Origin of the sequence: Shouchella shacheensis (assembly GCF_001484965.1) — a bacterium.
In the GTDB taxonomy this organism is placed as follows: Bacteria; Bacillota; Bacilli; order Bacillales; family Bacillaceae_D; genus Shouchella; species Shouchella shacheensis.
This window is the reverse complement of record NZ_LLYY01000030.1, coordinates 1-56,275: the sequence shown is the minus strand read 5'-3', so window position 1 is coordinate 56,275 and position 56,275 is coordinate 1. Positions and strand designations below refer to the sequence as shown.

The window sequence follows — 56,275 nt, the reverse complement described above, 5'->3', positions numbered from 1 at the left end:
TCAACTGGCGGTTACGCTGGTATTCGTAGGAATCCCCCACTTCAAACAGTCCGTAAGGTTGTTAAGTGGTGGGTAGTTCAATGCCTCATTTTTGCTTAAATTCCGTGGCGGAATATATGCGACCCGGCCTTCGTATAAATCATAGTGAAATGTGTTATGGGAAGGGTGGAGCTGGGATGGGAAGGCTGGTGCGAAGCGCGATCTTTTTCGTGAATATACTTGTGATCTTGACTGGTTTGATTTTTCTCGTTGGCGCTTGGGGCAACCTGAGTGGCGGCAACGCCTCGCTGGCATTAGTAGGTATTTTATTCCTTGGAATTTTAAATGCCATTGGATTCGTAGACTCGTTGCGTCCACCCCAAACAGAGCAGAGGAAACACCGTAGGACATATACCTAAGGCAGGCAAAAGCCTTATAAAATGGGTGGTTCAACTAGTACACCTAGGGGACGACTGTCATAGGGTAGTAGTGACTCATAATCCAAAGGAGGAACTACTTTATGTATAAGAAAAACCATTTTCACGGTTCATCGCCTAATATGCCAATGCATCACATGTCGGGTAACATGAAGCCCAACATGCCAATGCATCATATGTCTGATAACATGAAACCAACCATGCCGATGCATCATAAGCCGGAAAACATGAAACCAATGATGCCGATGCATCATAAACCGAACATGAAGCCGACCATGCCAATGCATCACCAGCCGAACAATATGAAGCCAATGAACTGTGAGGGTCACACTCTTCCGAACATGACACTCCCGACACAAACGAAAGAGTGCCCGCCTGTGGTGCATCCAACGAAGCATAACTGTGTGGAAAGCACGCAGGAATATATTGTTCCGCATATCCACCCATCACACACCACTCATGTAAATAACCATGTGTTTAAAAATGTTCATCATTACCCGCATACCGAATCCGTCACGGAAAATGTCATGAATGACGGGGGCTTTGGAGGACCAGGGGGCCCGGTCCAAGGATGGAATAATGGCGGCAATAATGGACCAATGCCAACGGCTCCATCTATGAACAACGCACCAAAAAGCAACACGATGCCTTCGCATTCAAAAAAATAATCGGCTACTTTTTGACCTGAGCGAGCGGACAGCTCGCTCTATTCTTACTTGAGTGAAGGGGGGAAAACGGTGAAGTCACTTGTGGTAACCGGGTATAAAGCACAGGAGCTCGGAATCTTTAACCAGCAGCACCCTGGAATTAACTACATAAAGAAAACCATTCACAAACGGTTGCTTCCATTGATCGATGAAGGACTGGAGTGGATCATCATTAGTGGACAACTTGGGGTTGAACAGTGGGCCGGCGAGGTCGTTCTTTCATTAAAGGAGGAGTATCCACAGCTTAAGCTTGCCATGCTTCTGCCTTTTGAACATCAAGAACAACATTGGCGCGAGGAAGCGAAAGAGTCCTATGAGCGGCTTTTGCATCAAGCCGATTTTTGCGAGCCGATTACGAAACGTCCTTACGAAAACCCTGGACAACTCAAACAGAAAAATGATTTCCTCATTCAGAAGACAGATGGGCTGCTTGTATTGTATGATGAAGAGAAGGAAGGCTCTCCTCTCTACTACTTAAGAGCTGCCAAGGCTTGGGAAAAGCCAGTTCTGCTCATTTCTCCCGATGAGGTAGAAGAGGTCGTAAGAGAGGAACAGGAAGAACGTGATTTGTTCTAGATTAAAATTGACTTCGACAGAGAGTTTTGAAAAACTATAAGAAGCAGTAGTGAACAAGCATATGAGGTGATGGAGATGAGTAAAGGCAATCAAGACATTCGCTTTACAGCAAAAGAAATTTTGGACAAAGACTTTAAAACGAGTATGAGAGGCTACAATCAAGACGAAGTCGACAAGTTTTTGGATGGAGTGATTCAAGACTATGAAACCTATCAGAAACGGCTCGCCCAACTCGAAAGTGAAAACGAACAACTGAAACAAGATCTAAAAAAGCAAGCGGACCGTCCGCAGCGCGCGCAGACAGCCAGTCAGCAACCGAGCGCAGGTAGCACGAATTACGATATCCTTCAGCGCCTCTCCAATTTGGAGAAGAAAGTCTTCGGCAATAAAATGCACGAATAGGAGGGGCCTCTTTGATTCATGTGAATACGGACGGTGCCAGCGCCGGTGACCCAGGACCATCAGGGGTTGGCATCCTCTTTCGCTTTGCAGACGGTCGGACCGAGGAGAAGCGCTTTGCCATCGGCGAGTATTCGAATCATGAGGCTGAATTTGAAGCATTGAATAGGGCACTTTCCATTTGCTTGGAGCGTGGTTATGCTCATGTCTCCTTTCGAACCGATTCCCGCCTAGTGGCAGAGGGCGTGGAGAATCGCTATGTGCGAAACGCCGCCTATGCTCCTTATTTAGAACAGGTGTTGAAGAAGTATGACCAGCTGGAGCTAGCGTTTATCAAATGGATTCCAAGCAAGCAAAATAAGAAGGCGGATGAACTTGCGCGCCTGGCCATCGTTAAGGAAAAGAAGCGCAAACGAAGCTAATCTTGTGCTCTCTAGGCGAGTGTGTTACACTAGGAAAGTCGCTTAGGACAAGTGCATACATTCAGGTAACCGCTACGTACGGTGTACGTAGAGGAAAGTCCATGCTCGCACGGGCTGCGATGCCCGTAATGTTCGTGCCTAGCCAATTCATAAGCTAGGGTAGTCGGAAGACCGGCTAACGGCAAGAGAAGCACCTACGTCTTTCGATACGGTGTGAACTCTTTGAAAGTGCCACAGTGACGGAGTCTGTTTGGAAACAAGCAGAGTGGAACGCGGTAAACCCCTCGAGCGAGAAACCCAAAACATGGTAGGGGCATTTTCTAGTCCGGAAATGAACGGAACTGGATGAACGACGCTAGGTCGTAGATAGATGGTTACCACCGGAGTACGAGGCTCATCACCGTTTGCAGTACAAAGGAACAGAACATGGCTTATCGAATGGTTGTACGATGATTGATGTAAGCGATCCGAACCCTGTGACAAGGGTTTTTTTATTTGCCTATTTTTTAAAAACAAGCGATAATAAGGGATAGCGTACGCGTCAACAATAAGGGGGGATCACAATGGAACAGAAGAAATTTATGTACATTCTTGGCCTCATTCTTCTTGTGCTTAATTTGATTGGCTTTGCCATTCAGGGGAGTTTTCTCGAAGGAGGCCTTTTCATTACCGTAGCGATAGCGATCTATATGGGGCTTGTTTATTTGCATTATCATTCCGCGAAGACCCAAACATTTTCATCACTGTTTGTTCTAGTGATGGGCGTGCTTGTCGTGACAGGGGCTCTATATGCGTTTGCCACAGATGGCTACTTGCTTTAGGCGCATGAATGCGCGCTCCAAGCAGAACCTTAGGATAACAAAGGGGCTTATACATGGAAAAAGTAACACTTATTGCAACGGCGACAATGGGGCTTGAGGCTCTAGTGGCTAGGGAAGTTCGCGACCTTGGCTACGAAGACGTGGAAGTCGAAAACGGCCGCGTCACGTTCACCGCAGACGTCAGTGCGATTGCAAGGGTGAATCTCTGGCTTCGTACGGCTGACCGTATCAAGCTTAAAGTCGGGGAATTCAAGGCGTACTCGTTTGATGAGCTGTTTGAAAAAACGAAGGCATTGCCGTGGGCTGAAATTCTTCCGCCACACGCAGAGTTTCCTGTCATTGGCCGTTCGGTCAAGTCCAAGCTCTTTAGCGTCTCTGATTGTCAGGCGATCGTCAAAAAAGCGGTGGTGGAGTCGATGAAGACCCGCTACAAGCGCGGCTGGTTTGATGAGGACGGGCCCTTTTACCGTATCGAAGTGGCCCTTTTAAAGGATGTGGCGACACTCACCATCGACACAAGTGGGACGGGCCTGCACAAGCGCGGCTATCGCTACTTGCACAACGAAGCACCTCTAAAAGAAACGCTCGCTGCTGCGATGATCAAGCTGACGACGTGGGATGCCGAGCGTCCGTTTGCCGATCCATTCTGCGGTTCAGGCACACTTGCGATCGAAGCAGCGATGATCGGGCAGAACATCGCCCCTGGCTTCAACCGCGATTTCGCTTCCGAAGGCTGGCATGTCGTTGGGGATCAGCGCTGGAGGCAAGCGCGAGAAGAAGTGGAGGATAAAGCCAACTACGCGCAAGCGCTTGACATTACAGGTTCTGACATTGACCACCGCGCCGTCGAGCTCGCGCAAGGAAATGCGATGGAAGCAGGCTTTGGGGATTTGCTGACATTCAAGCAAATGCAGGTGCGCGACTTTAGCCATAAAGGCTCTTACGGCATCGTCATCGGCAACCCGCCTTACGGCGAGCGCCTCGGCGAGCGACCAGAAGTCGAGCAAATGTACAAAGACATGGGCGAAGCACTCCGGCGCCATGAGACGTGGTCGGCATACATACTGACCTCCCACGAAGGTTTTGAGGAGCTCTACGGCAAGAAAGCAAACAAAAAGCGTAAGCTGTATAACGGGAATATTAAGACGGATTATTATCAGTTCTTTGGACCGAGGCCGCCGAGGGATTGATAGAGAAGCAGGAATGCCTAGTAGAAGGCATAAAAAGCGGAAGAGAGGCAGCTAAAAGAAGAAAGAGGCATGTATTCACCAGAGGATGCAGGTGAATTTTTCAAATCGGCATGTGTTTTTTTGAAATCAGCAGGTAACACGTAAAAAGAGTAAGTGAGAGGGACTTTAAGTCCAAATATAGCATCTCCTCCGTCCTTGCCGATAAAAAATCCCTCCTCGCTCAAACGAAACGAGCATGGAGGGATTTTTTATACAGAAAAACGTTTTACGGCAACACATTCCCCGCAGCCGTGTAGAGCTCGTACCACTCTTTTCGAGAAAGCGTAACGTCTGACGCGGCCGCAATGTCTTTCAGTCGAGTGGCATTCATTGTTCCTGCAAGAACTTGCATCTTAGCCGGATGGCGAAGAATCCATGCCGTCGCGATTGCCATGTTTGTGACGCCTTTGGCTTCTGCGAGTTCGTCGATCTTGGCGTTAAGCTCCGGGAATTTGTCGTTATCCAAAAACACGCCTTCAAAGAATCCGTACTGATAAGGGGACCAGGCCTGAATCGTCATGTCGTGTAAACGGGAATAATCGAGAATGCTGCCATCGCGCACTGTGGCCGCGTCGGTCACCATGTTCACATTGATGCCCGCATCAATCATGCCAGAATGCTTCAAGCCAAACTGAAGCTGATTGGCGATCAGGGGCTGGTCGACGTACTTCTTCAACAGTTCAATTTGCATCGGGTTCTGGTTGCTGACACCAAAATGGTTGACTTTTCCACTTTCATGCAAAATACGAAACGCGTCAGCCACCTCTTCCGGTTCTACGAGCGTGTCCGGACGGTGAAGCAGCAAGACGTCAATATAGTCCGTTTGTAGCCGTTTCAGACTCCCGTCCACGGATTCCAAAATATGTTCTTTGGAAAAATCAAAGAAATCCTTGCGAATGCCGCACTTGGTCTGAATCTTCATTTGCTCTCGGACATCCGCGTTCATGCCAATTGCTTTAGCGAAAATTTCTTCGGACTTCCCCTGGCCGTAGATGTCGGCATGATCAAAAAAATCGATGCCACCCTCAAGAGCTGTGTGAATGAGTTCCCGGGCAGAATCAATCGAAAGATCATTCATTCTCATGCAGCCAAGCGAAATTTCTGACGCAAAAAGGTTGCTATTTCCTAGGTTGATCGTTTTCATAACATCACCTCATAGTTGATCCGTTTTTCTAAGTAAACGTTTTCAATATTTAACTTAGCATGAGGGTTTCGTTTTTGTCAACGCAATAGCTTTAATGGGAATACAATTTCAATTACCGTAAGGATTTTTTCCAATAAGGTTTGTCTACCAAAACTGACCAAAAAAACCACCTGAGACCTATGCAGTGGTACAATGGGTGATGTATGCATGTTTATTTATCGATTAAAGGAGTCCTACTGATAATGAAAACCTATTCACTTGGCTTAGATCTTGGCACGACAAGCACGAAAACGGTCTTGTTCGATGAAGGTCTGCAGCAAGTCGCGTCTCATGAAGTTGAATACCCTTTACTGACACCAAAGCCGTCCTGGGCCGAGCAGGATCCTGCTGTCATCTTGGATGCTGTCTATGTGGCGATTCGGGAAGTTGTCGCTCTCGCAAATGTGCTTCCTGAACAAATTACGGAGGCAGGGATCTCTTCAGCGATGCATTCGCTGATGGCTGTCGATCAAGACGGAGAACCTTTAACACGAAGTATCATTTGGGCGGACAATCGTAGCGCAGAGTTAACGGCGCAACTGAAGTCAGAGAATCGCGCGCTGGAATTTTATAAACGCTCAGGGACGCCGATTCATCCGATGTCCTGGCTCCTTAAGCTTCCCTGGTTTCAGCTTCATGAGAAAGAGCTTGTTGAACGGACGAGCAAGTTTATCTCCATCAAAGAATACGTCTGCTGGGACTTATTTGGTGAGTACGTCGTTGACCACTCCATGGCCACAGGAACGGGACTCTTCTCTCTACGCAACATGGACTGGGACGAAGAGGCGCTTTCTTACGCGGGCATTAGCGCTGAAAAACTCTCTAGACCTGTTGCTACCACCTACGAACTGCCAAATATGAGTCAAGAGAAGGCAGAGATGCTCGGGCTCACACAAGAAACGCGTTGGATTATCGGTGCCGGGGATGGCGTCCTTGCAAACGTTGGGGTGGGTGCTCTGAATCCGGGGGAGGTAGCGGTCACCATCGGCACAAGTGGAGCAGTACGAACCGTTGTCGACGAGCCGCTCATTGATGAACAAGGACGGACGTTTTGCTACGCGCTCACCGAGGATCGCTGGGTGATTGGTGGGCCAACGAATAATGGAGGGATGATGCTAAGGTGGGTGCGGGATGAGTTTTCCGGCGTTGACATCCAGGAAGCGGAGCGTCTCGGGGTATCTGGGTATGACCACTTAATGCAAGTGGCGGGAGCTGTCCCTGCGGGAGCGGAAGGCTTGCTTTTTCTGCCCTTCTTAAACGGTGAGCGAGCGCCTCATTGGGATCCGAACGCGCGAGGAGTGTTCTTCGGCATCGGAATGCATCATCAGAGAGCGCATTTTATACGCGCAGTGATGGAGGGCGTCTTGTTCAGCGTGTATTCTGTCGCTCTAGCCCTCCGCGACGTCAGCGGTCAGGTTTCGCATGTTCGTGCTTCGGGTGGTTTTGCCAAGTCCTCTTTTTGGAGACAGATGCTCGCAGACGTGATGGACAAGCCTGTTTCTGTTCCGGAGACGCATAATGCGTCAGCGCTCGGGGCTGTTGTGCTTGCAAGACATGCACTCGGAAAGATGAAGCTTGAGGACGTAAAGGAGAGCATTCCAGTGGTCCAAACGCATGAGCCGAACCGGCACAATCGAGCGATTTATGATGAACTGTTCACCATGTACACAAGGCTTTATGAAAAACTGAAAGAAGAGTTTGACGAGATGACGCGTGTGCAGCAACGCTATAGCTAAATCTTAAGTTAACAATATTAATGTTATGTAAACTTGGAATAAAAAGTACGGTTTCTGCTTACCCTATATGTAGTCAAGCAAAAAAGGGGTAGATCAGATGAACCACTTTCCTAAAGAGGACTACGGATTTAGTGACCTCAAACAGGTCGAATTAGCGATTGAATCAGCTCAGCACATGGTCGGTCAGGCAACGAGAAGCATGGATCAAGAGCAGCTTGAGGCCGCAACGAATGCGCTTCAAGACGCAAAGGAGCAATTCAAGCGAGCCGTTGCTCACCAAAGCAATGTCGATGAGGCCTTTTATGCGCATTCTAGCGCTCTTTTGGAGCAAGCAGCTCACCAGCTTAGCGAGGCAGAAGACATAAATGGATAATCGGAAAAGCGGAGGCGGGTTGCCCAGAAGTGAGGATGTTGGAGACCTGTCAGAAGAAATCCCGACTTTGGATTTCGATGTCAGGGCGAAAAATCCCGAGCATCTACCCGCCGGAGCTAGCAAAAAGGAGTGCTCGTTACGAGCGACTCCTTTTTGCTTCGTTTTCTTGTTTGGCTAAAGGGTGATGCAGATCATCAAAACGAGGCTGGTTAAACACCACCATGTCAAGGTCTTCGTCATAGTCAATCATCATTTCATCCAAATACCAAAAATCATCTTCCGTTACAAAAAAGGTGATGCTCTCTCGCTCTAGAACATACGCTGAGGCCGAGGGGTCATCATCACGCATGATGCCAACAGAAAAGCCTCCAGAGCCGACGCCGCCCACACGGACATAGAGACGCAGCGTATCTCCTTTTTGCAAGTCCATTTCTTGCTTATAAAATGAGGCCGCTTTTGGCGTGATTTCTAGGTTCAATTCTACCACTCCTTACTGGAAAAAGTGTATCATAAGAAGCAGGCCAACGCGCGCAGGAACTCTTCACGCCGTTGCCTGAGGATTACATAGAAAGGATGGGATGGCAATGGCCAATCAAGAAACAGAAACAGCGTTCTATCAATTGCTGCATCAGATGGATCACTACGGGCAGGCGCTCGCACTGCTTGCGTGGGACTCGCGCACCGGTGCTCCGAAAAAAGGCGTCGCTCAGCGGGCGGAAGTCATAGGGACGCTCTCTGAAGAGATTTTTCGCATTTCAACTTCCGAAGAGTTGAAGCGCCTGCTTGATGAGCTAACCGGGGAGGAAGGGCTCTCTGAAATCACAAGAAAATCGGTAGAAGAGTGCTTAAAAACGTACGACAAAAATAAGAAGATCCCTGCAGACGAGTACAAAGCGTATGTCATGCTACAGACAACGTCCGAAGCCATTTGGGAAGAAGCGAAAGAAAAGGGCGATTTCGCGCTATTCCAACCTTATTTGAAGGAGCTTGTTGATTATAACAGACGCTTTATCACCTACCTTGGCTACGAGGAGCACCCGTATAACACACTGCTCGACGACTATGAGCCTGGGGTCTATGTATCCACGCTTGACCGTGTGTTTGCGCAGTTAAAAGAACGGCTGATTCCGCTTGTGCATGCCGTGGATGCGTCCAGTCACCAGCCTTCAATGGAGCCTTTATTTGAGCATTTTCCAAAGGCCAACCAAGAGAAGCTTAGCGTGGGCATCTTAGAGAAAATGGGCTATGATTTTAGCGCCGGCCGCCTTGATGAGACCGTTCATCCTTTTGCGATCGGTATTAACCCAAACGATGTTCGAGTGACAACGAAGTACAATGAGAACGATTTTCGCGTTGCCTTGCTTGGAACGATTCATGAAGGCGGCCACGCGCTCTATGAGCAAAATATTTCTGAAGAGTTGCAGGGCACGCCCCTCTGCTCTGGCACCTCGATGGGAATCCATGAATCGCAATCGCTCTTTTGGGAAAAATTCGTCGGGCAACACGAGCGTTTTTGGCAGAATGCGTATCCGCTACTTAAACAGAATGCCAGTGGCCAATTTGATACGCTTCCGCTTCAAGACTTTTTCTTCGCCTTAAACCAGGCCAAACCTTCACTTATCCGGATTGAGGCCGATGAGCTCACCTACTGCCTGCACATCATTATCCGCTACGAGCTTGAAAAAGGTTTGTTTGAAGGAAGCATTGAAGTGGAGGACTTGCCGAAGCTATGGAACGATAAAATGGAGGAGTATCTAGGGGTTCGCCCGGAGCATGACGGAGAGGGTGTGCTTCAAGACGTGCACTGGTCGTCCGGATCCTTTGGTTATTTTCCTTCGTACGCGCTAGGCTATATTTATGCGGCACAGCTTAAACAAGCGATGCTGAGGGACATTCCTGACTTTGATGACCGACTCGAAACCGAAGAGCTCGATGGCATTCGTGCTTGGCTGACAGAGCATGTGCATCAATACGGCAAACGCAAAAAACCTGCAGAAATTATCGCGGATGTGACCGGAGGCGGGATTGACGCTGGGCCATTGCTCGATTATTTGGAAGCGAAATACAAAGAGCTATACCAGCTTAATTAAATGAACGCAGGTCTTCCTTCAGTCGGGGGAGACCTGCGTTTTTATCCCTGGAAGACTAGAAGGCGGCGAGAGGCGTTTCCTGTTTAGTATACTGGCTTGCGTTCCAAGGTAGGATCATCTCGGCAAGCCCCGTAACCACCAGTTCAAGTGCAATTACGGTGAGAACCAGCCCCATGAGACGAGCAATGAGGGCAAGTCCGGTGGAGCCAAGTTTGCCCTGTACCCAAGAAGCGACGAACGACACGACGAACGTAACCGCAAGCACCGACGCAAAGGCAATAAATGTGACTCCAACATGCATCCAGCGATGATTTCTACTCGCCGTTAAGCTTGTAACAGCCGCAATCGTTTCAGACCTTGAAATGAGCGAGGGAAAGGAGGCAGCATCGTTCTTTCGCTCCTCCTTTTGCTGTAATGCATACGAAGGCAGGGACTTTACCCGAGCCAGCTGATGACCAATGGCAAACGTGATGACACCACCGACCATTTGCATGGCGTCGAACCATTTCAAAAGGTGCAGGCGAAGCAAGACGAAGACACTCATCACCCCAAGAACGACGAGTACAACTTTTGCTGCCTTCTTTCGATATTCACGTCCCTTGTGACTGTTTGCTATGAGAAAAACAGGAAGGTTGCCAAGTGGATTCATAATCGCCAAGATCGAAACAATGGCCTGTACAAAAAATGAAACCATGAAAAACGCTCCTTTTCTCCTTTTCGAGAGGTAGTGGCCTTAGTTTGAGCAAAAAGGAGAAAACTATGCAGGAAAAAGGAAAATAAATCATTTAATATTGTAAGCGTTTTCCTAGTTGGGTATACTTATGATGTAAGTATTGATCGGAGGAGGGGTGAAATGAGCATGGTGAACCAACTTTCAGAGGTAGAGGAGGGAACTCGGCAGCATCCTTCTTACCGAGAAGATACGCGTGTACTCTCTGAAAAAGAGTACAACAAATTCGTTACCCTCAATACGGTGAACGATTGGTCCCAGCTAAGTTGGAAAGATGTCGGCCGGCCGTATGAAGTCACGTCCTTTGCCAAAGAAAAGAAAGAATGGGAGCAGGCACACAGTCAGCCCCTTCCCGCTCACACGTCTTGGACGATGTTCAATCGCTCGTTCCATTCCTGGTTTGTTAAGGATGTTCCAGCTGAGATGAGCGCTTCGAAAAAAGCATTGCTTAAAAGCTTCAGCTCTTTTAAACTTAGCGAGGTAAAAGCAGCCATCGGCGAAGTCACCCGTATTCATCTATGGAACTACGTCCACCGCATTCAGGATGGCATTTGGGATCCCCGTGGAAAACGAGCGTTATTCGAAGGACTCAATGTTACAAAGCCGCGGATTCTCTATCTCGGCGCAGCAGAGGGGTACGAAGCGATGCAGCTTTCGGCCATGTACCCGGGAGGAGAAATTGTCCATGTCGACTATGACCCTTTCTGCAAAGAAACGCGGTTCGCAGAGTTTCCAGAGTCCTATCCTTTCCTAGGGGAAAACGAACAGACCAGTGGTAAGAAAATTTACTATAAAGACGATTTTTCTAGTGAGTACCTCGTTGAAGACATCCGTACCCTAACATTCGGGCGCGAGTTTGATATTGTCATCAGTGTAGGCATGCTCGAGCATTTTCCCGATGAACTAAAGCCAGAAGTGGTAGAGTGGCACAGGAAATTTCTGAAGCCAAACGGCTATATTGTCATGACAACCCCAAGAGCCCAGCTACGCTCTAAGCTGTATTACGAACTAATGGCGGACGTGATGAATCACACGTATCGTGAACTGATGACGGTTGAGCAAATGGGGTTATACCTGCATGAAAACGGACTAGATATCAAGCGGCATGGGTATATTAAAGTGCACAATGGGGTGGTGGCGCAAGTTCGGTGAGAGGGAGGGGAGGTCGGGTGGATATTGCATCTTGTAGAAATGCCTAAGCCGAAGTGATGCCTCCCATGTTCACATTGCAAAGGAATCGAACTTCCACTTTGCTTAGGGTTGATATTTCATCCAATAAAAGAGGAACTTCCTACTCTACTTTCAAAAATCTCTACAGGTAACCCTATAGAGATTTTTTTCTGTTTATCGAATGTTTTTAGGGCTGCCTATAAGAGATAAAGGTTTACAAGACTAGCAGAAGAGGGCGCGCTACCCTCCCCCTAGTATTTCGCCAAGGAGCCGCTTCGGCTATAAACCATGTTCCCATTGATCATTGTCCACACCACCTCAAAACGATCGTTCATAAGGACTAGGTCTGCGTCCGCCCCGGGGGCGATCCGCCCTTTGTTTTCCAGTCCCAATATATTGGCCGGCGTCTCTGTCGCCATCCTCACCGCATCCCTTAAAGGAATTCCAGATTTTACGGTTTTTGCCAACGCTTCATTCATTGTAACCGTACTAGATGCGAGCGTACCGTCCGTTAACTTAGCAACCCCCTGTGATACATGGACCTGATGTCCTCCAAATGAGTAAGTTCCATCTCCCATTCCCATAGCCTGAAGAGCATCTGTAATCAGGACCATTTTCTCAGATCCCTTCTCCCGGTATAACAACCGCACTATCGCTGGGTGAAGATGGACATCATCTACGATCGCTTGAACGCTAACGCTGGCCTCTTCAAACGCTGCTAAAATCAAGCCAGGGTCACGGTGGTGAATGGGCCGCATGCCATTAAAACAATGGGTGACATGACTCGCACCGACCCCAAACGCTTGTTTAGCTTCCTCATAAGTGGCGTCCGAATGGGCAATGGCTGCAATGATCCCGCATTCCTTTAGGAAGCTTATCATTTCTAGGCCGCCCGTCAGCTCAGGTGCCAATGTCACCATTTTTATTAGCGAACCAGCTTTGTTTATGATAAATTCCATTTCCTCCAAATGGGGATGCCGCAAATATTGTTCGTTTTGCATGCCCTTGCGTTTGACATTTAAGTACGGCCCTTCTATGTGCATCCCTGCAATTCGAGCCCCCGGTTCTCTGCCCACGGTCTCCGAGACATTGGAGATTATTTTAAGAAGGTCCTCTAACGATGATGATACCGAGGTTGCCACAAAGGAGGTGCACCCCGTACGAGCGCAAGCGTTCGACACAGCCTCCACACTTTGGATCGTCCCATCCATCATGTCAAACCCTTCCGCCCCGTGAATATGTACATCGATCATTCCAGGGATGAGGAGATGGCCCTGTCCATCAATTTCAGAATCAGCTGTAGGTAGAGGAGACTCTTCATTGAGACCCACTGATTCAATGTGACCATCTTGAATCAACACCCATCCAAGTTTCGGTTCCTCATCGTATAGCAAACGAACCTTACGAATTAAAAGAGTGCTCATACCATTCATCCTCCTAAGTTCGGTTGTACGACCAGTATAATGGATTAACAAACAATTGCCATTAAAAATATTTAAAAACTTGACTCTTGCAAAAAAATTGTCGTGAAGAACACCGTCGAAAATGCTCCAAATTTCGTATAAGATCAGAGCGTTTGTCGAAGGTGCAAAATAAAAAAGGACATTCCACCCTTTTTGGTGAAATTTTTGGTTAGCGCACCCAAATAGCCAAAAAGGAGAATGTCCACTATCATGGTACCCTTCAATGCATCCATCGTCAACTTTGTTTTTTCCTTGGGATTAACGTTTTCCAAACCTCAAATGAATCACCTGTTGAACTTTATGCAAGGACTGATCTTGACGGATGGACGGATGACGGTTTCGCAAATCCGTCGGTCGACCCACGAGGCCCGTGATTTGAGTTGTATGACACGGTTTTTGAATGAATCGCCATGGTGCCCCAATCGTCGTCGGCGCCTCGAGTTGATGAGGAGCAAGATCAAACGGGCGCGCGCCAAACAAGGAGATACACGACCGATCGCCTTCCTCATCGTGGACGACTCCCAATGCAAAAAAGATCGTTCGACGTCACGGATGGAAGGACTAGACCACCATTTCTCCCATTCGGATAGAAACGGTTTGGTCCCATTGTGTCGTTACAGTCCATTTGGTCAGCGAAGAGCACTCTTTTGCCTGGGATTTCCGCTCCTACTTTCGTCAACCTTACTGTGAGCGAAACGGTCTTCCCTTCAAAAGCAAGGTGTATCTGGCTATCGACTTAATTCAGGATTATGAACCAGCGACAGAGGATGAACAAGTGTACGTCCTCATGGATAGCTGGTATACGAATAAAAAAGTCATCGATGCGTGTAAGTGGGGGTGAAGGGGTAGGGAGAGTAAAACCTGGGCATCTGTATACTCCGCTGTGCTACTCTAATACCAATCACGCCTGTAGGAATGTAAAAAAGCCGATCGTTTAACAAGACTTGATGAGCGCCGGTTTTTCCCTCGTCAATTAATTTTTACGATCTTCGAACTAAAAAGGACTTGAACCTTTGCGGGAAATGATGTACGATAATCATTACCTAAACTAGGAAGGAGGTATCTATCTGAAAGCGCTCACTAATGTCACGGCAAAAACCATTGCTGAACACTTGGGGTTATCGATTGCTACAGTAGATCGAGTCCTGAATAATCGAGGCAATGTGAAGAGAGAAACATATGAAAAAGTCATAGAAACAGCGGAAGAGCTTGGGTATAAACCGAATAAACTCGCCCGTTTTTTATCGAGGAAGACGGAATACCGGGTGGCACTTGTGTATCCCAAGTACGTAAAGTTCTTCTGGGAGCAAGTAGAGGTTGGTATTAAATCGGCGTTGGATGAGCTCTCTGATTATGGGTTACGTGTCGATACGTTTCGTACCTCGAGTCCGAGAATACCAGCTAGGGATGTAATCAGAAAACTTATTGATTCAGACAACTATCAAGGAATTGCTATAGCTCCTGGAGAAGAAGACTTGTCGGATCTGATTAATGACGGTGTGGCTAGGGGGATAAAGATTTGTACCTTTAATCAGGATGCCAAAAAAAGCGATCGCCTGTTTTATGTTGGGGCAAATTATCGCGAGGCGGGTCGGCTAGCAGGCGAGTTGACGTGCAAGTTCTGTGGTAGGTCTGGAAAAGTCGCGATTTTTGGGGCAAATGATGACTTCCAGACGACTGAAAAAAATAAGGGCTTCTTCGAGGTTGCTGAGTTTTATCCAGAACTTGAAGTGCTGGGTCCTTATTCTCTTGCTGGACCGAGTTATTCCGAGGAACAGTTGAAATATGTACTCCAGGGAGTCTCGGGTGTCTATGTATCTACTGCTGAACTTGGAGATGTGGCAGAGCTTGTGTCAACCCAATCATTGCGAGACTTGGTTATGGTCGGTCATGACATGAATCAACAGATGCTTGAATACCTTGAGGAGGGGATTGTTACGGCAACGATTAATCAAGACCCTGCCGGGCAGGGATACTTTGCGTTAACCAATCTTTTTCAGCAACTAGCCTATGAGGGTATCGATGGTTCTGTTGAAGGTGTAGATGTTAGGCTTGAAGTGATTATGAAAGAAAATGCTAAGTTCTATATTTGATCTTAGCAATTACTGGCGAAAAAATGATGTACGTATGTCAAAAAATGATGTACGATCATCATTTTTAAAGATTTGATTAGTTGAGGTGAATAGAATGAAGTTTAGTAATGGCTGCTGGCTGAACAAAGAGGGGTATCACCTCTCCTTTCCACAAGAGGTGTACGACCTACAGAGAACCAAGGATGAGGCAACGCTGTTCGCCCCGTTTCAGAAAATTGTTCATCCAGGGATGACATTGGATGGGGGAATGTTAACGGTAAAGCTTTCGTCGCCAATGAGAGACGTGATTCGTGTCAAAAGTGTACATCATGCCGGTGGGGTAGAAGTAGGGCCGCGCTTTGCTCTTAACGAGCTTAGACCTGATATCACTATGGAGGAAACGGAGCACGTATTCAAATTTCAAAGCGGTGATTTAACGGCTATTGTAACCAAAGAAGACTATAGTATTGCTTTTATTAGAAAAGGAGAGGAATTAACGAAAAGTGAAAAAAACGGGCTTAGCTACATTCGTGACGATCAGAATGTCCCTTTCATCCGTGAGCAACTCTCGATCGATGTTGGCGAATGGATTTACGGTCTGGGAGAACGATTTACTTCGTTTGTGAAAAATGGTCAGTCCGTCGAGGTATGGAACGAAGACGGAGGCACGGGGAGCGAACAGGCGTACAAAAATATACCGTTTTACGTGAGCAATAAAGTCTATGGGGTGTTTGTTAATCACCCTGAGCGTGTCTCATTTGAAATTGGTTCTGAAAAAGTCTCAAAAGCTCAGTTTAGCGTGTCAGGAGAAGAGCTTGATTATTATATCGTCGCTGGAGATACATTGAAAGATGTACTTGCAAACTATACTGCGCTTACTGGGAAACCGCCCCTCCTGCCAAAATGGTCCTTTGGTTTATGGCTGAGTACTTCCTTTTTAACGAGCTATGATGAAGAGACGGTCAATCGTTTTATCGATGGAATGGTTGAACGTGACCTCCCTATGGACGTGTTTCATTTCGATTGCCTTTGGATGAAGGAGTTTGAGTGGTGCAACTTTGAATGGGATGAGCGAATGTTCCCAGATCCAAAGGGGATGCTCGCACGATTAAAGGAAAAAGGGCTCAAAATTTGCGTTTGGATTAACCCATACATTGGTCAAAAATCGACCTTATTCGCCGAAGCAAAGGAAAAAGGTTTTCTAATCAAACGAGCGGATGGAAGCGTCTGGCAATGGGACAAATGGCAGCCAGGCCTTGGGGTTGTTGATTTTACAAACGAAACAGCACGGCAGTGGTATACGGAAAAATTGGAAACTCTAATTGATATGGGCGTGGATAGTTTCAAAACGGACTTCGGGGAGCGAATTCCAACCGATGTCGTTTATGAAGATGGATCAAATCCGTTGAAGATGCACAACTATTACACACATCTGTATAATGAAACCGTTTACGATTTGTTGGAAAAACGACTTGGCAAAAATGAAGCAGTCTTGTTTGCCCGTTCGGCAACTGTGGGGGGACAGCAATTCCCAGTGCACTGGGGAGGGGATAGTTTTTCTAATTATACGTCAATGGCGGAGACCTTGCGTGGGGGGCTATCCCTAGGTCTCGCAGGCTTCGGTTACTGGAGTCACGATATTGGAGGCTTTGAAACTGGATCGTCACCTGATCTATATAAGCGGTGGACGCAGTTTGGGCTTCTTTCCTCTCATAGCCGCTATCACGGCAGTGGGGATTATAAAGTGCCATGGCTTTATGATGAAGAAGCTGTGAAGATTACGCGCCAGTTTACCAAGCTGAAAATTAAATTGATGCCATATCTCTATAGCAGTTCTGTTGAAACTACTGATAAAGGTCTTCCGATGATGCGACCCATGATGCTTGAGTTCCCAGAAGACGAGACGTGTCACGTGCTAGATCGGCAATACATGCTTGGAGAGAAGCTGCTTGTTGCTCCGGTTTTTAATAAAGAAGGGACTGTTCGGTATTATGTACCAAAAGGAACGTGGACCAACATGCTGACAAATGAAAAGGTGGAAGGGGAGAAGTGGCATACGGAAACGCATGACTACACAACGCTGCCATTGCTTGTTAAAGAAAATACTGTACTCGCAGTTGGAGGGACTGATAGTACCTCGGATTATGAGTACACAGAGAATGTAACGTTTCATCTGTTTGAGATTCCAGACGGGCAGAAGCAGGAGTGCTTGATTCATGATCAGACAGGGGGAGTGGTAGCTCGTGGGCAGGTTGCAAGGGACGGGCGCCGATTGACGTTTCAAACAACCGGTCTAAAAAATCCTTATCAGCTTGTGCTTCGAAATCTATTTACCGTGAAGTCAGTATCCGGCGGAGAAAGCGAGCAGTCTCCGGAAGGAGCGCTTATTCAAGTAAGGACTCCAGAGGAAGTTGTGACGATTGATTTGTAACAGGAGAGGAGCAGTACATTGTGCATACAAAGAGTAGAAAGAGATGGGCGTATTTTTTTATAGGTCCTCAGCTCATCGGGCTACTAGCGTTTTCTGCGATCCCTTTGATTTCAGCCTTTGTTCTTAGCTTTATGGAATGGGATGGTTTTGGCCAGCGAGAGTTTGTTGGGCTTTCCAATTACATTGAACAGTTTAACAATGAGAGCTTTCGAATTGCCTTAATCAACACTGCCTATTACACCGTGATGGTGGTGCCTGGAACCATTCTATTTGCCTTGCTTGTTGCACTCGCTCTAAACAAGGTTAGAGGAAAAGAGATCTATCGAGTCTTCTTCTTCATGCCTGTTGTTACAAGTGCAGTCTCCATTGGAGTGATTTGGATGTGGCTTTTGAATGGAGACTTTGGGTTGATTAATCAATTACTTGCTTATTTGGACATCAGCGGACCGCAGTGGCTGGTAAATAGCAACCTGGTTCTTCCGTCCATTGCAGCGCTCAGTATTTGGTGGGGGCTTGGCACCAACATGGTCATCTTTTTAGCGGGGCTGCAAGGAATATCTAAAAGCTATTATGAGGCAGCGGAAATGGACGGGGCCAACAGCTTTCAGAAATTCTGGCACATAACGCGACCGATGCTCTCACCTACGACCTTTTTTATTATGATCATGGCGATTATCTCCTCGTTTCAGGTGTTTGATCAAGCGTATGTAATGACTTCTGGGGGACCTGGGAAGGCAAGCTACACGCTTGTTTACCACGTTTATGACCTTGCTTTTGATCGCTTTACCTTCGGGGCGAGCTCAGCTGCGGCGATGATTTTATTTGTAATCATCCTAATCTTCACGTTAGTCCAATTCATTTTCTCAAGAAAGTGGGTGCATTATGAAGACGGAGGTAAATAGCCGTTCGCTTACTCCTGGGAAGGAACCTAAGCTTAAACAACGGAAGAGAAATCCGACGCCGACCATTTTGTTGCACACATGCCTAGTCATCGGCGCACTCGTCATGACATTTCCATTTATCTGGATGTTTTTAAGTGCTGTAAAGCCGATGGATCAAATTTTTGCTGTCCCACCCGTATGGATTCCCGACCCATTTGTCTGGAGCAACTTTCTCGATTCTTTGCAAGCAATGCCATTTGGTAGAGCTTACTTTAATAGCTTCTATATCTCTATGATTGTTGTCGCAAGCCAGATCGTGACATGTTCAATGGCTGCCTATGCCTTTGCCAAGATTAAGTTTCGTGGATCAGGCATGTTGTTTATCCTTTTTCTTGCGACGATGATGGTACCGATGCAGGTCACCCTGATTCCTCTCTATTTAATCATGGATACAATTGGATGGCTGGATACTCATCTTTCAATTATCGTTCCTAGCGCACTGTTCAATGCGTTCGGTGTCTTCTTGCTTAGACAGTTCATTATGGGGATCCCAAAGGAGATGGAAGAGGCAGCAGTCATTGATGGAGCGAACCCTCTGCAAATTTATGCAAGAATTATTTTACCGCTCATTAAGCCAGCACTAGCCGCATTTGGGATTTTCTCGTTCATCGGTGTATGGAATAACTTTATTCAACCGCTTGTTTTTTTAAGTTCCACGGAGCTGTTTACTGTTCCTCTTCTACTAAACTATTTTAAAGGGTTATATGTGACAGACTGGGCGCTAATGATGGCGGGTGCCACAATCTCAGTTCTTCCCGTACTCATTGTCTATGTCATTGCACAGAGACAGATTATTGAAGGCATTGCGTTAACAGGTGTGAAAGGCTAATTCAACAGTCATATCTATAAGGGAGGAGAAACAATGAAGAAGTGGGTTGGAAAGCTTGGGGTTGTAGGGTGTGCGGTAATCATTACAGGGTGTAGTGGAAGTGGAGAGGGAACAAGTGCTGAAGGAGAGGAGGTTAATTTAAGCTTTGTCTCATGGGGAGATCCAGAGGAACTAAAAGTGTATCAACGTGCGGTCGACTCGTTTAACGAAGAACATGAAGGAGAGATTCACGTAGAGTTATCTGGACTACCCACAGATAATTACACGCAGATCTTAACTACACGTCTTCAAGGCGGGCAAGCACCCGATGTTTTTTATGTGCAGGATTTCGCGATGTCGACTTTTATTGATACAAATTCGGTTTTGGAACTCAACGAGTTTTTAGAAAGTGATGAGTCGTATGTAAGTATTGAAGATTTCCCAGAAGACATATGGGGACCGACCGACGTAGATGGCACAAAATACGGTTTAGTTCCTGACGCGAATCCGTTTGTGATGTACTATAACAATTCGGTTTTTGAGGAAGTCGGTGTAAAGTCTCCACAAGAGTACTTTGATGAAGGGGAATGGACATGGGAGACACTTGAAGAAATTACGGACCAGTTTAAAGAAGCGGGCAAACACGGGTATGTCCAAGATGGGGGACCATTCGGGGTCAATACTTGGATTTACAACAACGGAGGAGATTTTGAAAAAGATGGGAAAGTCGTCGTTGATACAGATGAGAAGACGATAGAAGCCATTGAATTTGTCAGCCGCATGGTTCAGGAAGGGAACTTTGTTTTTTCCGGAACGCTTCCACAAGGGCAAGGGAGAGATGCGATGTTCATGTCAAATCAAGTAGCTCTTGTTGGTGCGGGGCGCTGGCTCACACCGATGTTCTCAGAGGCGGGACTCGATTTTGATTATATTCCATGGCCAACCAATACAGAAAATCAGATGGAGCCAACGCTTGTAACGTCTGGTTACATTGCAGCCAACGCTAATACGGAGCACCAAGAAGAAGCGATGAAGTTCATCTCTTACTATACGTCCGAAACAGGCCAAGACATTAGGCTTTCTGATAACGGAAACTCCATTCCGTCCATTGATGGCCTAGATCATGTAGTCACTGATGATCCAGAACCGGAACACGCGTCTTATCTTCTTGATGCGCTTGAAATTGGTCGACCGATTGTCTACGAATTTGCGATACCGGGTCTTTCGACGGATCTTGAAGACATTTATGAGCTTATGTTCATTGGAGACATTACGACGGATGAGGCGATCAAGCGTCTTGCTGAAACGGCGAGAGAGAGTGAGGAAGCTCAGGAGTAAGGCTTCATTTGTTGATACGATCGGCAGTCTTGAGAGACTGCTGATCGTTTCTGGGTGAGTCCGGCATGTGCACAGACTCTAGGGTTGACCAAACGGTGAAAGTCGCTGTAGACTGTTGGCTGAAGGCAAAGGTGTCTGAAACAGAAAGGAACAACAAATAATGTAAACGCTTTAACTATGCTGTTCTTTTTTGTTTGTTTCGACAATATGGTCAAAAAATAAGGGGGTATTTATGGAAAATCCATTGAAAGTAATACAAGTAGGTGTGGGAGGGTTTGGTCTTTCGTGGTTTGAATTGATTCAGACATATGAGGGTGTTGAGGTTGTCGCGGTAGTGGATCAGCTAGACGGCAGTCTAGAAGCAGCGAAACATCGAGCAACAAACCAAGTACAAACGTTTAAAGGATTGGAAGAGGCTCTAGAGGTTGTTGAAGCAGACTTTATTCTAATTGTGACACCTCCTTCGACCCATGCATCTTTGGCAAAACTTGCGATTAAACATGGGCTCCATGTAATGATGGAAAAGCCGCTCACGAACACACTAGAAGAGGGGAGGCGCTTGTTGGCATTTACGAAAAAACATCCGAAAAAAGTTATGATCAGCCAAAACTACCGTTGGAACTCGCAAATTCAAACGGTTAAAGAGTTGTTGATACAAGGAGCCATCGGTGAGGTTGAATATGGCGATTACTACTTTAATAAAGCGACCCGATTTGGCGGGTGGAGGGATGAGTACGAGAACATTTTATTACAAGACATGTCAATCCACCATTTTGATATCCTCCGCTATTTACTAGAAAAGGAAGTCACAGAAATAACAGCGACGAGCTTTCGCCCTTCGTGGAGCTGGTTTAAAGGAATGCCGCACGCCAATGTGAATCTTATGTTTGAACAAGAGATACGAGTAAGCTATACGGGAAGATGGGCCGGAAAAGGAAGAAAAACGCCTTGGAATGGCGAACTGCGTCTTGTTGGAAAAAAAGGAGCAATTGAGTTGGTTGATGACCGCGTCTTTCTCTATGATGACGAAGATGATAAACCGAAGGAGGTGCCTATAAAAACAAGAGAATTAACGGATCGGCTAGTCTCTTTGGAATTATTCATACATTCCATTCTCAAAGACACTATCCCGCCAACATCAATCGAAGATAATATAAAAAGCATTGAGTTAACAGCTGCGGCGATCGCTGCAGCAAAAACGGGCGAAAAAGTCGTGCTGAGCCATCATTTACAATAGACGTCTATTTAGGTACACAAGGGAGCGAAATATGAAGAAAAAAGGGGTGTCACGTGCTTAATCCCGCTGTTTACAGCGGGATTAAGCACGAGTCAGCTTCTAAGGAACAGACGACATTAACAGGGTGGGACAGACGGGACAGAGTTTTTAGTTATTAAGCCAATACAAAGTATGTGGAAGAACTTCCTTCATTCCCCCAATCTTTTCATTGACGCCCTTCCTAAAAATAAGCTAATCTTAGTTTAGATAATAAACAAACCAATCAAAGAGAGAGGCTGAGACCAATGAGTTATTTTCCAACTGTGAACCAAATTGCTTATGAAGGACCAAAGTCAGCGAACCCTTTTGCCTTTAAATTTTACAATCCTGAAGAAACGATTCACGGAAAAACATTGGAAGAAACCCTTCGTTTCAGCATTGCCTATTGGCACACGTTTACAGAAGACTTATCTGACCCATTTGGCGTTGGTACAGCTCTTCGTCCGTGGGGGCACTACAAAGGGATGGACCTTGCAAAAGCGCGTGTGGAAGCGGCTTTTGAATTTTTTGAGAAGCTGAACGTTCCTTACTTTTGCTTTCACGATGTTGATATTGCTCCAGAAGGAAAAAACCTTAACGAAACATACGATAACCTAGACGTTATTGTGGCCATGATGAAAGACTATATGAAAGATAGCAAAACAAAGCTGCTTTGGAATACAGCCAATAATTTTACAAATCCGCGTTTTGTAAGCGGTGCCGCATCTTCAAATAATGCCGATGTCTTTGCGTATTCAGCAGCAAAAGTGAAAAAAGGGTTGGAAATCGGCAAAGAATTAGGCGGTGAGAACTATGTGTTCTGGGGCGGACGCGAAGGGTATGAATCGCTTTTGAATACAGATTTAAAACTGGAAATGGATAATCTCGGCAGGTTCTTCCGTATGGCTGTTGATTATGCAAAGGAAATTGGATTTGATGCGCAGTTCCTAATCGAGCCTAAACCGAAAGAGCCGACCACACATCAATATGACTTCGATGTTGCCACGGGTTATGCGTTCTTGCAGAACTATGGATTGCAAGATCAATTTAAATTCAACATTGAAGCCAACCACGCAACGCTTGCCGGCCATACATTTGAACATGAGCTCCGTTATGCACGAATTCACAATATGCTTGGTTCCGTTGATGCCAACCAAGGAGATCCGCTTCTTGGCTGGGATACGGATGAATTTCCGACTGATTTGTACTCAACAACACTTGCGATGTATGAAATCCTGAAAAATGGCGGGCTTGGTCGTGGTGGATTGAACTTTGATGCGAAAGTGCGCAGAGGCTCCTTTGAGTCAGATGATTTATTCCTTGCTCATATTGCGGGAATGGACAGCTTTGCCATTGGCTTAAGAGTCGCACAAAACATGATTAATGATGGTGTGCTTGATGAAGTTGTTAAGGAGCGTTACCAAAGCTACAGTGCAGGCATCGGTCTTGAGATTGTGGAAGGAAAGACAGACTTCCGCAAGCTGGAAGAGCATGCATTAAGCCTTGGTGAGATTAAAAACCGTTCTGGACGGGTAGAGCGCATTAAGGCAACGATTAATCAATATCTATTGAACGCCTATGCGGGAAACTAGGGGGCGAGGGCACGATGAAATACGTCATAGGAATTGATCTGGGCACAAGCGCCGTAAAGCTACTTTTGGTCAGCCAAACAGGGGAAGTCGTTCAAGAAACGGCGAAGGACTTGCCGTTGATGCAAGTGAAGTCAGGCTACAGCGAACAAGATCCCAATGATTGGATGGAACAGACGGTTGCTGGGCTTACTGAGCTGATCGAGGCATTTGAAGGCGACCCTGCTGAAATTGAAGGCATGAGTTTTTCTGGACAGATGCACGGGCTGGTGCTGCTTGATGAACAGGAGGAAGTCCTGCGGCCAGCGATTCTTTGGAACGACACGCGTACGACCGAACAATGCAAACAGATTTATGAAGAGATGGGCGCTAAACGCCTTCACCAACTGGCAAAAAACCCTGCACTTGAAGGGTTCACGCTGCCGAAGTTGCTCTGGGTCAAGGAGCATGAACCGGAAATCTATGAAAAAGCAGCGACGTTTGTACTGCCGAAAGATTATCTTCGTTTAAAGCTGGCTGGCACGCTTCACATGGATTTATCCGATGCTGCAGGCACGCTTTTGCTTGATATTACCAGGCAAGAGTGGAGCAAGGAACTATGCCGTATGTTTGAAATTGATGAATCTCTCTGCCCTCCACTCGTAGAATCACATGCAGACATCGGTCTTGTGAAGGAAGAGATTGCTCTGGCAACAGGGCTCTCTCCCTCTACTCGACTTTTTGCGGGAGGGGCGGATAACGCATGCGGAGCAATCGGAGCCGGCATTTTAGAAGAAGGCAAAACCCTTTGCAGCATTGGCACATCTGGGGTTGTTCTCTCTTATGAAACAAATGGAGACAAAGATTACCAAGGCAAGGTGCATTATTTTAACCACGGGGCACCAGATGCTTATTATACAATGGGGGTGACACTGGCCGCTGGATATAGTCTTAGCTGGTTTAAAAACGTATTTGCCAAAAAGGAAGAGTTCAGTACGCTTCTTGCCGATGTGGATTCTGTTCCCCCCGGCTCTGGCGGACTGTTGTTTACGCCTTACCTTGCTGGAGAGCGGACGCCTCATGCTGATGCGGCCATCCGTGCAAGTTTTATTGGCGCTGACGGCAGTCATGAACGAAGGCATTTTGTCCGTGCGGTGCTCGAAGGCATTACTTTTTCCTTAAAGGAATCGCTGGAACTATTCCGTAGCCAAGGCAAAGACATCACTGAAATTGTTTCCATTGGCGGCGGTGTTAAAAACAAAGCGTGGCTGCAGATGCAAGCGGATATTTTTAACGCAAAAATGATTAAGCTTGCCAGTGAGCAAGGGCCCGGAATGGGGGCAGCGATGCTTGCTGCTTATGGTTGTGGCTGGTTTGAATCACTGAAAGCCTGTGCGGATGCCTTTTTGCAAGAAGAGGCGCTCTATCATCCTGATCCAGAACGAGTAGCTGTCTATGAAACATTATTTGAGCTCTATCGCCAAGTGTATCCAGCTACTGCTGAATTGAACAAACAGCTTGCGGCTTTCCGGTTGTGAACGGAAGGCGGTAAAGATCTCCGTAATTAAAAAAGCGATCTGCTTGGGCAGTTCGCTTTTCTAGCTTATCGAAAAATTAATGCGGTGGCTGTTTAAAAATTGTTCAATAACAAATGACGCCCCGCCGAGAACGCTGGATGTTTGCCCAAGTTCAGAAAATAAAATGGAAGTAGCATTCTGCTGATAGGAAGGGAGCTGTTTTGTAAGGACATCAAGAATTGGGTTAAGTAAAAAGTCTTTTAACAATGAAAAGCGATTTCCAATAATAATGGCTTCGGGGTTCATCGTATGCATAATCGATATAAGGCCGACTCCGAGCGAATGGCCAACTGACGCTAAAACATTCAGCACTTGCGGATTTTGAGCATTGGCTTTAGCGAGTATTTCTTCAAAACGAATGGCTTTCATCCCTAGTTTAGAAGCAGCTGTTTCCAAAAGAATGTTCTCAGAACAATAAAGCTCCCAACATCCTTTGTTGCCACACCTACAGCGCTTGCCATTAAGGTCGATAGACATATGGCCAAATTCACCGGCATACCCCTTCCCGCCTTTGAAAATCTGTTCGTTAATAATTTGCCCTGTTCCAATACCTACACTTATGCTCACATAAGCGAGATTGGAGAAGGCCTTTCCGGCCCCATACAATTTTTCTCCATAGGCCCCTGCATTCGCTTCATTTTCAACGACAACAGGAATTTGAAACGTTTGCTCGAGAGGTGTTTTTAAATCGACATCTTCCCAGCCTAGATTTGGTGCAAGCAGAATTTTCCCATCTGATTCAATAATGCCAGGGACCCCAATGGCGATGCCGCAAATGCCATAAGGACTTGCAGGCGCCTTTTTAATAAGGGTGTGTATGAGAGATTCTGTCTCTGTCAGAACGTTTTTAAAAGCTCGGCTGGTCAATTGAGTCGATTCTTGAAAAAGAATTTTCCCAGATAAATCAGTAAGAACGCCAATAAGACTGTTTACCCCGATGTCAATGCTGACGGCATAGCTCGCTGCTTGATTATAATAGAGAAGCACTGGTTTTCTTCCTCCGCTTGAATGACCGGTGCCAATTTCATAGACAAATTGGGCATCAATGAGTTGCGAAACCAGCGTAGAGACCGTAGCTTTATTAAGTCCGCTTTTTTTGGCAATTTCCGCTCTGGAAATCGGATGGTGCGTCTTTATAAGGCGAAAAACGGTGGATTTATTAAAGTCTTTCATTAGTTCGTGGTCAACAATGGGCACAAGTTACACCTTCTATCTTTGTTTAATACTTAAACAGTATAACCGATAAAAAGCGTTGACAACAACTTCTGAGGGAAGTAAAATTGGGTTAACTTAGTTTGTATTTAAAACAAAGTAGACGGTTGAACTCAAAAGGCAATTTTGTCAAATTAACTTATGAATAACATCAGCTCGGGTGTAAAAAGATGCGTTGGACATTTGAATCAGTAAAAATTTTAAAATCGGAGTTCTCCCAATGATGCGAAAATGTCTGGTTAATGAAATGTTGAAACTAAACATGGTTGTTAACGCCATCGTGTATTCATTCCGAAAAATGAATGCGCTATCATTAATGGAATGATTCATACAAAATCTTATTTACCGGTTACGTCTATGTTTCTTGCTAGCCGCCAAACCATAACGCCGGATGGGCAGGATCAGTGAAAGGTTAGTAGAAGAACGATGATAGAAGGAGTGGATTCTTGTGAAGAAAGCATTGCTATTTCAAGGTGGCTGGGAAGGCCATGAGCCAGAAGAGGTGGCCCAATTATTAGAACAAATGTTGCTGCGTGAAGGCTTTGAAGTGAAAGTAACGGACCATTTGGGCGTTCTAACTGAGGATGAGCTTGGCGAATACGATTTGATTGTGCCGAATTGGACACAGGGGACGGTTGAAGAAGAGCAATTAAAGGCGCTAATGACGGCAGTGGAGAACGGCACCGGACTTGCTGGTTTGCATGGAGGCATGGGGGATTCCTTTCGCATGGCGACGGACTATCAATTCATGGTTGGAGGGCAGTGGGTAGCTCATCCAGGCAACGATGGCGTGCGCCATACGGTGGAAATTAAAGATTCAAACCACCCTCTTACAGAAGGGATGGGAAATTTTGAGGTAGCATCAGAACAGTATTATATGCATGTGGATCCAGCAGTGACCGTGCATGCAACGACAAGGTTTCCTGTAGCCGAAGGCCCACATACGAGCAATGGCTCGGTTGATATGCCGGTGGTATGGACAAAAAAGTGGGGAAAAGGGAACGTCTACTATTGTTCACTGGGCCATGTTGCAGAAATTGTGCGTATGCCAGAGGTGACGAAGCTCATGCAAAAAGGCATGGTTTGGGCTGCAAGATAAAGTAAATTTCTATCCAAGGAGACAAACACTTATGGAACCAATTAAAGTAGGAATCATCGGTTGTGGCAATATCAGTTCGATTTATTTAGAGAATGCGAGCCGCTTCTCTTCATTTTCAATTGAAGCTGTCGCTGACATTAATAGAGGCCGGGCAGAACAGCAGGCCGAGAAGTATGGCATTGACCGTGTACTCTCGGTAGAAGAGTTGATTAGGGACGAGGAGATCGAGCTTGTATTGAACTTGACGATTCCGGCTGTCCATGCGGAAATTGCGCTAGCGGCTCTCTCGGCAGGCAAACACGTCTACGGCGAAAAGCCGCTTGCGATTACATTGGATGAGGGAAAGCAAATTCTAGAACTCGCAAAAGCAAAAGGGCTGCTTGTAGGAAATGCCCCAGATACCTTTTTAGGCGGTGCTCATCAAACGGCCCGAAGCATCATTGAAGCAGGAAGAATCGGCACCCCCATATCTGCTACCGCCTTTATGATGAATCATGGACATGAGCATTGGCATCCTGACCCGCATTTTTATTATCAAGAGGGAGCCGGTCCTATGTTTGATATGGGGCCTTACTACTTAACAGCACTTGTGAACATGATGGGTCCAGCAAAGAGAGTGACCGGTTCCACTGGTATGGCCTATCAGGAGCGACGTATTTCCAGTCAGCCGCTTGCGGGTGAAAGCATTATTGTGAAAACACCTACCCAAATCAATGGCATCATCGATTTTACTAGCGGAGCCGTTGCTTCCATTATTACTAGTTTTGACACATGGCATCATCGGTTGCCTCATATTGAAATATACGGAACAGAGGGGAGTCTGTCTGTACCCGATCCGAACCAATTTGGAGGAGACGTGTTCGTCCGTGGCGAAAAAGACGAGGAATGGAATTTTGTTCCTTCTCAGTATGGGCACACAGACAACAGCCGGGGGGTGGGACTAGCGGACATGGCAGCAGCGATTTTGGAAGGGCGCACGCCGAGAGCAAGCGGAGACCTCTCCTACCATGTACTAGAGATGATGCACGGCTTTCACTATGCTTCTGAGAGAGGCGAACATTACAAAATGACGAGCTCATGCACAAAACCGCAGATTTCTTTAAGAGAGGAAACGAGCAGTACCGGCCTGGAGGGAGACAAATGAAAACGGAGATACGTATCGGTTTAATTGGGTACCAATTTATGGGCAAGGCACATAGTCATGCCTATCGTGACATTCCGTTCTTTTTTGATACGGATGTGAAGCCGGTTTTGAAAGCGATTTGCGGGCGGAATGAAGAAGCCGTCCAACAGGCAGCGGAGCAAATGGGCTGGGAATCATACGAAACCGATTGGCGAGCGCTCATCGCCCGTGATGATATTGACGTCATTGACATTGTTACGCCAAACAACACCCATGCGGAGATGGCGATAGCCGCAGCAAAGGCGGGAAAGCATGTCATTACAGAAAAACCGCTTGCGATGAATGTAGAAGAAGCAATACGCATGCACGAAGCAGTCACGGAAAACAATGTCATTCATATGGTCTGTCACAACTACCGCTATGTACCGGCCATTCAGTATGCCAAACGATTAATTGCAGAGGGACGGATCGGGAAAATCTATCATTTTCGCGCCAACTATTTGCAAGATTTTATTATGAGTCCCGACTTTCCGCTTATTTGGAGACTGAATAAAGAGGTGTCCGGCTCTGGAGCTCTTGGCGACCTTGGCGCGCATAGCTTAGACTTAGCCCGCTTTCTAGTCGGGGAAATTTCTGAAGTCGTCGCAACAACAGAAACCTTTATTAAAGAGCGCCCAGTTGGCGCAATGACGGGCGGGTTAAGCGCAAAAGTTAAAGGAGAGGAAAAGGGAAGCGTCACTGTTGATGATGCGGTCGCGATTATCGCAAAGTTTGAAAATGGCGCATTGGGTACTTTGGAAGCAACCCGCTTTGCCGGGGGCAACCGTAACAGAAACCAGTTTGAGATTAACGGTGAAAGAGGCTCTGTACGCTGGAATATAGAGGATATGAATAAGCTGGAGCTGTACCTTGCTGACGATGAGGAAGGAATGCAAGGATTCAGGACCATTGATGTTACGGAGGAGTCCCATCCATATGTTGGTTCTTACTGGGCGGCTGGTCATATGATCGGATACGAACATACCTTTATCCATTTGCTCTATGAATTCTTGCAAGGCATAGCGAAGAACAGGCAGCCTGTACCTAATTTCGAGGATGGTGTTCAAAACCAAGCGGTACTGGCAGCAGTAGAGGCGTCAGCAAATGATGGCACTTGGAAGAGGGTCGCTGATTTGAAGTATAGCTAATAGGAAGAACGCTGAATAAAAAAAGAGCGGTTTTAGCTGGGAACCTCCCACCCCTCGACCGCTCTTCGCTTCGCCTTCTCTTGCACATGGGCATAGACCTGGGTCGTCGCAACGGACTCATGGCCAAGCAACTGCTGAATGGTGAGCACGTCGACGCCGTTTTTCACAAGCGCGGTCGCAAAGCTATGGCGTAACTTATGGGCAGTAATATTCTTTTCCGCAAGCGTAGGGCTCAGCTCCTGCGCTCTTTTAAGCTGGCGTTGAATCATTTTTTGCAGCGCGCTTACGGTAACAGAGGGGGTGTAGGTCTGGACTTTAAAATCAAAGCCGACAAACAAAGGGTCGTTCTTTTTTTGTGGTCGATGTTTTACAGGAATATTGTTTACATAATGTTTTATTACGTTAACTAGATCTTCTGGAAGGGGCAGGGTGCGTTCCTTATTTCCTTTTCCTGTAACACGCAGCTGCCGTGTTTCCATATCAAGCTGTTTGAGCGTGATCGACGCAAGCTCTGAAATGCGCAGACCTGTACGTGCGAGTGTAAACAGAACACAGTGATCGCGCCAGCCAAGGCGCTGATGGTAGCGCCGTTGTCGAGGGGAGAGTCCCTCCGCACTTTTCACAGCCTCCAGCAGTATCTTTAGTTCCGACGTACTTAAATAGACAGGATCCCGTTTGCCAAGCTTTGGTCGCCTCACACCGAGAACAGGGTTGGTGGGCGTGTCCCCGCGTTTGACGAGGAAAGCAAATAGTGACTGGAGCGCCGATAGTTTGCGGGCAATCGTACGAGGCTCGTTTTCAGCTTCAAGCGCCAGGTAGGTAACATAATGCTCAATCCCTTGTTGATTCAGCTCGGTGAAATCCGTCAGCTGGATTTCAGGAGTGGCGAATTCCTCGTCCGACAGCCGCTGCACATAGGTAAAGAAATCATGGTAGTCGTACAAATAACGCTGGATCGTTGCCACCGAGTAGCCAAGCGCAAGCAGGTTCTCTACAAAGTCTTGAATAAAGCGCGGCATCTCCTCAAATTTTCGAAGCGGCTTGGTTTTCTCGCTCTTCGACTCGCTAGAAGTTTGTATAGGGTTGGCCTCGTTTAATTTTGAAAATAAGGACACACTGTTCACCTCTCGTTTAGTTTAACGCAAAATCTACGTTCTGTGAAATGTTTATTTCATGGAACGTAGATTTTGCAGTGAAATGGCCTGTCCTCTACTTTGGGGTAAAGAAGAGCGGGGTTCCTTGATGACGCTAGGCGGAAGAAACGGGTCACGTCTCACTCCGAGCTTGAATAAATAGCTCTACACTGTTCCTAGGCCGGTGCGTTTCGCAGCACTTAGAAAATCCCCTTTGAGAACCCTTCCAAACTAGAGCTTTCTTCGGCATAATAGAGAAGAGGAGAACACTTGCGAGTAGAGTCAACATTCTGGTGAACGGGGGAATTTTGGTCATGACGAAACAAGTGATGATTGTGACAGGTGGCAGCAATGGAATGGGCAAGGCAATGGCACAGACGTTTGCGAAGGACGGGGCTTATGTAACGATTAGCGGGCGGGACGAAGAGCGTCTAAGGCAGGCTAAGCAGGAAATCGAGCAGTTTGAGGGACAAGTGCTCACGGTTCCAATGGATGTACGGGACCCAGAATTGGTGCAACGCATGGTCGATGAAACCATTGCTCAATTTGGAACGATCACCGGCCTTGTGAATAACGCTGCGGGAAACTTTTTAGTTCCGGCGGAAAAGCTGTCACAAAACGGTTGGAATTCGGTTATTGACATTGTCCTAAACGGTACCTGGCATGTGACACAGGCTGTAGGCAAGCACTGGATTGAGACGGAAACTAAAGGCTCTGTTGTCAACATCATTGCCACGTACGCCTGGACAGGCGGGCCTGGAGTGGTTCATTCCGCCAGCGCCAAGGCAGGGGTTCTGGCAATGACAAAGACGCTTGCGGTGGAGTGGGGGGCGAAGTATGGCATTCGTTTTAACGCCATTGCTCCTGGGCCGGTGGAAGGAACCGGTGGTGTCGATAAGTTGATTCAAAGTGAGCAGGCGCACAAGATGGCTCTTAAGAGTGTTCCTGTTGGACGCTTCGGACAGGTGGAGGAAATTGCGAGGCTTGCCTCGTACTTGCTGTCTGAGGAAGGGGCTTATATCAATGGATCGTGTGTCACCATTGATGGCGGTCAGTCGATTAGTCAGTCAGGCTTTCAAACAGGGGCGGCAGCCTTCTTATAAGGGGAAACTATTGGAGAACAGGCGAGCAAAGTCTGTTCTTTTTTGCCATTTTGCTCATGGCAAGGTTTCTTTTGTCATCCTTGGAAGCAAGCGGTGTACAAGCTCTCTAGAAGAGACGTTTTGAACGGTCAAGTTTTTGTCGAAAAGAGGCAGGTTATGCAATGAGAAAAGCGGGTACATACTATTATTGGTTGAATCTCATTGGCAATGAGAAGAAAGAGAATGAAAGGTGGGGGAGAGATGATTGTCTTTGACGGGGTCGCAAAAGAATTTGCGGACGGAACGCGCGCTGCCCATGACTTGCAATTTTCGATTGAGAAAGGCGAGTTTTTTGTCCTTATTGGGCCGAGCGGCTGTGGGAAGACAACGACGCTGAAAATGATCAATCGTCTGATTGAGCCAACAAGCGGGACGATCTCTATCAACGGCACAAATGCGGCCGAGCAGAACATCCACGCGCTGCGCTGGAATATCGGCTATGTGCTGCAACAAATCGCGCTGTTTCCGAACATGACGGTCGCGGAGAATATTGCCGTCGTGCCAGAGATGAAGAAATGGAATCAGAACCAGATTAAGGCGCGTGTGGACGAGCTATTAACACTCGTCGGAATGGCACCTGACAGCTTTCGAGACCGTATGCCAAACGATCTATCAGGAGGACAGCAGCAGCGCATCGGTGTTGCGCGTGCGCTTGCGGCAGATCCAGGTATTCTGCTGATGGACGAACCATTTAGTGCTCTCGATCCAATCACCCGAGAACAGCTGCAAAATGATATTAAAGACTTGCAGGAAACGATTCAAAAGACGATTGTCTTTGTGACCCACGATATCGACGAGGCCGCAAAGCTTGGGGATCGGCTCTGTTTAATGAAGGAAGGAAGCGTAGTTCAGATCGGCTCGGCAAGCGAGCTCCGCGATTCGCCAGCGTCTGACTTTGTAAGAGATTTTATCGGTTCCAGCGATAAGAGCATGGTTGCGTTAAAAGAAGTGATGGCCCCGAGCGAAGAAAGCAAATACGTGAAAAACGAGTGGGAGAGCGAGGAGCAGATGCTGCAATACGTAACCAACCATCAAAACGAACTGGTTCAAGCCATTTACAACGGTGTGATTCTCGATGACCCGTTGACATTGCCGCACTCCAGTTCGATCAAAGAGGCGTTCGCTGCATTGCAGTCCCAAGGGGTCCCAGCGATCCCTGTTCATGAACAAAACAAAATCATTGGCACGGTTTCCTATGAAGAGCTTGCGCGGTTGGCGGTCGATGCCTAGTTATGAATGTTCGCACGATCCTAGTGCATAGTAAGGGGGAGACCCTTTTTGCTAACATAGGATACCAAAATCAGTTTGGTGTAGCATAAAGGATGTATGAAATGAATGAATTTTGGGGCGCGTATATTGATTTGTTTCAAAATCGCTCGGATCTTCTGTTCGAATCACTTTGGCAACACTTGCAGCTATCTTTGATTTCGCTACTGATGGCCGTATTCATTGCGGTTCCCTTGGGAATCTTGCTGACACGCAAACAAAAAGCTGCAGAGTGGGTGATTGGTGTGGCTGCGGTTTTGCAGACGATTCCAAGCCTTGCACTCTTAGGGTTTTTGATTTTATTTGTAGGCATTGGCACAACACCAGCGATCATTGCTTTAACGGCGTATGCTCTTCTTCCAATACTCCGAAATACCTACACAGGCATAAAGGGTGTCGACGCCCACATTGTTGAAGCAGCAGATGGAATGGGGATGAACACTTACCGGCGGCTAATCAAAGTAGAGCTTCCTTTAGCGATGCCGACGATGATGGCTGGGGTTCGCACGTCAATGGTCCTGATTGTAGGCACTGCTACGCTTGCGGCTCTTGTTGGAGGAGGAGGTCTTGGCGATTTAATCATGACAGGCATTCAGCGTTCAAGCAATGAATACATTGTCTTTGGAGCGCTGCCGGCGGCGCTGCTTGCGCTTCTGTTTGATTTCGTCCTGCGCTTCACAGAGAAAAAGACCAATGGCACATCGTTTAAACCCATTTTATCGGTCATTCTGTTGGCGCTACTTGTAGTCGTTACACCAGCACTCATTCCGCAAGCGAGTGAGTCTGATCTATCGATTGGTGGAAAAAGAGAAGCCGAAGCAAGCATTGTCGCCAATATGTATAAGCTGCTTATCGAACAAGATACCGATCTTGAGGTGGAAGTGCTTGCACCACTCGGGGAAACAGATGTTAATTTCAATGCCTTGCAAGTTGGCGACATTGACATGTATCCTGAATTTAGCGGAACGATTCTTGCTGACCTCCTTTCCATCGACGAGTTTAGCTATGAGGAGCGAGAGTCCTACGAACAAGCGCGCGATTTGATTGAAGACGAGCATGGCTTTATCTATCTGGAGCCGATGGCTTATCAGAACACGAATGCGATCGCCGTACCGAGGGAGTTGGCTGAAGAGAACGACATCCAGACGATTTCTGATTTGCGGCAGGTGGCGGATGAATGGCGAGCGGGTTTCACGTTTGAATTCATGGACCGTGAAGATGGCTATGCTGGGTTTGAAGGCGCTTATGGATTTGAGCTGGAGAATGTTGAGTCTATGGATCTTTCGGCCGGTTACCGGGCGATTGAAAGCGGGGACTTGGAACTGGTGGACGTTTTTTCTACGGACCCCCAGCTTGTGGAAAATGATATGATCGTCCTTGAAGACGATGAAACGCTATTTCCACCCTACCAGGGGGCTCCGCTTGTTCGAGACGCTACATTAAGTCAACATCCGGAATTGGAGGAGATTTTGAACCAACTTGGTGGACGTGTAACGGAAGAAGAGATTACGGAGCTGAACTACCGGGTGGATATTGAGGATGAAAATCCGTATGATGTTGCCGAAGAATTTCTTCTTGAGCAAGGATTGCTCAATGACTAAACAAGGAGGAATTAGTGATGCAAAACCCAACAGACACAGAAATTAAAGACATTTTGCTAAACAGTAAGCGTATTGCCGTGGTCGGTCTATCTAATAATCCAAACCGCACCTCTTACACCGTTTCGGAAGCCATGCAAAATGCCGGCTACACCATCATTCCCGTCAATCCAAACGCGGATAAAGTGCTCGGGGAAAAGGCGGTGGCTCGTCTGCAGGACATTGAAGGCCACGTGGACATTGTGAATGTCTTTCGTCGCAGTGAGTTCTTGCCAGAGGTTGCCAAAGATGCGGTTGAGATTGGCACCGATGTGTTCTGGGCGCAGCTCGGAGTGGCAAACGCTGAAGCCTATGACTACTTGCAAGAGCAGCAGGTAACAACGGTGATGGATCGCTGTATTAAAGTGGAGCATACGAAAGTGACGTAAGCGAGAGGACCTGTCTAGCACAGGTCTTTTCTTATTACGGAATGTCCCCCACTCTCCGTCTGTAAGGAAATTTGCAACTTCAATTCCGCTCATGATAAGGTCTATTTAGAAAAAACAGTTGCATCAAGGAAATCCTTGGTTACAATAGAGAAGACTGCAAAAGCCATGATTATAGAACGAATGTTCGTTATTGTGATACACTATGGAGGAGTTATAGGGAAGGGGTACGGCATGAGTAAACAGTCTTTTGATTATAATGATGATGCGATTCAGGTACTGGAGGGCCTGGAAGCGGTTCGAAAACGGCCGGGCATGTACATCGGTTCCACAGACGTGCGCGGGCTGCATCATCTTGTCTATGAAATTGTCGATAACGCCGTGGATGAAGCGCTTGGTGGCCACGGCGCGCATATCAAAGTGATGCTTCATTCGGACCAGAGCGTCTCCGTTCACGATGAGGGACGGGGGATGCCTGTGGGGATGCATCGTTCCGGAAAGCCAACCCCGGAGGTGATCTTTACCGTGCTTCACGCTGGCGGGAAATTTGGCCAGGGGGGATACGCGACAAGCGGTGGTTTGCACGGCGTAGGCGCCTCCGTGGTGAATGCGCTCTCCGAATGGCTGGTAGTAGACATTAAGCGTGATGGGAACCGGTATACACAGCGTTTTGAAAATGGTGGGGTGCCAACGACAACGCTTGAGAAAAACGGGAAGGCGCGGCAGTCCGGAACAACCGTGCGTTTTAAACCCGACCCCACGATTTTTGGTCAGGCTTCCTTTAACAACGAGATTCTCGCGGAACGTTTAAGAGAAGCAGCCTTTCTTTTGAAGGGTGTGACGATTGAACTTAAAGATGAACGCAAAGGCAAAGAGATGCAGGAGGTCTATAAATTTGATACCGGTCTTGAGGCATTTGTCGATTATTTGAATGAAGAGAAGGAGACGCTCCATCCAGTCATTTCGTTTAATGGAAATGCCTACGATATCGAAATGGATATGGCGTTTCAGTTCCACGACGCCTATACGGAAAACATTCTCTCGTTTGTGAACAATGTCCGTACCCGAGATGGAGGAACACACGAACTGGGCGCAAAGGCAGCGATGACTCGTCTGGTCAATGAGCATGCTAGGAAGCTCGGAATGCTAAAGGAAAAAGACAAAAACCTGGACGGTTCTGACATCCGCGAAGGGTTCACAGCCGTTGTTTCCGTACGCGTGCCCGAAGCAAAGCTACAGTTTGAAGGCCAGACCAAAAGCAAGCTAGGCACACCAGAGGCACGCTCCGCGGTCGATTCGATTGTCTCCGAAAAACTCTCGTACTTTCTTGAAGAAAACCCCGACATTGCAACGAAACTCCTCAAAAAAGCGATCAAAGCGCAACAAGCCCGCGAAGCCGCGCGCAAAGCCCGTGAGGACGCCCGCAATGGCAAGAAGAACAAGCGAAGAGACGTGCTCCTTAGCGGCAAACTTACCCCTGCCCAGTCACGCAATCCTGAGCGCAATGAATTGTACTTAGTTGAGGGAGATTCGGCCGGAGGGTCGGCGAAGCAAGGGCGCGACCGAAAGTTTCAGGCCGTTCTTCCTTTGCGAGGAAAGGTGATCAATACGGAGAAAGCGAAGCTGGATGACATCATGAAGAACGAGGAGATCCGTACGATCATCCATACGATTGGCGCAGGTGTTGGTCCCGACTTTGAGATTGAGGACTGCAACTACGATAAGATCGTCATCATGACGGATGCGGATACGGACGGGGCTCACATCCAGGTGCTGCTGCTGACGTTTTTTTACCGGTACATGCGAAGCCTGTTTGATGAAGGGAAGATTTTCATTGCGTTGCCGCCGCTTTACAAGGTAAGTAAAGGAAGCGGGAAGAAGGAAGTCGCCCGCTATGCTTGGGATGAGGGTGAGCTGCAAACGGCGCTGAAGAATGTCGGACGCGCTTCCGCCGTTCAGCGTTACAAAGGCCTTGGTGAAATGAACGCCACGCAGCTCTGGGAAACGACCATGGACCCGGAAACACGTACATTGGTCCGCGTACGCCTGGAGGATGCAGCGAGAGCGGAAAAGCATGTCACAACGCTGATGGGCGATAAAGTAGAGCCGCGCCGCAAATGGATTGAGTCCCATGTCGCCTTCGGACTTGAGGAAGAAACGAACATTTTAGAAAACGAAAACCTGCACGTTGGGGAGGGGAAATAGAGCATGGGAAAGTCAGAGCGCTATCTCGATCTTCCTTTAGAGGATGTGATTGGGGACCGGTTTGGTCGCTACAGCAAATACATTATTCAAGAACGGGCGTTGCCGGATGCGAGAGACGGGCTGAAACCTGTGCAACGCCGAATCCTGTACGCGATGTACAAGGAAGGCAATACATCCGACAAACCGTACCGTAAAGCCGCCAAAACCGTCGGGAACGTCATCGGGAACTATCACCCCCACGGCGATTCCTCCGTCTATGAAGCGATGGTTCGTATGAGCCAGGACTGGAAGGTGCGTCAACTGCTCATCGACATGCACGGAAATAACGGTTCCATTGACGCGGACCCGCCAGCGGCGATGCGTTACACGGAGTCGCGTCTCTCCGCGATTAGCCAAGAGCTCTTGCGTGATATTAACAAAGGCACCGTTGATTTTATTCCAAACTTTGATGATTCCGATGAAGAACCGGTGGTTTTACCAGCAATGTTTCCGAACCTGCTGGTCAATGGTTCCACAGGCATTTCGTCCGGGTACGCCACCGATATCCCGCCGCATCATTTAAGCGAAATCATTGATGGTGTCATTATGCTGATGGAAAAGCCGAAGACCACGCTTGATGAACTGCTTCAAGTCGTCACGGGTCCAGATTTTCCAACCGGCGGCATTGTGCAAGGACTGGAAGGCATTCGCCAGGCGTACAAAACCGGAAAAGGGAAAGTCGTCGTGCGCTCGAAAACGGTGGTGGAAGACGTTCGCGGCGGTCGCCAGCAAATCATTATTACAGAAATTCCCTATGAAGTCGTGAAGGCAAATCTCGTCAAAAAAATGGATGAGATTCGCTTCGATAAGAAAGTCGATGGGATTGCCGAAGTCCGGGATGACACCGATCGTACAGGACTTCGGATTGTCGTTGAATTAAAAAAAGAAGCGGATGCTGGTGCGATTCTTCATTATTTGTTTAAAAACACCGATCTTCAAGTGACCTATCATTTCAATATGGTCGCCATCCATAATAAAACGCCAACACAGATGGGGCTGCACCCATTGATGAAGGCATACATTGATCATCAGAAAGAAGTCTTCACACGTCGCTCTCGGTTTGAGCTAACGAAAGCCCTTGACCGCCAGCATATCGTGGAAGGGCTGATTAAGGCGGTCTCCATTCTGGATGATGTGATTCGCGTCATTCGCGCCTCCAAAGACAAAAAGGATGCGAAGGACAATATACAATCTGAATTTGCCTTCACAGAGCCTCAAGCGGAAGCGATTGTCAACTTGCAGCTATACCGGTTAACAAACACGGACATCACGACTCTGCAAAAAGAAGCGGAGGAGCTGGCGAAGCGGATTGCCGAGCTGGAAGAAATCCTTGCAAGCGAGAAAAAGCTCATTCGCGTTATAAAAAAAGAGCTGCTTCACATCAAGAAGACGTTTGCTAGCCCGCGTCGCACAGAAATTAAAGCAGAAATCGAAGAACTCAAAATCAACATGGAGGTCCTCGTCGCTGCAGAAGACGTCCGGATCAGCGTCACAAAAGCCGGTTATGTGAAGCGGACGAGCCTCCGTTCTTACACGGCTTCCAGCAAAGACCCGACAGGCATGAAGGAAGGCGACCACCTTCTCCTCAGCGAGGAACACAACACGACAGACACCCTCCTTTTGTTCACGAAGCGAGGCAGCTTTCTGTATGTGCCTGTTCATCAATTGCCGGATATTCGTTGGAAGGACGACGGTCAGCACATTGCCAACTTGGTGCCGCTAGACCGGGAGGATGAAATCATTCATGCGATGGTCGTACGGACGTTCAACGAGGAAGAGTCGTTCCTTTTTATTACAAAGAACGGGATGGCCAAGCGCTCTTCCTTGTCGCTCTATCAGGCTCAGCGTCACTCCAAGCCACTGATGGCGCTTAAGCTTAAAGGAGATGATGAAGTCGTAGCGGTGCTTCAAACAAACGGCCACCGAGAGCTGTTTGTGGCAACTGCTTATGGCCATGGCCTCTGGTTTTCGGAAGAGGATGTTTCGCTTGTCGGTCAGCGGGCGGCTGGTGTGAAAGGAATTAATTTAAAGGACGGCGATTCCGTGATTGATGCCGAGGCATTCGGCATCGACGATAATGTCGAGTTTGTGATTGTGACCCATCGTGGGGCGGTGAAACGGATGACGATCACTGAGTTTGAGAAATCGACACGAGCCAAACGCGGCCTTGTGATGCTAAGGGAGCTGAAAAGCAATCCGCATTGCCTTGTCGCCTGTAAACGAATCGTAGATGCTGACGAGCGAATCGCACTGGAGACGGCAAATGGCGGGATTGTGGAAGTGAAGCCAAAAGACTATCGTCGTTCGGATCGCTATTCCAATGGCTCTTATGCCGTCGATACACAGACCACTGGAGAAGTGCAGGATGTCTGGCGGATGATATCGACAGCGCCTGAAGCTTGAGTTACGAACTAAATGAAGTAAAAGCTTCTTGACTTAGAACGAGTGTTTGGTATAATGGTAAAAACAACAAAGCGTAGATCAACTTGGAGTACTGCGTTCACGTATAGTGGAACGAAAAGGGGCGAACGGTATGAGTGTAACCAAAGAGGAACTTGTTCAGGCTCTGGCGGAATTTCAAGAAGCGATCAGTAAAGAGTTACGCGAAGAGATGTCAGGAATGAAGGTGGAACTTCGAGAAGAGATGTCTGAAATGAAGACAGAACTCCAAGAAGAGATGACCGGAATGAAAGTAGAACTTCGCGAAGAGATGTTTGAAATGAAGACAGATCTTCAAGGAGAGATGCAGTCGTTTCGAACGGAAGTGACTGATCGGTTTGACAAAATGGAGAGGAAACAGGATGGTGTGAGGGAGTTTGTTGTACAAATGGCCGAGGATCTATCGACGATTAAGGGAAGCATCGACCAACACGAAAGTGACATCGTTGCTCTCTATAAGCGATCCTTTGCACTGAAAGAAAAAATAGGAACTAGCCTAGAACCCTAAGATTCGCACCTGTCTTTTAAAGACAGGTGTTTCGTTTGTCTAGCTCCGGCGGGTAGAAGCTCGGGATTTTTCGCCCTGGCAAGCGTTAGCCAAGGCCGGGATTTCTTATGTCAGGTCTCCAAAATCCGCGATTCTGGGCAACCCGCCTCCGCTTTTCGGATTGCATGCAGGATGATGTGGTTGAAGCGAGGGGGAGCGCTCATGACCATTCAAACATCGTACATAAAAGGCGTCTGTGTCTACTCTCTTTCTCAGGCTTCATTATAATGAGTACCTCTCTTTTATAATCATTTACAATTGAGGGATGGATTTCGCAGGTTGGTCGCATTTCGCAGCCAAATCAAGTATCATAGAAGAGAGATAGAAGAGTTGGAGGCTAGAGCTATGAGTCAAGAACCGGAAATCATGACCGTTTCCCAAGTAGCGGAATATTTGCAGCTAAGTGAAATGACGACCTATAAGCTTGTGCAGGATGGCAAAATCCCAGCCTTCAAGATTGGACGCCACTGGAGAGTGAAGCGGGAGGATCTTGGGGAATTCATTGAGCGCCTGAAAAACGGGGAGCGGTTATAAGCACATACCTCTGTGAGACAGAGGTTTTTTGGGTGGTTTTCACACATTTAAATGTCTATGGGAATTACGGCGGCCAGGTTTTTGGTGAGCCACCAATGGAAAATATGTGGTTATCCATTGCCTTCGTTGCTGCACATGTGGTCACTTTTCTTGTAATTGCCCATCTGGTTTTCAAAAAAAGAGATGTTTTTTAATTAGGAAAGAACCCTCTGCGAGAGGGTTCTTTTTAGTTTATGAGCGGGGTTTTTGGGCTTTACAACCTTCAGGGATCGTTACTTTCGTCAGAACTTCTCCTTCCTCTAGTCTTTCCATTGTATACGAAGATAGCTTGAGCAGAGATGCGTCCACATACGCCGGATGGCACATCACTTCAATGGAGTCACTACCTATGTGCGTTTGCAAGACTCTTTCCACAATGTCTGTATTTACGCCTGTTTGATAAAAGGAATCATCAAACGATTCTGTTATAAATGAGACCCCAGTCGGTGGTTGTTCAAAATAATTGCGCCAAGGAAGCTGGTAATTATTCGAAAGCTCCTCTACAACCGGAAGCAAATGGCTCCAGCTGTGAATGTGGTGATGGCTATCTAGATGTGTAGGTTGCAGCCCATAGTCCAGAAACGTCTCAATCTGTGCGGTCCATTCTTTCGCTACTTCTTCCACATTCACTCGCTCTTCGTCTCGTTGCTCCGCTATTTTGTAAAAGTATCCGTTATCATCGATAAGGGAAGGGACATCCTTTAGAATCGGTTTTCCGACCGTAAGTGCCAGGTGTACGCCCACACCAAGGGAGGAATGGGTCTTCGCAAGTGAAACGGCATGGGGTGTACCAGGCATGTTGACAAGCATCGTTGTTGAAGTGACCACTCCATGGAGGTAACTGTCGAGAATTCCGTAGTTCACTGCATTTGATAAACCAAAATCGTCTGCATTGAAAATAATGGTAGGCATAAGATACATGTCTCCTCTTCTTATTGGTAATGACCTATGTGTATAAACGTTCAATACTAAAGCTTGCACGATCCCCGTGGAAATACGTTTGTGAATACTCAGCCACCGTTCCACTTTCTAAGTAGGCCGTCGTTTCAAGGTAAAAGCAGGGCGCGTTTTCTTCCGTCTGTAGCATGATGCTTACATGTTCATCGGTATAAGAAAGTTGAAGGTGTTCTTCTGTCCGAGCGATGTTCAGACCAAAATTATCTCGTAAGGCACCGTAAAGAGAAATTTCGCACTGTTCTTGTGTCAGACCCGGGGCTAGTCCCCAGGGGACATAAGCCATTTCGTACTGAAGCGGATGGCCGTCTGCATAGCGGATGCGAACAAGCCTTTGGATCGGGGCGTTCGTTTCACATGACAGGGTTGAGGCTAGCATGTCGTCTGCGGGAATGACATCAAGGGAAACGACGTGAATCTCTGGCTGCTTGCCTTGAAGCGTTACCTGCTCATTAAAAGAACTAACCGTTTGCGAAAGCGATGTTTTAACTTTCGGTTCACTTACAAAGGTGCCTCTTCCCTGACGTCTGTAGACATACCCTTCCTGACTGAGCTGTTGCAACGCTGTGCGCACCGTGGTACGGCTCACGTTAAAATTATCACAAAATTCCGCCTCTGTTGGCAATTGCGACTGCACTGGGTAGTCTCCTAAACGGATGCGATCGATAATTTCATTTTTAATCTTGGCATGTAGTGCCGGTTCTTTTTGCGAAGTTTCCATTTCGTGCACTCCCTTTTTCCTTGTCACACAACTTTTCTTAAAGTCATTGTATCATACCTGATTCATTATTACATTTATGTCAGATTATCATACGCATTATTTTTATTTGTAGTTACATTTATATAGACACAGACAATTTGTTATGATAAATTAAAGCTATAAATAGAAAGTAATCGCTTACAGAGAGTAGGAGGGACTCACGTTGTCACTAAAAGTAGTTATTATAGGCGGCGGTTCTAGTTACACCCCAGAGATTATTGAAGGTCTCATGGCAAGACATCCGCAGTTCCCGGTGGAGGAAATTGCACTTGTCGATATTGAAGCGGGAGAAGCTAAGCTTCGGATCATCGAGGGCTTAGCTAAGCGGATGATTGCCAAGTCGGGGTTGCCGATTTCGCTGACAGCAACACTCGACCGGCGCGACGCCTTGAAAGGAGCAACCTACGTTACGACACAAATCCGAGTCGGGGGGCTAGATGCAAGAGAAAAAGATGAACGAATTCCTTTGTCCCACGGTGTACTCGGGCAGGAAACCAATGGTCCAGGAGGTGTGTTCAAGGCATTTCGAACCATTCCGGTGTTGCTTGAAATCGCTGAAGACATTTCGGAAATTTGTCCGGACGCGTGGTTGATTAATTTTACCAATCCGGCCGGTATGGTGACAGAAGCTTTGTTAAAACATAGCAAGCACCAAAAAGTTATTGGCGTTTGCAACATCCCGTTTAATATGCGGACAGGAATCTCAGAGGTGCTTCATTGTCAGGTAGAGGATGTTGAGATTGAGTTTATCGGCTTGAACCACTTTGTTTTTGGGCGACGCGTGTATGTGAGAGGGGAGGAGCGAACGGCGGAAGTGCTTGAGAATCTTATGAGTGATTCCACGAGCTACTCGCCAGCCAATATTGTCTCTACAGGTTGGTCGAAAGCCTTCTTGCAATCGTTGAGATTGCTGCCAAGCCCGTACCACCAGTACTATTTCAAAGCCCAAGAAATGCTTGAAAAGAGCCTGGAAGAGTATGCATCGGGCGGCACTCGTGCAGAAGTCGTCAAGCAAGTAGAAAAAGATTTATTTGAAAAGTACAAGATGGAAACGCTTGAGGAAAAGCCAGAGGAGCTCGAAAAAAGAGGCGGCGCCTTTTATAGCGATGCTGCCTGCAACATCATGAACAGCATGCATAACAACCTCGGGGATATTCAAACGGTGAATGTGCAAAACAACGGCGCAATCGTCGACCTTCCACCGGAAGCAGTCATTGAAGTGAACGCGCGCATGACCAGAACCGGTCCCAAGGCTATGGTGGTTGGCAAACTGCCTCTTCCGGTTAAAGGAGCCATTCAGCAGATGAAGGGGTTTGAGGAGCTTGTGATTGAAGCGGCGGTGAGCGGAGACAAAGCAGTCGCGTACCAAGCGCTTGTGATGAATCCGCTTGTAAGCAATGAAGAAGTGGCGAGTGTAATTTTGGAAGAAATGCTTGAAGCGCATCGTACGTATTTACCGCAGTTTCGTTGACATTTATTTTGGGGGGATGAGTTGATGAACGGAATCATGTCTTGGATGGAGAAGCATTTTATTCCGATTGCTGGACGCATTGGTGCACAGCGCCATTTAGTGGCGATTAGGGATGGGTTTGTGGCAATCATGCCGCTCATTATTATAGGGGCCTTCGCGACGCTTATTAATAATTTACCGTTACCGACTATCGAAACATGGCAAGAAAATGTTGGACGGTTCCTCGGCGAAAACTGGACGATGTTTGGCGGAAATATCTGGGACGCGACGTTTGCAATTATGGGGCTTCTAGTAACAGCAACTATTGCCTATCACTTAGCCAATTCGTACGATGTAGATGGCATGTCCGCGGCGGTGTTATCACTTGCGACTCTCATTATGTTTACGCCTCTGACCGAAGACTGGGGCATTTCCATGGCCTGGGTCGGGGCTCAGGGTTTGTTTGTGGCTTTGATTAACGCGATGGTTGTAACGGAGCTTTTCCGCTTGCTTGTAAAATCTAAATTTACGATTAAAATGCCTGCCGGGGTGCCTGAAGGGGTAGTCAAGTCCTTTCAAGCGCTCGTTCCAATGGGTGTGATTCTGATGCTATTCTCGTTGATTCAAATGGGGATGGTTCTTGCCTTTGAATCAAGTGTGCATGAGCAAGTGTTTACCTTGATTCAACAACCATTAACAGGACTCTCAGACTCTTTACCGGCTGCGCTTTTGATTGTTTTTATTCAACACTTGCTATGGTTTTTTGGGCTCCATGGAACCAACATCATTGGACCTATTACTGATTCGATTTATTTGCCTTTGCTAGAGCAAAATATCTCACAATTTAGTGCCGGAGTAAGTGCCTATGACGTGCCACATATCGTAACGAAAGCCATGCTTGATGCCTACGTATACATGGGCGGAGCGGGCGTGACGCTCGGGTTAATTATTGCCATTTTTATAGTAGCGAAGACATCTCATTATAGAACGATAGGAAAGCTTGGCGGTGCTGGTGGCGCGTTTAACATCAATGAACCGGTGCTATTCGGTTTGCCGATCGTCTTGAACCCAGTCATGCTCATTCCATTTCTTTTGATACCGATCATCCTGACGCTAACGTCCTATTTTGCTATTTTGATAGGATTTGTGCCAAAAACAGTGGCGTTGCTTCCTTGGACCATGCCTCCTTTCATTAGCGGCTGGCTTGTCTCAGGAGGATCCTTTGCTGGCGTTGTTCTACAAATTTTTAACTTAGGACTAGCGGTCTTGATGTATATTCCTTTCCTGAGAGCAGCCGAGCGGGCTCAGCAAAAGGTTGAAAACAACGAAGCTCCATAACGTTTGATATAGTTAAGTAGAAGGAGTGAGAAAGCATGAATCAGACACTAGAGGAAATTTCCTTTCAAATGATTTTGCATGCAGGCAATGCGAGGTCTTCAGCAATGGAGGCCATTCAATCAGCGAAGACAGGAGATTTTGAAGCCGCAAACAAAAAGATACGTGATGCCGACAAGGAATTCACCCAGTCACATCGTTTTCAAACAGAGCTTCTGACAAAAGAAGCCAAGGGCGAAGTACAATCACCGTCCATTCTGCTTATTCACGCACAAGACCATTTGATGACGGCAATGAGCGTGAAGGAAATGGCACAGGAAATGATCGAATTGTATCAACGATTAGAGGAGGAGAAGTAAATGAATATTTTACTCGTTTGTTCGGCAGGGATGTCTACAAGTATGCTCGTATCGAAAATGAGAGAAGCGGCGGAAGCTAAAGGAGTCTCATGCACCATTAATGCTGTATCTGCCTCTCAACTAGGCGAGCATCTTGAAAAAACAAAAGTGATCCTTATCGGTCCACAGGTGCGGTATATGCAGGCGCAGATTACAAAGCAGGCGGAGCCGCACGGGATCAAAGTCGATGTGATCAATCAAATGGACTATGGCATGATGAAGGGCGATAAAGTGCTTGAGCAAGCTCTGACTCTTGCCGGCAAATAAAACGATGGGCCTCCTTCAGGTGAAGGGGGTCTTTTAACGTTTGCTGGAAGTCCTTTTCCTCATCTCACGAAAGCTTCTACTTCTTTTACCCACTGCTATACTTAATTTCAAATGATTTAAAAGAGATACTTGCACTCTTTGGCATTTCGTTATAATCTGTTATAGTCCATGATAAACAAGTTTAATCGAAAAGAGATAAATCCTAATAAACCAAGACATTATGACGGACGGTTGCTCAAGTGGCAGAATATCTACAGTTAAGTGGGCGACATACAGATTGGTTCAAACGGGGGACCTGCCTGCGTTTAAAATTGGGAATAAAAGAAGATCTGAACGTCTATATAGAAAAATTGAAGAGGGGAGCCCGTTTGTAAAGGTCAGTGACTTTTGTGAGAGTCGAAAGTCATGACACTTAATCTATGTAGAGAAAGAAGGAGATGGGGAGACATATGAATGGAACTTCGTTAAAGGAGCAGTGGTTTGGAAATGTGCGGGGAGACGTGCTGGCCGGTATTGTCGTGGCCCTTGCGTTGATCCCGGAAGCAATTGCATTTTCCATTATTGCTGGTGTGGATCCGATGGTCGGGCTGTACGCATCGTTTTGTATTGCGGTAGTCATTGCCTTTGTTGGTGGTCGTCCGGGGATGATTTCGGCAGCGACCGGAGCTATGGCTTTGCTCATGATTAATTTAGTCGCTGACCACGGACTCGAATATTTGTTAGCAGCAACGATTTTGACAGGGATTCTACAAATCTTGTTTGGCGTTTTTAAGTTAGCGAGATTTATGAAATTCGTCCCATGGTCCGTCATGGTTGGGTTTGTGAATGCTTTAGCGATTTTAATTTTCACGGCGCAGCTTCAGCATTTTGTTGGGGAGACGTGGATCATGTATGCGTTGGTTGGATTGACGCTCGCGATCATTTATGGTTTCCCACGTGTAACCAAGGCGATTCCCTCGACACTTGTGGCAATCATTGTGGTCACGGCGATTGTGTTGACAATGAATATTGGCGTGCGCAATGTTGGAGACATGGGGACGTTGAGCCAGTCTTTGCCTATGTTTGCTTTGCCAAACATTCCGATCAGCCTTGAAACGCTGATGATTATTTTCCCGTATTCGTTGGCTCTGGCTATCGTTGGAATTCTCGAATCCCTCTTAACGGCCAACATTGTGGATGACATGACCGATACCGACAGCAACAAGAACCAGGAGAGTCGAGGGCAAGGGATTGCCAATATCGTCGCTGGATGCTTTGGTGGAATGGCTGGCTGTGCGATGATTGGTCAATCGGTGATTAATGTGAAATCAGGAGGGAGCGGTCGCTTATCGGCTCTAGTCGCAGGTGTATTCTTGATGTTCTTGATTCTTGTGCTCGGTGGCGTCGTTGTTCAGATTCCCATGGCTGCCCTCGCTGGGGTCATGATTATGGTTTCCATTAGCACATTCGACTGGAGTTCCATCAAAACCATTCACCGCGTGCCTAGGAGTGATGCAACCGTGATGGTTGTGACGGTCGCAACCGTTGTTATTACGCATAACCTTGCTTATGGTGTCCTGGCAGGTGTGCTTCTTAGCATGATTTTTTTTGCGGCGAAAATATCGAAGGTGGAAGTGCATTCCCGGTACGATGGGAAGCGTAATAAACGCTACTACTACGTCGAAGGTCAATTGTTCTTTGCCTCCGTGACCGACTTTCTGGCGCAAATTGATTGGACGGAACACGTCCAAGAAGTCGAGATTGACTTGACGCATTCACATCTCTGGGATGATTCAGCCATAGGCGCATTGGATAAAATCGAGGCGAAATTTGAGCAAAATCAGGTGCGGGTCCGTTTCAAAGGGTTGAACAGTAAGAGTTCCCAGCTGCTTCAAGAAATTGGCGGTTTGTCGAATGGTTCTGGTCATTAAAAACGACTCTGAAAGGAGGAACGACCCATGTTTCAAAAGATCTTACTAGCAACAGATGGTTCCGAGCACGCCAAGCGCGCCTTAGAAAAAGCGGTCGAAATGGTCGGTCCTTATCGACACCAAGTGCATATCGATCTTGTGTATTGTATCGACGGAGAGACATCCAAAGGGGACATCCTAAAGTACGGAGATGTGGGTGTGGCTGATCTCAAAAGAAAGGAAATGCTTGCAGACAACAGCGAGTTTTTAACTACGAAAGGCGTTCAAGCAGATTCCATCTTTCTACATGGTGAACCAGCAAAAGCCATTTTAAAGCACTTAAAGGCGCATTCATATGACTGTGTGGTCGTTGGAAGTCGTGGTCGGAACGAACTGCAGACCCTCATTCTCGGAAGTGTGAGCCACAAACTTGCAAAATACGTGGACATCCCTCTGCTTATCGTAAAATAAGATAGTTAACTCCTTAAAGAACAGAGCGAGCAGGCTCTGTTCTTTTCTGTATTCAGGGGGGAGCAATCTTTTGGGCGTTTGTTAAGGAGAGAAATCGGGAACGATAGAGTATAGGAACGAAGGAGGGGTAGCATGGCATTAACGCAAAGCCAGTTGAACCAATTAAAAGAAGAACTGACAACAATGAAAAGAGAGCTTGAAGATAAAACCTCCAATGTCTCTGGGGAATTAAGCGAGTCGCGAGGGGATATCGCTAGGGGCACCGACAGCCACATCGCAGAAACCGCTTCTCAGTACGAGGATCGTGTGAAGGAACAAACGATTGACGCGGCAGACGAGGAGCGGCTTCAAGAAATTGAGGAGGCCTTGCAGCGCATGAAAGACGGAGCGTATGGCACCTGTGTAGACACAGGGGAAGCCATTTCCTTTGAGCGACTAGAAGCCCTTCCGTATGCCAAACGAACAGCCGAAGCTCAGCAAAAAGTCGATGAACGTAACCCAAACAATGAGACAAGAGATTCGGCTGTGGGTCTCAATCATGCAGGACTTGAAAAAGAGACGGTTACGACAAGAGAGTTAGAGCGTGAGCAAGACGCCGATGAGCATTCCAAATAGAAAAGCAGAGTCTCCCAAGTCCTGGCTAGTCAAACCGCCACGTCCTGCGGCCATAGCCAGAAAAAAATCGAGTCCTCCAACGGGCTCGATTTTTTGTCTAGCTCTGGCGGGTAGGAGCTTCGAGTTTTTCGTCCTGACAACGAAATCCAAATTCGGGATTTCTTTTGTCAGGCCTCCAAAATTCTCGCTCCTGACCAACCCGCCTCTGCTTTTCGGTTTGTCTAGCTCCGGCGGGTAGGAGCTTCGAGATTTTTTGTCCTTCCAACATTCGCGCTTCTGTTCGACCCGCCTGCGCTTTTCGGTTCACGTAGGTCGCTCATCCTGAAAGCCTTCTTTGATAAAGCTGAAGATAGTCTTGAAAAAGCCAATATCACCCAAGATGACGATCAGAACGAGGAGAAGGGGGCCAATGAACAAGCCAACGGCCCCGAAAGCTTGCAGACCAGCAAAAAGCGAAATCAGTACGGCGACTGGATTTAAATTCATATTGCTGGAGAGAATTTTAGGTTCCAGCAATTGACGTACGATGAGGATAATCGCATAAAGAATAGCAATGCCAAGCCCGCCAGAGATGTCGCCAGTGATGAACAAGTAGATGAACCAGGGAATAAGAATCGTGCCGGTGCCAAGGTAAGGGAGAAGTTCGGCGATGCCAACGACAATCGCTAACATCCAGGCATGTTCGATGCCAAGGATAAGAAGACCAATGAAGACAATAACCGCTGTTACCAACATTAAAATCAGCTGAGCCCTTACAAAGCCAAGGAAACGAAATTGAAGAGCATGAATAAACTCACGCGCTTTTCTTCGTAAACTCCCTGGCACGTTTCGCTCATAGACATCTTCATAAAAGGACCAGCTCTTGCCCATAAAGTAAATGCTCAAGATAATAAAGAAAAAGGCGACGAGAAAGCTTGGTACACCGATTACCCAATCAAAAGCGGTTTGTCCGAAGTTCCCCAATCCGTCGGCCACACGTGAACCGAGCTGAGCAAAAAGGTCATGCTGCTCAGTGTCGAGGTTGTCAAAAAGTCCAAGAACTTGTTGCCAGTGAGGCAAAATGGTGTTGTTAAAGAAAATTTGGATACGTGCAGTGCCTTCTTCAATCCATTGCGGCGCTTGCTCAAAAAATTCGCGCAAGCTGTAATAGACGAGGAAGACAAGGCCGGTGACAATGCCGCTAATCACAAGAATGCCGCCAAGCAGTCCAAACAAACTAGCAAACCCAGAGTTAAAGCGTAGTCGATGTTGGAGGAAGCGAACGACTGGTTGAAGCATCCAGGCAAATAAGGCGGCTAGCCAAAAGGGATATGTAAGTGAGAAAATACGCGCAAAAAGCCAAACACTAGCGGCAATAATTGCGACAATAATGGCCATGCGCAGCACCATCCAGGCAAAGTGTCGAGTCACCATTTCGCCTCCTTTCCACAAGGGTATTGTTTGCGTTCGCGATATGCTTCAAGCTTAATTGTAGAACTGGGGCGGACGCCTGTCAAATTAGTGCAGTAAAGTGGAGGCGTATTGATACCCGCCGCAGCTAGACAAAAAACCGGCACAACGGCCGGTTTTTTGTATCATCTTAAGCCCGCTAGTTGATCCGCTTCTCTCTCAAGAGGAAGAACGAGAACCTCGACGCGCCGGTTCTGCTGACGCCCCTCAACGGTTTCATTGCTTGCAATAGGCTGATATTCTCCGTACCCTGCGTAGCTCAACTGCTCGGGTGTCAAAACACCTTTACTTAAGAAAATCTCCAACACGCTCCATGCGCGTTCAATGCTTAACTCCCAGTTTGAATCGAACGGAGCTCCCGCAATTGGAACGTCATCCGTATGACCAGAAATTTGCATATGGCGGGGAGGGTTGGTGGAAAGCATGTCAGAAAGCTCTAGAATTAAATCCTCCGCATTTGGTTTGAGTGCCGCACTGCCTGGAGAAAAAAGAATTCCGTCATTAATGGTGACGAGTAGACCCGAAGCCCCGAGCTCGGTCTGTAACCGGTCGGCTAGCTGTCGCTCTTCAATATACCCATCCAGCTGATGTTGAAGCTCTCTAAGGTCTATCTGTTTCGGAGAGTCATCTTCTGCCTCTATACTTCCATCCGTATGTGTGGGCTGCTCTTCATATGTCAACGTATTTTGGTTGTCGAGGATTCCCTGTCCACCGAGTGTCTCTGAAAGCACGACGCGAAGTTCATCGTACTTGGCTTGATCGACCTGGCCTATGGCAAAGAGGACGATGAAAAGAGCAACGAGAAGGGTCAGCATATCAGCATAGGGCAATAACCACGACTCGTCGACATGGGGCTCCTCGGTGCCTTTCCGCCTCGTTTGATCATTGCGTGGCATGCGCAGTATCCGCCCTTTCTACGAATTCTTTTTGTTTTTTCTCCTCCATATAGACGGATAAGTGTTCTTCCACCGCGCGAGGGGAACTTCCATTAATAATGGAAATCGTCCCTTCGATAATGATGTGATTTCGGAGCACCTCCACTTTGGATTTGCGTCGCAGCTTGTTGGCAAACGGATGCCAAAGCACGTACCCAAAGAAAATCCCAAGAAGTGTCGCCACAAAAGCAGCGGCAATGGATTCCCCAAGAGCAGCAACGTCATCCAAATTTCCGAGTGCGGCAATCAGACCAAGCACCGCACCAAGAACCCCGAGACTGGGCGAATACGTACCTGCTTGAGTGAAAATGGAGGCTCCTGTCGCATGACGATCCTGCATGGCATCAATTCGTTCATACAGTGTGTGGCGAATGAATTCAGGTTCTTGCCCATCGATCATCATTCGCACGGCTTGCCGAAAAAAGGGGTCTTCGATCTCATCAATTTTTCCTTCAAGCGCAAGCATCCCCTCTCGTCTTGAGATGGACGCATAGTCAACAAAGCTTTCGAGAATTTCTTCAAAAGAAGGCTCTTTTTTTTCCGAAAGGAGGATTTTAAAGAGCTTTGGAATTTGTTTTATATCCTTAAAGGGAAAAGCGATGAGTAGCGAGGCGATCGTCCCCCCAACGATAATGAGAATGGCTGCGGGATTGAGGAGAACCTCTATGCTTGATCCCTTAAGAAAAATCCCAAAAACGACGGTTGAAACTCCTAGTATGATACCGATAAATGATGTCTTATCCATATGAGTAACTCCTTTTCCATGCGAAGCAAAGTAGTGTCCTTACTCTATAGTTCGGATCATTTCAGGTAGTTTTCAAGCAAAAAGCGAGAAATTCTTCGATTAGTTGGAGGAACGTTCCTTTGTACTTCCAATAACTAGGACGAAAGGTAGAGATTTCGAGAAACAAGCGCAAACTGAATTCCAGAGCTACCTGTTGACCTGAGGTAGGTTTCTGTTGAAGAGGTTCAGAAGGGCAAGGGTAAAGCAGACTTCTTGTCTTTAGGATAAAGGTGCATAGTTTCGTTGCTGTTGGACAGACTAATGAAGATGCAAGGAAGTAAAGAGGGAGGAGAAGGAAATGAGTCATTCCAGAAGAACAACCTTTTCGCTTATCTATCGCTATGTATTGGTCATTGTAGGAGCAGTCATTGCTGCGGCTTCGATCGAGCTTTTTTTGTTGCCTAATAATATCATTGACGGTGGAATCATTGGCATTTCACTAATCTTAAACTCACTCACCAACCTGAATTTTGGAATCCTTGTCTTCATACTGAATATACCGTTCTTGTTTTTCGGGTTCAAATACATAGGCAAACGATTCTTATTCTTTTCTCTGACAGGGATCGTGGCACTTGCGCTAGCAGAAGCGGTCTTGCATCAAGTAGAATTGGAAGCACTGACGCACATTTCGTTGCTTGCGACCATTTTCGGTGGATTGATGCTTGGTGTTGGCGTGGGCATTGTCATCCGCTACGGCGGCGCTTTGGATGGGACAGAAATAATGGGCTTGCTGCTAATGAAGAAGCTGCCATTTACAGTGGGGGAGTGTGTGCTCGTTTTTAATATCTTTGTCTTTGCTTGGGCGTCCTTTGTCTACGGAATTGATAAAGCGATGTACTCGGTCTTAACGTATTATGTCGCTGCCAAGACGATTGATGCGGTGGTGGAAGGAATGGACGGAACCAAAGCTGTCATGGTGGTATCCGGTTCCTACGAAGAGATGACAAAAGCAATTACTTCGAAACTAGGGCGCGGGGTAACGAGATTGAAGGCAGAAGGTGGGTATCGTGGCGATCAGAAGGATGTGCTTTACGTGGTCGTTACTAGACTGGAAGTGATGCCGCTTAAGAACATTATTTATGAAGTCGACCGCAACGCCTTTTTTACAATTATGGATACGCATGAATCGAAAGGCTCAAGCTTTAAATCGGTTCATGATCATTGAACTCTTCATCTAATTTGGTGAGGGGTTAATTTTTTTAGGAGGGTGGGGTTTGTCATGGTATAATAACCATGTACAGTTTGCAATGAGACGGGGAGGCGTAAGGATATGAGTATCCCAGAAGGTCGACAAGACTCTTGGAAAGAATTCCTGGCATTACGAAGCAACTATCCAAACAAACGATTGGAATACATTGATGGGAAAATTATTAATATGGCTCCTTCGCCAAGTACGGAACATCAACTCATCTCCATGAAGTTGTCTGCTGATTTGTATCAACACTTGCGCTCGTCAGACGACTGCCACGTAATTGCCGCACCGTATGATATTCATTTAAGCGACGATGAGGAACAAGACGTGCATGTCATTATTCCTGATATTAGTGTGGTTTGTGAGAAAGAAAAATTCAAAAAAACGCATTATCACGGGGTGCCGTTGCTCATTGTTGAAATTGTGAGCCTATCTAATCAAAGCAATGACCTCGTTCGTAAGTTAAACCTTTATGAACGATACGGGGTGAAGGAATACTGGATTGTCAATCCAATCAATCAAAACGATGAAAAAACATACGAACAAATTGCGGCTACTACCAGTGAAAACGTTTATTCATCGCTTGTTGAAGGATTTGTCATTGATGCTTCTACGATTTTTGATGAGGTCATGTGAAACAGGAATAATTTAGAGGGTAAACTTTTTTAGGGTTTAAAGGAGAACAGCTACTACTTTTCTTAGATATACGCTATAATTTTATTATACTGAATATTGTAAGGATTATGAGTCTCCGTAGTGGACAAACAGCGAGTTGTGGATGTCTCCGAAATGAGAGGGCCAGCAAATCAAATTTTTTCGACATCGCTGGCAAGACGTTTGGAATACTCACTGCGATAAGTGTAGCAGGAAAATATAAGAATAGTTATGTTTGGCTATGCCAATGCGAATGTGGGAATACAAAGGAAATTATTGTAAGCGCTTTAACTTCTGGTAACACCCGATCCTGTGGTTGTCTAAGAAATCGACCTTGTCGGTTATACGGTGATCAGGCGATCGTACAAAATGACCCTCATAATTCGAGAAGAATTACGATCATCGACGAACGTTATGGTCGAATGGTAGTGATAAGAGAAGTTGAACAAAAAGGATATGAGCGCTTCTTTTTATGTCGGTGTGATTGTGGCAATGAAAAAGTCGTCAGAATGCACTCACTTCGAACTGGAGCAACCAAGTCCTGCGGCTGCTTAAAGAAGGGAATAACCACAGAACCAAACCAAAACGTAGCCACCGACGGTTTGTCCATGCGACATACGCGATCCTGCCGTTGCCACAAAAAAAAGGGGGGTGAAGGACACAGTACCGGTGTAAAAGGCGTATCAAAGGTCAAAAAGCATGGGCGATATATTGCGTATATCACGATAAACTATAAACGGAAGCATCTTGGTAGCTTTACGACACTTGAGGAAAGCTGTGGAAGCGCGGACGGCAGCTGAAGAGCATTTTTTTAAATCATTTAAGGAATGAATAGTTTTATACACAACATTTTCCCAACCGTGACACTGGCTGGGGAATTTTTTATGGTTGGCTTATTTGTTTTCCAATCTCTTGTCTCACTACCTAAAGTAATCTTTACTAATGAGACAAATTTCGTTAAAATTTTATTGAATCCTGTAATTAGTATTATGTCTACTGTTTTTAAAAAGTGTAAAATAAGTGTGAAATAAAGGTGTTTATTGGAGTTATCATTCCCCCACTACGTAAAAGCGTCAAATTTTCGTTTTAGATAATAGTTTTTATCTTTATATATCCACTGCGCGAACTCTTTCACAGAATTGACTCCACTAACGTAGACTCGATAATAAGTATCAGTGACAACAATTCTTGTGTTTAATCCCTGATCCTTAAATACATTCAAAAGCGATTGCATAAATGGTTCAGAACCGCCGACGAAACAAACCAAATAACCAGATTTGTAAATATGCCCATCCCCATCAAAATACCCACGCACAAAATGCGACAGATGTTCCTCTGGCACATGCGGAAACTGAAGCGTCTTTGACTTATTCGGCGTGATCCCGTGAAGAGTAATCAAGTCTTCCTTCATAACCCTGCTATGAATATTCAAGAGGTACAGTTCAGTTGGTTTTTGTTTACATAATATTCTGTGTGTCGAACCAAGCTCTTTACGTATCTGCACTAAGATTTCTTTTTCCTTTTGTGCAAAGCTAAAACAACGTATCTTCTCTTCCAGTTTCCGTGAGGTCTGCGTTCCACCTTATTCAAAGCTAAATATTTGTTGATGGTTCTCGGTGTTACATTAGCCAGTCGTGCAATCTCCGTAGTGCTCTTGCCATCCAAATAAAGCTGAACAATCTCTTCAATTGCGAGCAAACATTTGACTTCGGGCATATGAAAGCGCCTCCTTTTAGCTAGTGTATCAAACATTTGTTTTGTCATCAACTAAAATCTGTTGTTATTAACTCAACTTTCGCAGGCCGAAATAGACAGGTATATCCTAATAT

At 46.8% G+C, this 56,275-nt stretch carries 52 protein-coding genes and 1 other RNA gene; 40 read left to right on the top strand and 13 right to left on the bottom strand.

The genetic code is table 11. The features are described from left to right. Window positions 1-499: 499 nt before the first annotated feature. The 7 genes from AVZ68_RS20955 to AVZ68_RS16555 all read left to right on the top strand — a co-directional run bounded on the left by AVZ68_RS20955 (window position 500) and on the right by AVZ68_RS16555 (window position 4,531). Window positions 500-1,084 carry a CotD family spore coat protein gene (locus AVZ68_RS20955; RefSeq protein WP_281176641.1) on the top strand — a complete coding sequence of 195 codons (585 nt, stop codon included), beginning with the start codon at window positions 500-502 and terminating at the stop codon, window positions 1,082-1,084. 69 nt (window positions 1,085-1,153) lie between these two features. Then, entirely contained in the window at window positions 1,154-1,699 is a 546-nt protein-coding gene (locus tag AVZ68_RS16575; protein WP_082676727.1) for an SLOG family protein, read from the top strand. A 75-nt stretch (window positions 1,700-1,774) separates the two neighbouring features. Further along, window positions 1,775-2,101: a cell division regulator GpsB gene (gpsB, locus tag AVZ68_RS16570; RefSeq protein ID WP_059105689.1), complete on the top strand. Its 327-nt coding sequence runs from the start codon at window positions 1,775-1,777 to the stop codon at window positions 2,099-2,101. 20 nt (window positions 2,102-2,121) lie between these two features. Further along, the gene (locus AVZ68_RS16565; protein ID WP_367576341.1) at window positions 2,122-2,520 is read left to right on the top strand and encodes a reverse transcriptase-like protein; all 399 of its coding nucleotides are present in this window, start codon (window positions 2,122-2,124) and stop codon (window positions 2,518-2,520) included. A 57-nt stretch (window positions 2,521-2,577) separates the two neighbouring features. Continuing rightward, an RNA gene (gene rnpB / locus AVZ68_RS19970) (RNase P RNA component class B) lies at window positions 2,578-2,959 on the top strand. Between the two features lie 124 nt (window positions 2,960-3,083). Then, window positions 3,084-3,341 carry a hypothetical protein gene (locus AVZ68_RS16560; RefSeq protein WP_059105687.1) on the top strand — a complete coding sequence of 86 codons (258 nt, stop codon included), beginning with the start codon at window positions 3,084-3,086 and terminating at the stop codon, window positions 3,339-3,341. Between the two features lie 53 nt (window positions 3,342-3,394). Next, window positions 3,395-4,531, top strand: coding sequence for a THUMP domain-containing class I SAM-dependent RNA methyltransferase (locus AVZ68_RS16555; protein ID WP_059105686.1), 1,137 nt, complete (start codon window positions 3,395-3,397; stop codon window positions 4,529-4,531). A gap of 265 nt (window positions 4,532-4,796) precedes the next feature. Here AVZ68_RS16555 and AVZ68_RS16550 read toward each other — a convergent pair whose 3' ends face one another. Continuing rightward, entirely contained in the window at window positions 4,797-5,714 is a 918-nt protein-coding gene (locus AVZ68_RS16550; RefSeq protein ID WP_059105685.1) for an aldo/keto reductase, read from the bottom strand. Window positions 5,715-5,956: 242 nt separating this feature from the next. Here AVZ68_RS16550 and AVZ68_RS16545 point away from each other — a divergent pair, with 242 nt between their 5' ends. Then, window positions 5,957-7,489, top strand: a complete 1,533-nt coding sequence (locus AVZ68_RS16545; protein ID WP_059105684.1) for a gluconokinase — start codon at window positions 5,957-5,959, stop codon at window positions 7,487-7,489. Window positions 7,490-7,586: 97 nt separating this feature from the next. Further along, complete coding sequence (locus tag AVZ68_RS16540; RefSeq protein WP_059105683.1) at window positions 7,587-7,862, top strand: DUF2564 family protein; 276 nt, start codon at window positions 7,587-7,589, stop codon at window positions 7,860-7,862. Between the two features lie 136 nt (window positions 7,863-7,998). Here the strand turns inward: AVZ68_RS16540 and AVZ68_RS16535 are convergent, their stop codons facing one another. Further along, complete coding sequence (locus AVZ68_RS16535) at window positions 7,999-8,340, bottom strand: iron-sulfur cluster biosynthesis family protein (RefSeq protein WP_059105682.1); 342 nt, start codon at window positions 8,338-8,340, stop codon at window positions 7,999-8,001. Window positions 8,341-8,440: 100 nt separating this feature from the next. Here AVZ68_RS16535 and AVZ68_RS16530 point away from each other — a divergent pair, with 100 nt between their 5' ends. Further along, complete coding sequence (locus AVZ68_RS16530) at window positions 8,441-9,952, top strand: carboxypeptidase M32 (protein WP_059105681.1); 1,512 nt, start codon at window positions 8,441-8,443, stop codon at window positions 9,950-9,952. Between the two features lie 55 nt (window positions 9,953-10,007). Here AVZ68_RS16530 and AVZ68_RS16525 read toward each other — a convergent pair whose 3' ends face one another. Further along, window positions 10,008-10,646 carry a MarC family protein gene (locus AVZ68_RS16525; RefSeq protein WP_059105680.1) on the bottom strand — a complete coding sequence of 213 codons (639 nt, stop codon included), beginning with the start codon at window positions 10,644-10,646 and terminating at the stop codon, window positions 10,008-10,010. Between the two features lie 159 nt (window positions 10,647-10,805). Between AVZ68_RS16525 and AVZ68_RS16520 the strand changes: the two genes are divergently transcribed. Continuing rightward, a complete protein-coding gene (locus AVZ68_RS16520; RefSeq protein ID WP_059105679.1) occupies window positions 10,806-11,834 on the top strand; it encodes a class I SAM-dependent methyltransferase in 1,029 nt (342 codons plus the stop codon). 269 nt (window positions 11,835-12,103) lie between these two features. Here AVZ68_RS16520 and nagA read toward each other — a convergent pair whose 3' ends face one another. Beyond that, complete coding sequence (gene nagA, locus AVZ68_RS16515; RefSeq protein WP_059105678.1) at window positions 12,104-13,276, bottom strand: N-acetylglucosamine-6-phosphate deacetylase; 1,173 nt, start codon at window positions 13,274-13,276, stop codon at window positions 12,104-12,106. 237 nt (window positions 13,277-13,513) lie between these two features. Between nagA and AVZ68_RS21085 the strand changes: the two genes are divergently transcribed. The 9 genes from AVZ68_RS21085 (at window position 13,514) to xylB (ending at window position 25,266) form a co-directional block, all read left to right on the top strand. Continuing rightward, window positions 13,514-14,005 carry a transposase gene (locus AVZ68_RS21085; RefSeq protein WP_082676725.1) on the top strand — a complete coding sequence of 164 codons (492 nt, stop codon included), beginning with the start codon at window positions 13,514-13,516 and terminating at the stop codon, window positions 14,003-14,005. A gap of 371 nt (window positions 14,006-14,376) precedes the next feature. Then, window positions 14,377-15,408, top strand: coding sequence for a LacI family DNA-binding transcriptional regulator (locus tag AVZ68_RS16505; protein WP_367576340.1), 1,032 nt, complete (start codon window positions 14,377-14,379; stop codon window positions 15,406-15,408). Between the two features lie 94 nt (window positions 15,409-15,502). After that, entirely contained in the window at window positions 15,503-17,818 is a 2,316-nt protein-coding gene (gene yicI / locus AVZ68_RS16500) for an alpha-xylosidase (RefSeq protein WP_059105675.1), read from the top strand. Between the two features lie 20 nt (window positions 17,819-17,838). Then, window positions 17,839-18,720 carry a carbohydrate ABC transporter permease gene (locus tag AVZ68_RS16495; protein WP_059105674.1) on the top strand — a complete coding sequence of 294 codons (882 nt, stop codon included), beginning with the start codon at window positions 17,839-17,841 and terminating at the stop codon, window positions 18,718-18,720. Next, window positions 18,701-19,588 carry a carbohydrate ABC transporter permease gene (locus AVZ68_RS16490; RefSeq protein WP_082676721.1) on the top strand — a complete coding sequence of 296 codons (888 nt, stop codon included), beginning with the start codon at window positions 18,701-18,703 and terminating at the stop codon, window positions 19,586-19,588. Before AVZ68_RS16495 ends, AVZ68_RS16490 begins: the two co-directional genes overlap by 20 nt. A gap of 33 nt (window positions 19,589-19,621) precedes the next feature. Beyond that, window positions 19,622-20,905 (top strand): ABC transporter substrate-binding protein, encoded by a 1,284-nt coding sequence (locus AVZ68_RS16485; RefSeq protein ID WP_059105673.1) that lies wholly within the window; start codon window positions 19,622-19,624, stop codon window positions 20,903-20,905. 232 nt (window positions 20,906-21,137) lie between these two features. Continuing rightward, a complete protein-coding gene (locus tag AVZ68_RS16480; RefSeq protein WP_059105672.1) occupies window positions 21,138-22,142 on the top strand; it encodes a Gfo/Idh/MocA family protein in 1,005 nt (334 codons plus the stop codon). Window positions 22,143-22,426: 284 nt separating this feature from the next. Further along, window positions 22,427-23,752, top strand: a complete 1,326-nt coding sequence (xylA, locus tag AVZ68_RS16475; RefSeq protein WP_059105671.1) for a xylose isomerase — start codon at window positions 22,427-22,429, stop codon at window positions 23,750-23,752. Between the two features lie 14 nt (window positions 23,753-23,766). Then, on the top strand, window positions 23,767-25,266 hold the full coding sequence (gene xylB, locus AVZ68_RS16470) for a xylulokinase (protein ID WP_059105670.1): 1,500 nt from the start codon (window positions 23,767-23,769) through the stop codon (window positions 25,264-25,266). 60 nt (window positions 25,267-25,326) lie between these two features. Here the strand turns inward: xylB and AVZ68_RS16465 are convergent, their stop codons facing one another. Continuing rightward, window positions 25,327-26,502, bottom strand: coding sequence for an ROK family transcriptional regulator (locus AVZ68_RS16465; RefSeq protein ID WP_245628162.1), 1,176 nt, complete (start codon window positions 26,500-26,502; stop codon window positions 25,327-25,329). A gap of 463 nt (window positions 26,503-26,965) precedes the next feature. Between AVZ68_RS16465 and AVZ68_RS16460 the strand changes: the two genes are divergently transcribed. Genes AVZ68_RS16460 through AVZ68_RS16450 form a run of 3 tightly spaced genes read left to right on the top strand, consistent with a single transcriptional unit; the run spans window position 26,966 to window position 29,926 of the window. Next, window positions 26,966-27,616 (top strand): ThuA domain-containing protein, encoded by a 651-nt coding sequence (locus tag AVZ68_RS16460; RefSeq protein WP_059105669.1) that lies wholly within the window; start codon window positions 26,966-26,968, stop codon window positions 27,614-27,616. Between the two features lie 31 nt (window positions 27,617-27,647). After that, a complete protein-coding gene (locus tag AVZ68_RS16455) occupies window positions 27,648-28,760 on the top strand; it encodes a Gfo/Idh/MocA family protein (RefSeq protein ID WP_059105668.1) in 1,113 nt (370 codons plus the stop codon). Then, on the top strand, window positions 28,757-29,926 hold the full coding sequence (locus tag AVZ68_RS16450; protein WP_059105667.1) for a Gfo/Idh/MocA family protein: 1,170 nt from the start codon (window positions 28,757-28,759) through the stop codon (window positions 29,924-29,926). The genes AVZ68_RS16455 and AVZ68_RS16450 overlap by 4 nt, the downstream gene beginning before the upstream one ends. A gap of 32 nt (window positions 29,927-29,958) precedes the next feature. Here AVZ68_RS16450 and AVZ68_RS16445 read toward each other — a convergent pair whose 3' ends face one another. Beyond that, on the bottom strand, window positions 29,959-31,041 hold the full coding sequence (locus AVZ68_RS16445; RefSeq protein WP_059105666.1) for a tyrosine-type recombinase/integrase: 1,083 nt from the start codon (window positions 31,039-31,041) through the stop codon (window positions 29,959-29,961). 332 nt (window positions 31,042-31,373) lie between these two features. Between AVZ68_RS16445 and fadH the strand changes: the two genes are divergently transcribed. The 8 genes from fadH to AVZ68_RS16405 all read left to right on the top strand — a co-directional run bounded on the left by fadH (window position 31,374) and on the right by AVZ68_RS16405 (window position 41,254). Then, window positions 31,374-32,162, top strand: coding sequence for a 2,4-dienoyl-CoA reductase (fadH, locus tag AVZ68_RS16440; RefSeq protein ID WP_059105695.1), 789 nt, complete (start codon window positions 31,374-31,376; stop codon window positions 32,160-32,162). Between the two features lie 240 nt (window positions 32,163-32,402). Further along, window positions 32,403-33,431, top strand: coding sequence for an ABC transporter ATP-binding protein (locus AVZ68_RS16435; protein ID WP_059105694.1), 1,029 nt, complete (start codon window positions 32,403-32,405; stop codon window positions 33,429-33,431). Between the two features lie 101 nt (window positions 33,432-33,532). After that, the gene (locus tag AVZ68_RS16430; protein WP_059105665.1) at window positions 33,533-35,068 is read left to right on the top strand and encodes an ABC transporter permease/substrate-binding protein; all 1,536 of its coding nucleotides are present in this window, start codon (window positions 33,533-33,535) and stop codon (window positions 35,066-35,068) included. Between the two features lie 17 nt (window positions 35,069-35,085). After that, complete coding sequence (locus tag AVZ68_RS16425) at window positions 35,086-35,493, top strand: CoA-binding protein (RefSeq protein ID WP_059105664.1); 408 nt, start codon at window positions 35,086-35,088, stop codon at window positions 35,491-35,493. 231 nt (window positions 35,494-35,724) lie between these two features. Next, the gene (gene parE / locus AVZ68_RS16420; RefSeq protein ID WP_059105663.1) at window positions 35,725-37,695 is read left to right on the top strand and encodes a DNA topoisomerase IV subunit B; all 1,971 of its coding nucleotides are present in this window, start codon (window positions 35,725-35,727) and stop codon (window positions 37,693-37,695) included. 3 nt (window positions 37,696-37,698) lie between these two features. Continuing rightward, the gene (parC, locus tag AVZ68_RS16415) at window positions 37,699-40,137 is read left to right on the top strand and encodes a DNA topoisomerase IV subunit A (protein WP_059105662.1); all 2,439 of its coding nucleotides are present in this window, start codon (window positions 37,699-37,701) and stop codon (window positions 40,135-40,137) included. 130 nt (window positions 40,138-40,267) lie between these two features. Next, window positions 40,268-40,681: a DUF1640 domain-containing protein gene (locus AVZ68_RS16410; RefSeq protein ID WP_059105661.1), complete on the top strand. Its 414-nt coding sequence runs from the start codon at window positions 40,268-40,270 to the stop codon at window positions 40,679-40,681. Between the two features lie 384 nt (window positions 40,682-41,065). Next, the gene (locus AVZ68_RS16405) at window positions 41,066-41,254 is read left to right on the top strand and encodes a helix-turn-helix domain-containing protein (protein WP_059105660.1); all 189 of its coding nucleotides are present in this window, start codon (window positions 41,066-41,068) and stop codon (window positions 41,252-41,254) included. 231 nt (window positions 41,255-41,485) lie between these two features. Here AVZ68_RS16405 and chbG read toward each other — a convergent pair whose 3' ends face one another. Further along, window positions 41,486-42,205: a chitin disaccharide deacetylase gene (gene chbG / locus AVZ68_RS16400; protein WP_059105659.1), complete on the bottom strand. Its 720-nt coding sequence runs from the start codon at window positions 42,203-42,205 to the stop codon at window positions 41,486-41,488. 34 nt (window positions 42,206-42,239) lie between these two features. After that, the gene (locus AVZ68_RS16395) at window positions 42,240-42,968 is read right to left on the bottom strand and encodes a GntR family transcriptional regulator (protein ID WP_059105658.1); all 729 of its coding nucleotides are present in this window, start codon (window positions 42,966-42,968) and stop codon (window positions 42,240-42,242) included. Window positions 42,969-43,170: 202 nt separating this feature from the next. Between AVZ68_RS16395 and AVZ68_RS16390 the strand changes: the two genes are divergently transcribed. The 7 genes from AVZ68_RS16390 (at window position 43,171) to AVZ68_RS16360 (ending at window position 49,432) form a co-directional block, all read left to right on the top strand. Next, window positions 43,171-44,478, top strand: coding sequence for a 6-phospho-beta-glucosidase (locus AVZ68_RS16390; RefSeq protein ID WP_059105657.1), 1,308 nt, complete (start codon window positions 43,171-43,173; stop codon window positions 44,476-44,478). A 24-nt stretch (window positions 44,479-44,502) separates the two neighbouring features. Then, the gene (locus tag AVZ68_RS16385; RefSeq protein WP_180316723.1) at window positions 44,503-45,795 is read left to right on the top strand and encodes a PTS sugar transporter subunit IIC; all 1,293 of its coding nucleotides are present in this window, start codon (window positions 44,503-44,505) and stop codon (window positions 45,793-45,795) included. Window positions 45,796-45,830: 35 nt separating this feature from the next. Beyond that, window positions 45,831-46,151 carry a PTS lactose/cellobiose transporter subunit IIA gene (locus AVZ68_RS16380; RefSeq protein WP_059105656.1) on the top strand — a complete coding sequence of 107 codons (321 nt, stop codon included), beginning with the start codon at window positions 45,831-45,833 and terminating at the stop codon, window positions 46,149-46,151. Next, entirely contained in the window at window positions 46,152-46,457 is a 306-nt protein-coding gene (locus AVZ68_RS16375) for a PTS sugar transporter subunit IIB (RefSeq protein WP_059105655.1), read from the top strand. It abuts the gene before it with no gap. Between the two features lie 449 nt (window positions 46,458-46,906). Next, complete coding sequence (locus tag AVZ68_RS16370) at window positions 46,907-48,367, top strand: SulP family inorganic anion transporter (protein WP_059105654.1); 1,461 nt, start codon at window positions 46,907-46,909, stop codon at window positions 48,365-48,367. A gap of 27 nt (window positions 48,368-48,394) precedes the next feature. Further along, a complete protein-coding gene (locus AVZ68_RS16365) occupies window positions 48,395-48,817 on the top strand; it encodes a universal stress protein (protein ID WP_059105653.1) in 423 nt (140 codons plus the stop codon). 132 nt (window positions 48,818-48,949) lie between these two features. Next, window positions 48,950-49,432 carry a TraR/DksA C4-type zinc finger protein gene (locus tag AVZ68_RS16360; protein WP_082676719.1) on the top strand — a complete coding sequence of 161 codons (483 nt, stop codon included), beginning with the start codon at window positions 48,950-48,952 and terminating at the stop codon, window positions 49,430-49,432. Between the two features lie 303 nt (window positions 49,433-49,735). On the opposite strand, the gene ytvI is transcribed toward AVZ68_RS16360, so the two are convergent. The 3 genes from ytvI to motA form a co-directional block, all read right to left on the bottom strand. Beyond that, a complete protein-coding gene (gene ytvI, locus AVZ68_RS16350) occupies window positions 49,736-50,845 on the bottom strand; it encodes a sporulation integral membrane protein YtvI (RefSeq protein ID WP_082676717.1) in 1,110 nt (369 codons plus the stop codon). 161 nt (window positions 50,846-51,006) lie between these two features. Continuing rightward, complete coding sequence (locus AVZ68_RS16345; protein WP_059105651.1) at window positions 51,007-51,777, bottom strand: OmpA family protein; 771 nt, start codon at window positions 51,775-51,777, stop codon at window positions 51,007-51,009. Then, window positions 51,764-52,561: a flagellar motor stator protein MotA gene (motA, locus tag AVZ68_RS16340; RefSeq protein WP_059105650.1), complete on the bottom strand. Its 798-nt coding sequence runs from the start codon at window positions 52,559-52,561 to the stop codon at window positions 51,764-51,766. Before motA ends, AVZ68_RS16345 begins: the two co-directional genes overlap by 14 nt. Before the next feature lie 337 nt (window positions 52,562-52,898). Here motA and AVZ68_RS16335 point away from each other — a divergent pair, with 337 nt between their 5' ends. Then, window positions 52,899-53,765 (top strand): YitT family protein, encoded by an 867-nt coding sequence (locus tag AVZ68_RS16335; RefSeq protein WP_059105649.1) that lies wholly within the window; start codon window positions 52,899-52,901, stop codon window positions 53,763-53,765. A 105-nt stretch (window positions 53,766-53,870) separates the two neighbouring features. Then, window positions 53,871-54,428 (top strand): Uma2 family endonuclease, encoded by a 558-nt coding sequence (locus tag AVZ68_RS16330; protein ID WP_059105648.1) that lies wholly within the window; start codon window positions 53,871-53,873, stop codon window positions 54,426-54,428. Between the two features lie 1,078 nt (window positions 54,429-55,506). On the opposite strand, the gene AVZ68_RS19960 is transcribed toward AVZ68_RS16330, so the two are convergent. Next, window positions 55,507-55,950 carry an LAGLIDADG family homing endonuclease gene (locus tag AVZ68_RS19960; protein ID WP_245628161.1) on the bottom strand — a complete coding sequence of 148 codons (444 nt, stop codon included), beginning with the start codon at window positions 55,948-55,950 and terminating at the stop codon, window positions 55,507-55,509. Beyond that, complete coding sequence (locus AVZ68_RS20770; RefSeq protein WP_059105646.1) at window positions 55,950-56,162, bottom strand: helix-turn-helix domain-containing protein; 213 nt, start codon at window positions 56,160-56,162, stop codon at window positions 55,950-55,952. Before AVZ68_RS20770 ends, AVZ68_RS19960 begins: the two co-directional genes overlap by 1 nt. Window positions 56,163-56,275: the final 113 nt, after the last annotated feature.

Bases quoted from the DNA above. Each gene is read 5' to 3' on its own strand.
- parC (WP_059105662.1), top strand. From the start codon at position 37,699: ATGGGAAAGTCAGAGCGCTATCTCGATCTTCCTTTAGAGGATGTGATT.
- ytvI (WP_082676717.1), bottom strand. From the start codon at position 50,845: ATGGTGACTCGACACTTTGCCTGGATGGTGCTGCGCATGGCCATTATT.
- AVZ68_RS16365 (WP_059105653.1), top strand. From the start codon at position 48,395: ATGTTTCAAAAGATCTTACTAGCAACAGATGGTTCCGAGCACGCCAAG.
- yicI (WP_059105675.1), top strand. From the start codon at position 15,503: ATGAAGTTTAGTAATGGCTGCTGGCTGAACAAAGAGGGGTATCACCTC.
- AVZ68_RS16480 (WP_059105672.1), top strand. From the start codon at position 21,138: ATGGAAAATCCATTGAAAGTAATACAAGTAGGTGTGGGAGGGTTTGGT.
- AVZ68_RS21085 (WP_082676725.1), top strand. From the start codon at position 13,514: ATGTCCACTATCATGGTACCCTTCAATGCATCCATCGTCAACTTTGTT.
- AVZ68_RS16345 (WP_059105651.1), bottom strand. From the start codon at position 51,777: ATGCCACGCAATGATCAAACGAGGCGGAAAGGCACCGAGGAGCCCCAT.
- AVZ68_RS16360 (WP_082676719.1), top strand. From the start codon at position 48,950: ATGGCATTAACGCAAAGCCAGTTGAACCAATTAAAAGAAGAACTGACA.
- xylB (WP_059105670.1), top strand. From the start codon at position 23,767: ATGAAATACGTCATAGGAATTGATCTGGGCACAAGCGCCGTAAAGCTA.
- AVZ68_RS16335 (WP_059105649.1), top strand. From the start codon at position 52,899: ATGAGTCATTCCAGAAGAACAACCTTTTCGCTTATCTATCGCTATGTA.
- xylA (WP_059105671.1), top strand. From the start codon at position 22,427: ATGAGTTATTTTCCAACTGTGAACCAAATTGCTTATGAAGGACCAAAG.
- AVZ68_RS16520 (WP_059105679.1), top strand. From the start codon at position 10,806: ATGAGCATGGTGAACCAACTTTCAGAGGTAGAGGAGGGAACTCGGCAG.
- chbG (WP_059105659.1), bottom strand. From the start codon at position 42,205: ATGCCTACCATTATTTTCAATGCAGACGATTTTGGTTTATCAAATGCA.
- AVZ68_RS16490 (WP_082676721.1), top strand. From the start codon at position 18,701: ATGAAGACGGAGGTAAATAGCCGTTCGCTTACTCCTGGGAAGGAACCT.
- AVZ68_RS16425 (WP_059105664.1), top strand. From the start codon at position 35,086: ATGCAAAACCCAACAGACACAGAAATTAAAGACATTTTGCTAAACAGT.
- AVZ68_RS16545 (WP_059105684.1), top strand. From the start codon at position 5,957: ATGAAAACCTATTCACTTGGCTTAGATCTTGGCACGACAAGCACGAAA.
- gpsB (WP_059105689.1), top strand. From the start codon at position 1,775: ATGAGTAAAGGCAATCAAGACATTCGCTTTACAGCAAAAGAAATTTTG.
- AVZ68_RS16455 (WP_059105668.1), top strand. From the start codon at position 27,648: ATGGAACCAATTAAAGTAGGAATCATCGGTTGTGGCAATATCAGTTCG.
- AVZ68_RS16405 (WP_059105660.1), top strand. From the start codon at position 41,066: ATGAGTCAAGAACCGGAAATCATGACCGTTTCCCAAGTAGCGGAATAT.
- AVZ68_RS16370 (WP_059105654.1), top strand. From the start codon at position 46,907: ATGAATGGAACTTCGTTAAAGGAGCAGTGGTTTGGAAATGTGCGGGGA.
- AVZ68_RS16380 (WP_059105656.1), top strand. From the start codon at position 45,831: ATGAATCAGACACTAGAGGAAATTTCCTTTCAAATGATTTTGCATGCA.
- AVZ68_RS16330 (WP_059105648.1), top strand. From the start codon at position 53,871: ATGAGTATCCCAGAAGGTCGACAAGACTCTTGGAAAGAATTCCTGGCA.
- AVZ68_RS20955 (WP_281176641.1), top strand. From the start codon at position 500: ATGTATAAGAAAAACCATTTTCACGGTTCATCGCCTAATATGCCAATG.
- AVZ68_RS16435 (WP_059105694.1), top strand. From the start codon at position 32,403: ATGATTGTCTTTGACGGGGTCGCAAAAGAATTTGCGGACGGAACGCGC.
- AVZ68_RS16410 (WP_059105661.1), top strand. From the start codon at position 40,268: ATGAGTGTAACCAAAGAGGAACTTGTTCAGGCTCTGGCGGAATTTCAA.
- nagA (WP_059105678.1), bottom strand. From the start codon at position 13,276: ATGAGCACTCTTTTAATTCGTAAGGTTCGTTTGCTATACGATGAGGAA.
- motA (WP_059105650.1), bottom strand. From the start codon at position 52,561: ATGGATAAGACATCATTTATCGGTATCATACTAGGAGTTTCAACCGTC.
- AVZ68_RS16395 (WP_059105658.1), bottom strand. From the start codon at position 42,968: ATGGAAACTTCGCAAAAAGAACCGGCACTACATGCCAAGATTAAAAAT.
- AVZ68_RS16525 (WP_059105680.1), bottom strand. From the start codon at position 10,646: ATGGTTTCATTTTTTGTACAGGCCATTGTTTCGATCTTGGCGATTATG.
- AVZ68_RS16430 (WP_059105665.1), top strand. From the start codon at position 33,533: ATGAATGAATTTTGGGGCGCGTATATTGATTTGTTTCAAAATCGCTCG.
- fadH (WP_059105695.1), top strand. From the start codon at position 31,374: ATGACGAAACAAGTGATGATTGTGACAGGTGGCAGCAATGGAATGGGC.
- AVZ68_RS16555 (WP_059105686.1), top strand. From the start codon at position 3,395: ATGGAAAAAGTAACACTTATTGCAACGGCGACAATGGGGCTTGAGGCT.
- parE (WP_059105663.1), top strand. From the start codon at position 35,725: ATGAGTAAACAGTCTTTTGATTATAATGATGATGCGATTCAGGTACTG.
- AVZ68_RS16530 (WP_059105681.1), top strand. From the start codon at position 8,441: ATGGCAATGGCCAATCAAGAAACAGAAACAGCGTTCTATCAATTGCTG.
- AVZ68_RS16550 (WP_059105685.1), bottom strand. From the start codon at position 5,714: ATGAAAACGATCAACCTAGGAAATAGCAACCTTTTTGCGTCAGAAATT.
- AVZ68_RS16485 (WP_059105673.1), top strand. From the start codon at position 19,622: ATGAAGAAGTGGGTTGGAAAGCTTGGGGTTGTAGGGTGTGCGGTAATC.
- AVZ68_RS20770 (WP_059105646.1), bottom strand. From the start codon at position 56,162: ATGCCCGAAGTCAAATGTTTGCTCGCAATTGAAGAGATTGTTCAGCTT.
- AVZ68_RS16375 (WP_059105655.1), top strand. From the start codon at position 46,152: ATGAATATTTTACTCGTTTGTTCGGCAGGGATGTCTACAAGTATGCTC.
- AVZ68_RS16560 (WP_059105687.1), top strand. From the start codon at position 3,084: ATGGAACAGAAGAAATTTATGTACATTCTTGGCCTCATTCTTCTTGTG.
- AVZ68_RS16450 (WP_059105667.1), top strand. From the start codon at position 28,757: ATGAAAACGGAGATACGTATCGGTTTAATTGGGTACCAATTTATGGGC.
- AVZ68_RS16385 (WP_180316723.1), top strand. From the start codon at position 44,503: ATGAACGGAATCATGTCTTGGATGGAGAAGCATTTTATTCCGATTGCT.
- AVZ68_RS16540 (WP_059105683.1), top strand. From the start codon at position 7,587: ATGAACCACTTTCCTAAAGAGGACTACGGATTTAGTGACCTCAAACAG.